The following is a 57,671-nucleotide window of genomic DNA, read 5'->3' as shown; positions in this document are numbered from 1 at the left end:
CATCGCTTGAGATGGCGGCATTGCTGCTGGATATCCAGCCTGACGATGAAGTCATTATGCCGAGCTATACGTTTGTCTCCACGGCAAATGCTTTCGTGCTGCGCGGTGCGAAAATTGTCTTTGTTGATATCCGCCCGGATACCATGAACATTGACGAAACGCTGATTGAAGCGGCGATCACCGACAAGACCCGCGCTATCGTTCCGGTGCATTACGCGGGCGTAGCCTGTGAAATGGATACCATCATGGCGCTGGCGACCAAACATAACCTGTTTGTCGTGGAAGATGCGGCCCAGGGCGTCATGTCGACTTACAAAGGTCGTGCGCTGGGGACGATTGGTCACATCGGTTGCTTTAGCTTCCATGAGACCAAAAACTATACCGCAGGCGGTGAAGGTGGTGCGACGCTGATTAATGATAAAAAATTAGTCGAACGTGCAGAGATCATCCGTGAAAAAGGAACTAACCGCAGCCAGTTTTTCCGCGGTCAGGTGGATAAGTATACCTGGCGTGATATTGGCTCCAGCTATCTGATGTCCGATCTGCAGGCTGCCTATCTGTGGGCGCAACTGGAAGCGGCTGACCGTATTAACCAGCAGCGTCTGGCGCTGTGGCAGAACTACTATGATGCTCTCGAACCGCTGGCGCGTGCCGGACGTATCGAGCTACCTTCTGTCCCGGACGGCTGCGTGCAAAACGCCCATATGTTTTATATCAAGCTGCGCGATATCGACGATCGCACGGCGTTGATTAACTTCTTGAAAGAAGCTGAAATTATGGCGGTGTTCCACTATATCCCGCTACATGATTGTCCGGCTGGCGATAAATTCGGCGTATTTGCCGGTGTTGATCGTTTCACCACTAAAGAGAGCGAGCGTCTGCTGCGCTTGCCGCTGTTTTACAACCTGTCGCCAGTAAACCAGCGAACGGTCATTTCGACCTTACTCAACTACTTCGCCTGATATGTCGCTTGCTAAAGCGTCCTTATGGACGGCAGCCAGTACGCTGGTAAAAATTGGTGCAGGATTGCTGGTCGTGAAGCTGCTGGCGGTGTCGTTTGGCCCGGCAGGCGTGGGGCAGGCGGGTAACTTCCGCCAGATGGTCACCGTGCTTGGTGTCCTGGCGGGGGCCGGCATTTTCAACGGCGTCACGAAATATGTTGCGCAGCACCATGACGATCCGACCCAGCTCCGTAAGGTAGTCGGTACATCTTCCGCGATGGTGCTCGGATTCTCTACGCTGATGGCGGTGATTTTTCTGCTGGCGGCCGCGCCAATCAGTCAGGGATTGTTTGGCCATACTCATTATCAGGGGCTGGTAAGACTGGTTGCGCTGGTGCAGATGGGTATTGCCTGGGCGAACCTGCTGCTGGCGTTGATGAAGGGCTTTCGCGATGCGGCGGGTAACGCGCTGTCGCTGATTGTGGGTAGCCTGGTGGGCGTAGTGGCTTATTATGGCTGTTATCGCCTGGGAGGGTATGAAGGCGCTTTGCTGGGTCTGGCGTTAGTGCCCGCGTTGGTCGTTATCCCCGCCGCTATTATGCTGATTAAGCGTGGGGCAATTCCCCTGCATTACCTTAATCCCTCGTGGGATAACGGTCTGGCTGGACAGCTAAGCAAGTTTACCCTGATGGCGATGATTACCTCCGTAACGCTGCCTGTGGCATACGTGATGATGCGAAACCTGCTGGCGGCGCAGTACAGTTGGGATGATGTGGGGATTTGGCAGGGAGTAAGCAGTATCTCTGATGCTTATCTGCAATTCATTACCGCCTCATTCAGCGTTTACTTGCTTCCGACGTTGTCTCGACTGACCGAAAAGCGCGACATTACGCGCGAGGTGGTTAAGTCGCTGAAGTTCGTGTTACCGGCGGTTGCCGCTGCGAGCTTTACTGTTTGGTTGCTGCGTGATTTTGCGATCTGGCTGCTTTTCTCCGCAAAATTCACCGCCATGCGCGATCTGTTTGCCTGGCAACTGGTCGGCGATGTACTGAAAGTAGGGGCGTATGTCTTTGGGTATCTGGTGATCGCGAAAGCATCGCTGCGGTTTTATATTTTGGCTGAAATTAGCCAGTTCATGTTATTGACGGTGTTTGCTCACTGGCTGATCCCTGCACACGGTGCGCTGGGAGCGGCACAGGCTTATATGGCAACGTACATCGTCTATTTTTCTCTTTGTTGTGGCGTGTTTTTACTCTGGCGTAGGCGGGCATGACTGTACTGATTCACGTTCTGGGATCGGATATCCCTCACCATAACCAAACCGTGCTGCGGTTTTTCAACGACTCGCTGGCTGCGACGAGCGAGCATGCGCGCACGTTTATGGTTGCCGGTCAGGATGCGGGACTCAGTGAGAGCTGCCCGGCGTTATCGCTAAGCTTCTACAGCGGGAAAAAGGCGCTTGCTGACGCTGTGATCGCGAAAGCAAAAGCGGATCGCCAGCAGCGTTTCTTCTTCCACGGTCAGTTCAACACCAGCCTGTGGCTGGCGCTGCTGAGTGGCGGGATTAAACCGGCGCAGTTTTACTGGCATATCTGGGGCGCTGATTTATACGAAGTCTCCAGTGGGCTGAAATTCCGCCTGTTTTACCCGATTCGCCGCATGGCACAGAATCGTGTGGGCTGCGTGTTTGCCACACGGGGCGATTTACGTTATTTCGCCGAGCAACATCCCCGTGTGCGGGGTGAGTTGCTCTATTTCCCAACGCGAATGGACCCTTCACTCAATAACATGAGCAATGATTGCCAGCGCAGCGGCAAGATGACGGTGCTGGTTGGCAACTCTGGCGATCGCAGCAATGAGCATGTTGCCGCGCTTCGCGCCGTCCATCAGCAGTTTGGCGACACGGTGAATGTGATTGTGCCGATGGGTTATCCCGCCAATAATACGGCCTATATCGATGAGGTTCGTCAGGCCGGTCTGGCGTTATTTAGCGCTGACAATCTGCAAATTTTGAGTGAAAAGCTGGAATTTGATGCCTATCTAACATTATTGCGGCAGTGTGATTTGGGTTACTTTATTTTTGCCCGTCAACAGGGAATCGGTACCCTGTGTTTGCTGATCCAGGCGGGTATCCCATGCGTGCTCAACCGTGAAAATCCCTTCTGGCAGGATATGGTGGAACAAAATCTTCCGGTGTTATTTACCACTGATGATCTCAATGAAGGCGTCGTACGTGAAGCGCAGCGCCAGTTGGCATCGGTAGATAAAAATACTATTACCTTCTTTAGCCCGAATTATCTGCAGCCGTGGCACAACGCGCTGCGCATTGTTTCAGGAGAAACCGTATGAGCCTGATGCAATTCAGCGGTCTTCTGGTGGTCTGGCTGCTCTCCACCTTGTTTATCGCCACGCTGACCTGGTTTGAGTTCCGCCGCGTGCGTTTTAACTTCAATGTTTTCTTCTCATTGTTGTTCTTGCTGACGTTCTTCTTCGGATTCCCGTTAACCAGCATCCTGGTGTTCCGCTTTGATGTGGCAGTGGCTCCGCCGGAGATCCTTCTACAGGCCTTGCTGTCAGCCGCCTGTTTCTATGCCGTCTACTACGTGACGTATAAAACGCGCTTGCGCAAACGAGTAGATGATAAGCCGCGCAGGCCGCTGTTTACCATCAATCGCGTTGAAGCCCATTTGACCTGGGTTATCCTGATGGCGATTGCGCTGGTGAGCGTGGGCATCTTCTTTATGCACAACGGATTCCTGCTGTTCAGACTGCAATCCTATAGCCAGATTTTTTCCAGTGAAGTCTCTGGCGTCGCCCTGAAGCGTTTCTTCTACTTCTTCATTCCGGCAATGCTGGTGGTTTATTTCTTACGTCAGGACAGCAAAGCGTGGGTGTTCTTCCTGGTGAGTACCGTCGCGTTTGGTTTGCTGACCTATATGATTGTGGGTGGGACGCGGGCCAATATCATTATCGCGTTTGCCATCTTCTTGTTTATCGGCATTATTCGCGGCTGGATTTCGCTGTGGATGTTGGCCGCTGCAGGCGTGTTGGGCATTGTCGGGATGTTCTGGCTGGCGTTGAAGCGCTACGGAATGAGCGTTAGCGGCGATGAGGCGTTCTATACGTTCCTGTACCTTACGCGCGACACCTTCTCGCCGTGGGAGAACCTGGCGCTGTTGTTGCAGAATTACCACAATATTGAGTTCCAGGGGCTGGCGCCGATCGTCCGTGACTTCTACGTCTTTATCCCCTCCTGGCTGTGGCCTGGGCGGCCGAGTATTGTACTCAACTCAGCGAACTACTTTACCTGGGAAGTGTTGAACAACCACTCAGGACTGGCGATTTCGCCGACGTTAATTGGTTCACTGGTGGTGATGGGCGGGGCGCTGTTTATACCATTAGGCGCGATTGTTGTTGGGCTCATCATCAAGTGGTTCGACTGGCTGTATGAGCTAGGTAACCGAGAAACCAATCGATATAAGGCGGCGATTTTGCACAGTTTCTGTTTTGGCGCCATTTTCAATATGATTGTGTTGGCACGTGAAGGGCTGGATTCGTTTGTCTCACGAGTGGTCTTTTTCCTCGTGATTTTCGGCGTTTGCCTACTGGTGGCAAAACTGCTGTTCTGGCTATTCGATAGCGCGGGACTCATCCATAAACGAATCAAATCGCTGCCCCGTACACAGATTGAAGGATCGTAATGACAGATAACACAACTGCGCCGCTGTATTCGTTGCGCGGATTACAACTGATTGGCTGGCGCGATATGCAACATGCGCTGAATTACCTGTTTGCCGAAGGACACCTCAGGTCAGGAACGCTGGTGGCTATCAACGCTGAGAAGATGCTGACAGCAGAAGATAACCCTGAAGTGAGGGAGCTGATCAACGCCGCGGAGTTCAAATATGCGGATGGAATTAGCGTGGTGCGTTCGGTGCGCAAAAAATTCCCGCAGGCACAGGTTTCACGCGTGGCCGGAGCTGACCTTTGGGAAGCGCTGATGGCGCGAGCCGGGCAAAACGGAACGCCTGTTTTCCTGGTTGGTGGCAAGCCTGAAGTTCTGGCGCAAACAGAAGCAAAACTACGTGCGCAGTGGCGCGTGAACATTGTGGGTAGTCAGGACGGTTATTTTGCCCCAGAGCAGCGTCAGGCGTTGTTTGAGCGTATTCACGCCAGCGGTGCGCAAATTGTGACGGTGGCGATGGGTTCGCCAAAACAAGAGATCTTTATGCGTGATTGCCGCAAGACTCACCCTGACGCGCTGTATATGGGCGTGGGAGGTACCTACGACGTCTTTACCGGTCACGTTAAGCGCGCACCTAAAATCTGGCAAAATCTGGGGCTGGAGTGGCTGTATCGCTTATTGTCGCAGCCGAGCCGTATTACTCGACAACTTCGCTTATTACGCTATCTCCGCTGGCACTATACCGGCAACCTCTGACGCCCTCTCTCCTCTGGTAAGTAGCGTGATCTGCTAATTACGCTACTTATTCACAACATTATCGCTGCTTTCTCGCACAATCTATTTATTTTTTGAATGCTTTAATTGCCATTTAAGCGATTTTAGGAAACCATTCGCAACAATCATTGCAGTGCCATGGTGTGTTTGGCGCCAACCGTTAAGCGGTCGGTGCCGTATGGCCTGTTATGGCATAACAAGATGTACCCATAACGAGAACCGGTAATACCGGGCAGCATGCAAACACAACAAGAGGATTTATGGCCGAGAACAAACCTGAGCTACAGCGTGGGCTGGAGGCTCGTCACATCGAATTAATTGCCCTTGGGGGCACTATTGGCGTTGGGCTATTTATGGGGGCCGCCAGTACCCTTAAATGGGCGGGACCTTCGGTTCTGCTGGCGTATATCGTCGCCGGGCTGTTCGTCTTTTTCATCATGCGTTCTATGGGGGAGATGTTATTCCTCGAGCCGGTTGCCGGTTCATTCGCTGTTTACGCCCACCGTTATATGAGCCCCTTCTTTGGCTATCTTACCGCCTGGTCATACTGGTTTATGTGGATGGCGGTGGGGATCTCAGAGATTACCGCCATCGGGGTGTACGTACAGTTCTGGTTCCCGGAAATGGCACAATGGATACCCGCACTGATCGCAGTCGGACTGGTTGCGTTGGCAAACCTCGCTGCGGTTCGCCTGTATGGTGAAATTGAGTTCTGGTTTGCCATGATCAAAGTGACCACCATCATTGTGATGATCGTCATTGGGGTTGGGGTGATTTTCTTCGGCTTCGGCAATGGCGGCCAGGCGATTGGTTTTGGCAACCTGACCGAGCACGGTGGCTTCTTTGCTGGGGGCTGGAAGGGCTTCCTGACGGCATTGTGTATTGTTGTGGCGTCTTACCAGGGCGTGGAGCTGATCGGCATCACTGCAGGGGAAGCGAAGAATCCACAGGTCACGCTGCGTAGCGCGGTGGGTAAAGTGTTGTGGCGCATTCTGATTTTCTACGTTGGTGCGATTTTTGTCATCGTCACTATTTTCCCGTGGAATGAGATTGGCAGCAACGGTAGCCCGTTTGTGCTCACCTTTGCCAAGATTGGTATTACTGCTGCGGCAGGGATTATTAACTTTGTGGTGCTGACGGCGGCGCTGTCTGGCTGTAACAGCGGCATGTACAGCTGTGGGCGTATGCTCTACGCGCTGGCAAAGAATCGCCAGCTTCCTGCCGTTGTTGGAAAAGTATCACGCCATGGCGTGCCGGTTGCCGGAGTGGCTATTTCTATCGCGATCCTGCTGATTGGCTCATGCCTGAACTACATCATTCCTAACCCGCAGCGCGTGTTTGTTTATGTCTATAGTGCCAGCGTGTTGCCGGGGATGGTGCCGTGGTTTGTGATCCTGATAAGCCAGTTGCGTTTCCGTCAGGCGCATAAAGCGGCGATTGCCAGTCATCCATTCCGCTCCATTCTGTTCCCGTGGGCGAATTATTTGACGATGGCGTTCCTGATTTGCGTATTAATTGGCATGTACTTTAATGAAGATACCCGAATGTCGCTTTTTGTTGGCATGGGTTTCTTACTGGCCGTGACGCTCATTTATAAGGTTTTTGGTCTGAATCGTCATGGCACAGCCCATAAATTGCGGGAATAAGCGACAAAACGCACAAACCATGACCAAACGATAATTTATTTTAAAAAAGCACTAGACAGAAGACCGAGACCTCCGTAATATCCAGCCCCGCAACGGCGCTAAGCGCCCGTAGCTCAGCTGGATAGAGCGCTGCCCTCCGGAGGCAGAGGTCTCAGGTTCGAATCCTGTCGGGCGCACCATTTAGTAGGGTGCCAGAGCTGCGGTGGTTTTAATACCGCGTAAAAGATTTGCAGTGGTGGCTATAGCTCAGTTGGTAGAGCCCTGGATTGTGATTCCAGTTGTCGTGGGTTCGAATCCCATTAGCCACCCCATTAATTTAAAGTTGTGAAATGCGAAGGTGGCGGAATTGGTAGACGCGCTAGCTTCAGGTGTTAGTGTCCTTAGGATGTGGGGGTTCGAGTCCCCCCCCTCGCACCACGACTTAAAGAATTGAACTAAAAATTCAAAAAGCAGTAAAACGGCGAGTAGCGCAGCTTGGTAGCGCAACTGGTTTGGGACCAGTGGGTCGGAGGTTCGAATCCTCTCTCGCCGACCAATTTTGAACCCCGCTTCGGCGGGGTTTTTTGTTTTCAGATTTTCCCTTCTTAGCCTTCACACCTGCGAATTTCCTGAAGTCTTAAAAAGTCCGAATACCTGGTTTTTGCAGTGCAATCGTGGCATGCGTTGTGCAATAATATGCGGGTAGATGCTCATTCCATCTCTTATGTTCGCCATCTGGCCTCATAAACTCAGGAATGATGCAGAGCCGTTTACGGTGCTTATCGTCCACAGACAGATGTCGCTCAAGCCTCATCAAACACCATGGACATAACGTTGAGTGAAGCACCCATTTATGTTGTCATACAGACCTGTTTAACGCCTGCTCCTTACCGAGCGGGCGTTTTTTTATGCATAAACAAAATCCTTCGAGCGACTTCTCGAAGGATTTTGTTTATACGATTGAAAAATATGTAGGCCCGGTAAGCGAAAGCGCCACCGGGCATTCAGGAGTTACTGCGGGGGATTGTTGTTCTGCAGCGTCAACATCAGGCCATCGCGGCGCATGGTGGCGGCTTCTTCCGGCTGGTGCAGTCTGTCCAGTGCGTCAGCAAGCCAGGCGTAGTCATAGGCATCCGGGCGCTGTTTGAGAGCGGCACGGAAGGCGAGCGTAGCTTCCTGCCATTCCCCATGCTTCATTAACGACTGACCCAGCGTACTCCACAGCAACGGGCGATCGCCCACGGCTTTAATCTGCTGGCGCAGCACTTTTTCTATCTGTTCCGGATTATTGGTTTTCAGACGCGGGATCGGCAGCACCAGGCGGTCATCGTACTGACGTTTCAAACCATCAATGATGACCTGCTGAGCCGTATCGTGATCGTCACACTCAATCAGATGTTCAGCCATCGCTACCTGCAAAGCAACCTGATGACGGGTTTTACGGCTCTGGTTTTTCCACCATGCACGCAGCCCCTCGCTGCCCTGATCGGCGCGGACCTGATCCATCAAACCAACCCATGCCTGTTGTTCCAGCATGGCGCGGTGCTCGTCATCACCCACATGCGCTTTTGCCATGGATGGGATGATATCCAGCAAGGAGCTCCATGCGCCGGTGCGAATGTAAGCCTGCTCAGCCAGACGCAGTACTTCCGGATGACGTGGCGTCACTTCCAGCAGTTTGTCTACGCTGTGGCGTGCGGCGTGATTTTCATTGCGCGCCAGTTGCAGGCGAACGCGAGCGATTTCTACCGGGATCGTATCATTTCCGGCCAGTTCGGCAGCACGCTCAAGGTGTTGGTTGGCGCGCGCTTCGTCACCGCGCTGCTGAGCCGCTTCTGCCGCCAGCAGGTAATTCACTACCGGCTGTTCTGCATGATCGGCATTTTTCGACATCAGCTTCTCAACCTGCTGATAGTCACCTTCTGCCAGTTTGAGCAGCGCCTGTTCGGTCTGCTTACGGGCGCGACGACGCTTACGACCCACAAACCACCCACGGGTATGTGCGCCGGTGCGGAAAATTCGGCGCAACAGCCATTCAATCGCAAACAGGACGACCATGGCGACGATCAGGATGATCACCAGGCCCGTCACGCTGGTTTCGATATTGTAGTTATCCGTCTGGATCAGCACGTAACCCTGATGACCGGCTATCATCGGACCGACGACGATCCCGGCGATCAACAGCACAAAGAGCAACAATACTTTTAGCATCATTATTCTCCTTGCGGCGCGGTTGCCGGAGCGTCTGTCGAAGGCGCTGGCGCTGCTGCTACCGGTGCTGTGGCAGGCTGCGCCAGTAAATTACGTACGCGGGTCTGCATTAACTTGTCGAGAATAGCCTGGCTCTGCAGCGTTTCTGGAACATCCATACTGATGCTTTGCTGGCTCAGTTGGTCTACTTCTTCAAGGAACGCTTTGGTCGCTGCATCGTCGGTGTCGTAGTAAGCACGCACCCATGTGGAGACATTTTCCAGCGCCTGGCGGTATGTCTCTTCCTGATGACGCGGCACGGCCTGGGCAGCCACTAACAGGCGGGAACGGATATTTTCACGTAAGTAAACGTCCTGGTTCGGCGCCAGCAGCGGGACGGCGGTTTCATCACGACGGCGAATAGTGATAAAGCTGTCCATAAAGTTCTGCCAGCTTTTTTGCAGATTGACGCGCCATTCGCTAATTGAGCTGGAAAGCTCGCTGCTGTCTGAGTCCATTGGAGAATCGTCGGTGTCGTTGTCGGCCAGACGCAGGTTATCAATCTGATTAGAGAGCTGATTCACTTTCAGGATAATGCCGTCATAGTCGACCTGAGTCACCGCAGAGAGGCTCGCAATGTCGTCAGTAATCGCGCGACGGGCGGTAATTAAGCTCGGGTCGTTCATATCTGCCAGACTGGCGTCGGCGCTTTTCAACAGCGCCGCGGCGGTGGTGACGTCCTGATCGCTCCATAATTTGCGACCGGCCAGTTTCACCAGAAAATCAGCCTGCGCCAGCAGCCATGTGCCAGCATCGCTGCCGGAGATGGTGGCGACTTTTTGCTGGACTTCATCAAGCTGTTTGACCAGCGCGGCCTGCTGGCGAGTGGCTTCATCCAGCTGCGTTGCCTGCTGTTTAATAATACCTTCCAGCTCAGCTTTTTGGCTTTTCTGCGCTTTTTGCAGTGCCGTCAGCTGGTTCGCCAGCGCATCGCTGGTTGCCGTTTGTGTTGTTGCCTGTTGTTTCCCCCAGCCGTATAACCCAACGCCTGCAGCCAGCGCAATAGCAATCGCCGCAGCGCTCAGAATCAGCGCCGTGCTGTTCTTACTCTTTTTTTCAGTATTAACTGGCTGTGACGTGGTTTCCACGGCCTCCCTGGTCTCTTCAACCACGGCGGAGGATTTTTCTTGTTCCGTCATTATGGCATCCCATTATGAGAGTTATTGTAATGCGCGTAGTAGCGCATCGTTGTCGGCGTTATCAGCGACCTTAATATCTTGCCAGCCCAGTTCCCGGGCGAGGTGCGCCAGACGCTCACTGACGACCAACAGCCGACAGCGTAGTAACCAGTGCTCACGATACCACTGCGGAATGAGCGACCAGAGCTGTTGTAGCATCTCTCCGCTGGTGACAACCACCGTGGTTACGCCACGGGATTGCCAGCGCATCGCTTCTTCCGCACCATCGTAATGTTTTGCACTGCGTTGATAACATTCACAAAAATCGACATCGGCTCCGCGTGCTGTTAGGGTTTCACCTATCAGCTCCCGGCCACCGTTGCCGCGTAATATAAGCGCGCGTTTTCCCGCAATATTTTGTAATTCAGGTAATTGTAGCAAGACTTCGCTAATTTCCCGATCCAGAGGGTAGTGAATATTGAAGCCGCTAACAGTATGCAGCGCCAGCGCCGTTGTACGGCCAATGGCAAAATAACGTGGAAGGGATGGCCAGCTTTTCTCTTGCTGGCGAAGTTCGGCATCTGCAAAGGTAACGGCGTGCTGCGAGAGGGCGAAGACCAGATCGTTCTCCGTCAGCGCCGACAGTCGGGAAGCAACCGTTGCCAGTTCCCGACCAGGTGAAAACTCGATGAGCGGAAAACTCCAGGCCACCTGCCCCAGTGTGCGCAGTCGGCTCACTAACTCTTCCCCTGCGGGAGACGGGCGGGTGACCAGAATACTCATGCGGGGGCTTCTCCGTTATAAACTTCCGCCAGAATGGCGCGCGCACCGTTCTCCAGCAGTTCTTCTGCCAGAGAGATACCCATCTGTTCGGCATCCTGTGTGGCGCCGCGACGTTCTCCGCATACCATCTGTGAACCGTCAGGCGCGCCGACCAGCGCACGTAGCCAAATCTCACCGTCGATGATTTCGGCATAGCTACCAATAGGTACCTGACATCCCCCTTCCAGGCGGGTGTTCATGGCGCGTTCTGCTTTGACGCGTAGCGCGGTTTCTTCATGGTTGAGCGGCGCTAGCAGCGCCTGAGTGCGCATATCATCCAGTCGACATTCTATGCCTACTGCGCCTTGCCCGACTGCGGGCAGGGAGACTTCCGGCGGCAGAGCGGTGCGGACTCGCGACTCAAGACCTAAACGTTTTAATCCGGCGACCGCCAGTATAATGGCGTCATAATCTCCGTTATCCAGTTTGCTGAGGCGCGTGCCTACGTTGCCGCGCAGCGAACGGATGACGAGATCCGGGCGACGTTTTGCCAACTGGCACTGGCGGCGCAAACTGGATGTCCCGACGATGCTGCCTGCGGGGAGTTCATCCAGCGAGTTGTACTTATTTGAGACGAAAGCATCACGCGGATCCTCTCGCTCACAAATGGTGACCAGCCCAAGACCGTCAGGGAATTCAACCGGCACATCCTTCATGGAATGCACAGCGATATCGGCGCGTTTTTCCAGCAGCGCGACTTCCAGCTCTTTAACAAACAACCCTTTCCCCCCGACCTTCGCCAGCGGGGTATCAAGGATCACATCGCCACGGGTTACCATAGGAACCAGTTCCACGATCAGACCGGGGTGGTTTGCCATTAAGGCGTCTTTGACATAATGTGCCTGCCAGAGCGCAAGGGGGCTTTGGCGTGTGGCAATTCTCAAAACATTGTCTAACATGCTTGTTACCGTCATTATCAATCATTGACCATCCTAACATCCTTATCAAAGGGATGTCAGCGTTACGCTCAAACGTAAGTGAGAGGAAAAGGCGCTGCATCATCACTGGCAGTGAATAATGACGAGAAACCTCCCGACCGTATGAAGGAATTTACACGTAACGAACGGTGCTACACTTGTATGTAGCGCATCTTTCTTTACGGTCAATGAGCAAGGTGTTAAATTGATCACGTTTTAGACCATTTTTTCGGCTGAACAGCATAAAAAAATATGGGCGAAAAACAGGTAACGGTTATTTTTGACATACGGTTTATCCGAATTGATGGCGATTATTGTGAGCGCTTGCGCCGCGGCAATCGACAACATGACGGATAGCAACATCAGGCGATACGTCTTGTACCTCTATATTGAGACTCTGAAACAGAGACTGGATGCCATAAATCAACTGCGTGTGGATCGCGCGCTTGCTGCCATGGGACCTGCCTTCCAGCAGGTATACAGTCTGCTGCCGACATTATTGCACTACCACCATCCGCTGATGCCGGGTTACCTCGATGGTAACGTTCCCAAAGGCATATGCTTTTACACGCCTGATGAAACCCAACGCCACTACCTGAACGAACTGGAACTGTACCGCGGTATGTCGCCGCAGGATCCTCCCAAGGGCGAACTGCCGATCACCGGCGTTTACTCAATGGGCAGCACCTCTTCGGTAGGGCAAAGCTGTTCCTCTGACCTTGATATCTGGGTCTGCCATCAATCCTGGCTGGATAGCGAAGAGCGCCAGCTGCTGCAGCGAAAATGTAGTCTGCTGGAAAGCTGGGCCGCCTCGCTGGGCGTGGAAGTCAGTTTCTTCCTGATTGATGAAAACCGTTTCCGTCACAATGAAAGCGGCAGTCTGGGTGGTGAAGACTGTGGCTCGACGCAGCATATCCTGTTGCTTGATGAATTCTATCGCACCGCTGTGCGCCTCGCGGGTAAACGTATTCTGTGGAATATGGTGCCTGGCGACGAAGAAGAGCATTACGACGATTACGTCATGACGCTCTACGCACAGGGGGTGCTAACGCCAAACGAATGGCTGGATCTCGGCGGGCTCAGTTCGCTTTCCGCCGAAGAGTACTTTGGCGCCAGCCTCTGGCAGTTGTACAAGAGTATCGACTCCCCGTACAAAGCGGTGCTGAAAACGCTGCTGCTGGAAGCCTATTCCTGGGAATACCCAAATCCACGCCTGTTGGCGAAAGATATTAAACAGCGCCTGCATGACGGCGAGATCGTCTCTTTTGGTCTCGATCCTTACTGTATGATGCTGGAGCGCGTTACCGAGTACCTCACGGCGATCGAAGATCCGACGCGCCTGGATTTAGTGCGTCGATGTTTCTACTTAAAAGTGTGTGAGAAACTGAGCCGTGAGCGCGCCTGCGTGGGCTGGCGTCGTGAAGTATTAAGTCAGTTAGTGAAAGAGTGGGGCTGGGATGACGCCCGTCTGACCATGCTGGATAACCGCGCTAACTGGAAGATTGACCAGGTACGCGAAGCGCATAACGAACTGCTCGATGCGATGATGCAGAGCTATCGTAACCTGATCCGCTTTGCGCGGCGCAATAACCTCAGCGTCAGCGCCAGCCCGCAGGATATCGGCGTGCTGACCCGTAAGCTGTATGCCGCGTTTGAAGCGTTGCCGGGTAAAGTCACGCTGGTGAACCCACAGATATCTCCGGATCTCTCGGAACCGAATCTGACCTTCATCCATGTGCCGCCGGGCCGTGCCAACCGTTCCGGTTGGTATCTCTACAACCGCGCGCCTAACATGGACTCGATCATCAGCCATCAGCCGCTGGAATATAACCGCTATCTCAACAAGCTGGTGGCGTGGGCCTGGTTCAACGGCCTGCTGACCTCGCGTACGCATTTGTTTATTAAGGGCAACGGCATTGTTGATTTGCCGAAGCTACAGGAAATGGTCGCCGACGTGTCGCACCACTTCCCGCTGCGACTGCCTGCACCAACACCGAAAGCGCTGTATAGCCCATGCGAAATTCGCCATCTGGCGATTATCGTTAACCTCGAATATGACCCAACGGCCGCATTCCGTAATCAGGTGGTACATTTTGATTTCCGTAAGCTGGACGTCTTCAGCTTTGGCGAAGAGCAAAATTGCCTGGTAGGAAGCGTCGACCTGCTGTACCGCAACTCGTGGAATGAAGTGCGTACGCTGCACTTCAACGGCGAGCAGGCGATGATTGAAGCGTTAAAAACGATTCTGGGCAAAATGCACCAGGATGCCGCGCCGCCGGATAGCGTCGAGGTCTTCTGCTATAGCCAGCATCTGCGCGGTTTAATTCGCACTCGCGTGCAGCAACTGGTGTCTGAGTGCATCGAGCTACGCCTCTCCAGTACCCGTCAGGAAACCGGACGTTTCAAAGCGCTGCGTGTTTCCGGCCAGACGTGGGGATTGTTCTTCGAGCGCCTGAACGTTTCGGTACAGAAGCTGGAAAACGCAATTGAATTCTATGGTGCGATTTCACATAACAAACTGCACGGCCTTTCCGTCCAGGTTGAGACCAACCATGTGAAACTGCCGTCGGTGGTCGACGGTTTTGCCAGTGAAGGGATTATTCAGTTCTTTTTTGAAGAAACGGGTGATGAGCAGGGCTTTAATATCTACATTCTGGACGAAAGCAATCGGGCCGAGGTGTATCACCACTGCGAAGGTAGCAAAGAGGAGTTGGTACGCGACGTAAGCCGCTTCTACTCATCGTCGCACGATCGCTTTACCTACGGCTCCAGCTTCATCAACTTTAACCTGCCGCAGTTCTATCAGATTGTGAAAACCGACGGGCGCGCGCAGGTGATTCCGTTCCGTACCCAACCGATTAGCGCTGTTCCGCCAGCCAGTCAGGACAACGACACGCCGCTGTTACAGCAGTATTTCTCGTGAGTTAACTTTCCCGGTGGCGCTATGTTTACCGGGCCTACAGTAGGCCGGATAAGCAAAGCGCATCCGGCAAATAAATCAACGGAAGCTCACCTCTTCACCCGCCTGCTGTGTTGCCGCCTGTTCCAACAGATCCCAGAACGTTTCGCCGCTTCGGTCGCAGATCCACTCGTCGCCTTTCAGGTCAAAGTGGTAGCCGCCCTGTTTGGTCGCCAGCCACACCTGATGCAGCGGCTCCTGACGGTTAATGATAATTTTGCTGCCGTTTTCGAAGCTGATGGTCAGCACGCCGCCGTTGATCTCACAATCGATATCGCTGTCGCCATCCCAGTCATCCAGACGTTCTTCAATGGTCATCCACAGGGTGTCAGCAAGGCGATGAAATTCACTGTCGTTCATTTTCTTATCCTATTTTTCGTGATGCTCGCAGTATAACGTGGAATAAATCGCGATGCAGTTTTTAGCCAAACTCTTGCTTTTACGCCTTCTCCTGCGATGATAGAAAACAGAAAGCATGAACTTTACAGGCAATCCATAATGAAAAACGTGTTAAAGCCACTCGCTGTCATTTTTACTCTGTTCAGCCTGACGGGCTGTGGGCTAAAAGGCCCGCTCTATTTCCCGCCAGCTGATAAAACCGCGCCGCCTCCGACCAAGAGCGTTCAGCCGCAATCGCAATCCACCACGCCTGAGAAAAACGATCGTGGGATTAGTGATGGGCCTTCTCAGGTGAATTACTAACGGCAGGAATAGATTTTACATTTCTGTACCCGCGTGAACGGAGTGAATGATGCAATTCTCTAAAATGCATGGCCTTGGCAACGATTTTATGGTCGTCGACGCGGTAACGCAGAATGTCTTTTTCTCACCAGAGCTGATCCGCCGCCTGGCCGACAGACATCTCGGCGTTGGATTTGATCAACTGCTGGTGGTTGAGCCTCCGTATGATCCGGAGCTGGATTTCCACTACCGTATTTTTAATGCCGACGGCAGTGAAGTGTCACAGTGTGGCAATGGCGCCCGCTGTTTTGCCCGTTTTGTTCGCCTGAAAGGGCTGACTAATAAACGTGATATTCGCGTCAGTACCGCGAATGGTCGTATGGTATTAACCGTAACCGACGACGAGCTGGTGCGGGTGAATATGGGCGAACCCAATTTTGAACCCTCGCAGGTTCCTTTTCGCGCTAACAAAGCAGAGAAGACCTATATTATGCGCGCGGCCGAACAGACAGTATTGTGCGGCGTGGTTTCAATGGGGAACCCGCACTGCGTGATTCAGGTTGATGATGTTGATACGGCCACGGTAGAAACACTGGGACCGGTTCTGGAAAGCCACGAACGCTTTCCTGAACGCGCCAATATCGGATTTATGCAGGTGGTAAAACGCGAGCATATCCGACTGCGCGTCTATGAGCGCGGCGCGGGTGAAACGCAGGCCTGCGGCAGCGGTGCGTGCGCTGCCGTTGCGGTCGGTATCCAGCAGGGTCTGCTGGCGGAAGAAGTGAGGGTGGAATTACCGGGCGGTCGACTTGATATCGCCTGGAAAGGTCCGGGTCATCCGCTGTATATGACTGGCCCGGCGGCACATGTCTACGACGGATTTATTCACTTATGAAGCAACCAGGGGAAGAACTACAGGAAACGCTCATGGAGCTGGACGACCGGGCGGTCGTCGATTACTTGCAACGTAATCCTGAGTTTTTTATCCGTAATGCCCAGGCCGTTGAAGCGATGCGAGTTCCGCACCCAGTGCGGGGCACGGTCTCTTTAGTGGAATGGCATATGGCGCGGGCACGTAATCATATTAACGTGCTGGAAGAGAACATGGCGTTGTTGATGGAACAAGCCAACGCCAATGAAAGCCTGTTCTATCGTCTGTTAAATCTGCAAGGACGGCTGGTGTCGGCCAGCAGTCTTGACGACATGCTGATGCGATTTCATCGCTGGGCGCGTGAGTTAGGGCTGGCCGGAGCGACGGTTCGTCTGTTCCCGGATCGCTGGCGACTTGGCGCGCCATCAAAATTCACCCATCTGGCATTAAGCCGTCAGGCTTTTGAACCGCTGCGTATCCAGCGTCTGGGTCAGTCACAGCACTATCTTGGGCCGCTTAATGGTCCGGAATTGCTGGTCATGATGCCGGAGGCGAAAGCCATAGGCTCGGTGGCGATGTCGATGCTCGGGCAAGATGGCTCTCTGGGCGTGATGCTGTTTAGCAGCCGTGACGTTAATCATTACCAGCAGGGGCAAGGCACGCAATTGCTGCAGGAAATCTCGCTGATGTTGCCGGAGCTGCTGGAGCGCTGGATTGAACGCGTATGACCGATTCACCCTTTTCTCAGGATGTGGCGCGCTTTTTGCGCTATCTGGGCGTTGAGCGTCAGCTTAGCCCGATCACATTGCTTAATTATCAGCGTCAGCTTGATGCCATCATTGCGTTAGCCGGAGAGACCGGTCTGCAAAGCTGGCAACAATGTGATGCTGCGATGGTACGTAGTTTTGCTGTTCGCAGCCGTCGTAAGGGACTGGGGCCGGCGAGTCTGGCGCTGCGTCTCTCCGCGTTACGCAGTTTCTTCGACTGGCTGGTTAATCAGGGCGAGCTGAAAGCCAATCCGGCAAAAAGCGTTTCCGCGCCGAAAGCACCGCGTCATCTCCCTAAAAATATCGATGTCGACGATGTTAATCGTCTGCTGGATATCGATCTCAACGATCCCCTTGCCGTGCGCGATAGAGCAATGCTGGAAGTGATGTACGGCGCGGGTCTGCGTTTATCTGAGTTGGTTGGGCTGGATATTAAACATCTCGACCTCGACACCGGCGAAGTGTGGGTGATGGGTAAGGGCAGTAAAGAGCGTCGCCTGCCGATTGGCCGCAACGCGGTGGCGTGGATTGAGCACTGGCTGGATCTACGCGGGCTATTTGGCAGCGATGACGATGCGCTATTTCTGTCCAAACTGGGCAAACGTATCTCGGCGCGTAACGTGCAGAAACGCTTTGCTGAATGGGGTATCAAGCAGGGGCTGAACAGCCACGTACATCCCCACAAATTGCGTCACTCCTTTGCGACGCATATGCTGGAGTCGAGCGGCGATCTGCGCGGAGTGCAGGAGTTATTGGGTCATGCCAATCTCTCCACGACTCAAATCTATACCCATCTTGATTTTCAACACCTGGCTTCAGTGTACGATGCAGCGCATCCGCGCGCCAAACGGGGGAAATAATGCGTTTTTACCGGCCTTTGGGGCGCATTTCTGCGCTCACCTTTGACCTTGATGACACCCTTTACGATAACCGTCCCGTTATCACTCGCACCGAGCAGGAAGCGCTCGCGTTTGTACAGAATTACCATCCGGCGTTGAATTCGCTGCAAAATAGCGACCTACAGCGCTTACGTCAGGCCGTTCGCGACGCCGAGCCGGAAATATACCACGATGTTACCCAATGGCGTCACCGTGCCGTAGAGCGCGCTATGCTGGAGGCGGGGTTGTCAGCGGCAGAAGCCAGAATGGGGGCGAATGCGGCAATGATGAATTTTGCCAAATGGCGTAGCCGCATTGAAGTCCCGCAGACGACGCATGACACGCTGAAGGCGCTGGCCCGCAAATGGCCGCTGGTGGCGATCACCAACGGTAACGCGCAGCCGGAACTGTTTGGCCTGGGTGATTACTTTGAGTTTGTGCTGCGCGCCGGTCCCGACGGGCGAGCAAAGCCCTTTAGCGACATGTACACGTTGGCGGCGGAAAAACTGAAAATGCCTGTGGGTGAGATTCTGCACGTGGGTGATGACCTGACGACGGACGTCGCGGGCGCCATCCGTTGTGGTATGCAGGCCTGCTGGATCAAACCGGAAAATGCCGACCTGATGCAAACCGCAGACAGTCGTTTGCTTCCGCATATCGAAATTTCACAGTTGGCATCTCTGACCTCGCTGATATAATCACCAGCAGAACTCTGTATATATACCCAGCTTTTTGGCGGATGGCGCTACGCTTATCCGCCTTACCTACTTTTACGCGGCGGTGCCAATGGACGTTTCTTACCTGCTCGACAGCCTTAATGATAAACAGCGTGAAGCGGTGGCCGCGCCACGCAGCAACATGCTGGTTCTGGCAGGCGCGGGGAGTGGTAAAACGCGCGTGCTGGTGCACCGTATCGCCTGGTTACTGACGGTTGAGAACAACTCGCCGTACTCCATTATGGCGGTGACCTTTACCAACAAAGCGGCGGCGGAAATGCGCCACCGTATCGGCCAGATCATGGGAACCAGCCAGGGCGGTATGTGGGTCGGTACATTCCACGGTCTGGCCCACCGTCTGCTGCGCGCGCATCATATGGATGCAAACCTGCCGCAGGATTTTCAGATCCTCGACAGCGAAGACCAACTGCGTTTGCTCAAGCGTCTGATCAAGGCGATGAACCTTGATGAGAAGCAGTGGCCGCCGCGTCAGGCGATGTGGTTCATCAACAGCCAGAAAGACGAAGGGCTGCGTCCGCACCACCTGCAAAGCTACGGCAACCCGGTTGAGCAAACCTGGCAGAAAGTGTATCAGGCTTACCAGGAAGCGTGTGACCGCGCGGGGCTGGTGGATTTCGCCGAGCTGCTGCTGCGCGCTCACGAGCTGTGGCTCAACAAGCCGCATATCCTGCAGCACTACCGCGAACGCTTTACCAATATCCTGGTGGACGAATTTCAGGATACCAACAACATTCAGTACGCGTGGATCCGCCTGCTGGCGGGCGATACCGGCAAGGTAATGATCGTCGGCGATGACGATCAGTCAATCTACGGCTGGCGCGGAGCGCAGGTGGAGAACATCCAGCGCTTCCTCACTGACTTCCCCGGCGCAGAAACTATTCGCCTGGAGCAAAACTACCGCTCGACTAACAATATCCTCAGCGCGGCCAACGCCCTGATTGAAAACAACAACGGGCGTCTGGGTAAAAAACTGTGGACCGACGGCGTCGACGGCGAACCGATCTCGCTGTACTGCGCGTTCAACGAGCTTGATGAAGCGCGCTTTGTGGTCAATCGCATCAAGACCTGGCAGGACAACGGCGGAGCGCTGGAACAGTGCGCCATTCTTTATCGCAGTAACGCCCAGTCGCGCGTACTGGAAGAGGCGTTGTTACAGGCCAGCATGCCGTATCGGATCTATGGCGGGATGCGATTCTTCGAACGCCAGGAAATCAAAGATGCGCTTTCCTACCTGCGCCTGATTGCCAACCGCAATGACGACGCCGCGTTTGAGCGCGTGGTGAATACTCCGACGCGCGGGATTGGCGATCGTACTTTAGACGTGGTGCGTCAGACCTCCCGTGACCGCCAGCTAACGCTGTGGCAGGCCTGTCGTGAGCTGTTGCAGGAAAAAGCCCTCGCGGGTCGCGCTGCCAGCGCCTTACAGCGCTTTATGGAGCTGATTGACGCACTGGCTCAGGAGACCGCGGATATGCCGCTGCACGTGCAGACTGACCGGGTGATTAAAGACTCCGGCCTGCGCATGATGTACGAGCAGGAAAAAGGCGAGAAGGGCCAGACGCGTATCGAAAACTTAGACGAACTGGTGACGGCAACGCGCCAGTTCAGCTACAACGAAGAAGACGAAGACTTAATGCCGCTGCAGGCGTTTCTGTCTCACGCCGCGCTGGAAGCAGGCGAAGGGCAAGCGGATACCTGGCAGGACGCGGTTCAGCTGATGACGCTGCACTCGGCGAAAGGTCTGGAATTCCCGCAGGTGTTTATCGTGGGGATGGAAGAAGGCATGTTCCCCAGCCAAATGTCGCTGGACGAAGGTGGTCGCCTCGAAGAAGAGCGCCGCCTGGCTTACGTCGGCGTAACCCGCGCGATGCAAAAGCTGACGCTGACCTACGCCGAAACGCGTCGTCTGTACGGCAAAGAGGTTTACCATCGTCCGTCGCGCTTTATCGGCGAACTGCCGGAAGCGTGCGTTGAAGAGGTTCGCCTGCGCGCCACGGTCAGCCGTCCGGTGAGCCATCAGCGGATGGGCACGCCAATGGCGGAAAACGATACCGGCTACAAGCTCGGTCAGCGCGTGCGCCATGCTAAATTTGGCGAGGGCACCATCGTCAACCTGGAAGGAAGCGGCGAGCACAGTCGTTTGCAGGTCGCGTTCCAGGGGCAGGGGATCAAATGGCTGGTAGCGGCCTACGCCAGACTGGAAACGGTTTAATCGGTTCGGCTTTGCCGGATAAGGCCGAGCCGACATCCGGCAACCTGTCGGTTAATATTCTGAAATCATAGATAAATAATTCCCCTCTGCTAACCTTTCTGTATAAGGGGAAATTATTACTTTTTCGCCATCCGTTGCGTGTTGACGTCAAAATTTTGCTGGCGTAACATGCGCGCACGATTACGCTAAGAGGACATTCGCCTTGGACACACCCAGTAGATACTGGCTCATTATCCTGTCATCCAGGATCAACTCCTAAGGCTATCCCTTTTTGCTGATAGCCTTCGCGGTTGTCAGCGACCTTCTGTTTTTTTTCCCGTCGCGCTGAGTCAGGCTGTTTAATGGTCTGAAACCCAATTTGTTTCTGTGTGCCCTCCGAACTGTCCGATAATTTTTTGCATTGGGAGTCCCGGTCATGCTGAGCGCATTTCAACTGGAAAACAATCGTTTAACTCGCCTTGAGGCAGACGAGATCGAGCACCTGGCCAGTTCGGTTTGGGTCGATTTAGTCGAGCCGGATGACGAAGAACGAAACCGTGTGCAAAAGGACTTGGGCCAGAATCTGGCTACGCGCCCTGAACTGGAAGACATCGAAGCATCCGCACGTTTTTTTGAAGACGAAGACGGTCTGCACATCCACTCCTTCTTCTTTTACGAAGACGCCGACGATCACGCAGGTAACTCAACCGTCGCATTTACCATTCGCGAAGGCCGCCTGTTTACTCTGCGCGAGCGCGAACTGCCGGCCTTCCGCCTGTACCGCATGCGTGCGCGTAACCAGGCGCTGGTGGATGGCAACGCCTACGAGCTGCTGCTTGACCTGTTCGAAACCAAAATTGAACAGTTGGCGGATGAGATCGAAAACATCTACAGCGACCTGGAAAAACTCAGCCGTGTGATCATGGAAGGGCGTCAGGGCGATGAATATGACGAAGCGTTGTCGACGCTGGCGGAACTGGAAGATATCGGCTGGAAGGTTCGTCTGTGTCTGATGGATACCCAGCGCGCGCTAAACTTCCTGGTGCGTAAAGCGCGTTTGCCGGGCAGTCAGCTGGAGCAGGCGCGTGAGATCCTGCGCGATATCGAATCCCTGCTGCCGCACAATGAATCGCTGTTCCAGAAGGTTAACTTCCTGATGCAGGCGGCGATGGGCTTTATCAATATCGAGCAGAACCGCATCATCAAGATCTTCTCGGTGGTCTCTGTGGTGTTCCTGCCGCCGACGTTGGTGGCTTCCAGCTACGGGATGAACTTTGAATTCATGCCGGAACTACACTGGAGCTTCGGTTATCCTGGAGCGATTGTCTTTATGATGCTCGCGGGTCTGGCGCCGTATCTGTACTTTAAGCGCAAGAACTGGCTGTAATGGCTGTGACTTATCCGACCTACGGAGATGTGCTTTTGTAGGCCGGATAAGCGAAGCGCCATCCGGCAATCTTCTAGCTTCGACGAACCCGTCGTTGCGTATAAATTGCATCCATCACGAAAATCGCCAGCGCTACCCAGATAAACGCAAACGTGACCATTTTATCCGCTCCCGGAACTTCACCGTAAAAGGTGACTGCCAGCAGGAACATCAACGTAGGTCCGATATACTGGAAGAAACCCAGCGTTGAAAGACGCAGACGGGTTGCCGCGCCGGTAAAGCACAGCAGCGGAATGGTGGTCACGACGCCCGCCGCAATCAGCAGCAGGTTAAGCGACATGGGATTTTGCCCCATATGGCTGGTTGAGCTGTCCGCAATGCCAAACAGATAGATGGCCGCAACGGGTAAAAGCCACAGGGTTTCAATCAGCATGCCGGTTTGTGCTTCGACAGCAATTTTCTTGCGCACCAGGCCATAGAAGGCAAAGCTGAACGCGAGTCCCAGCGCGATTATTGGCAGCGATCCGAAGGTCCACAGCTGTACCAGCACACCGCAGGCGGCTAACAGTACTGCCAGCCACTGCATGCGACGAAAGCGCTCACCGAGGAATAGCATTCCCAGCACAATATTCACCAGTGGGTTAATAAAATAGCCGAGGCTGGCTTCCAGCATATGGTGATTATTGACCGCCCAAATGAACAGCAGCCAGTTTCCGCCGATGAGCACTGCAGAGAGCGCCAGCAGGAAGATCTTCTTTGGCGTTTGTAGCAGCGTTTTGACACCTGACCACTGGCGGCTGATGCTCATCAGTACCACCATAAAGAAAAATGACCAGATGACGCGGTGCGTCAGGATCTCATCCGCCGGAACATAGTAAATCAGCTTGAAGTAGGCGGGAGCGATACCCCAAATAAAATAAGCAGCAAGAGCGAGTAGCACGCCCTGCCGCGTTTGTTTAGCATCCATCGGGAAAACTCATTGCAGAAATGTAACAGCAGTTTACCTTTTTTTAGGCACTTACCCCACCATATAAGTGGCGGTTGCGCTGGCAATATAAAGCTGTTCTTCGTTATGCAGTTCCACGCGCGCCACAGCGACTTTATTGCCCGCCCGCAGCAGGCTACTGGTGGCGGTAAAGCGGCTTCCTCTTCCGGGGCGCAGATAATCAACACGCAAATCGATTGTGCCCATGCGTGACATTCGCTGACGCAGTTCGTCCTCGCTGATCGTTTCATGGCGGGTCAGCGTACTCCCAACGCATACCAGCCCCGCGGCGACGTCCAGCGCCGAGGCGATCACGCCGCCATGCAGAATGCTTTGCGCCCAGTTGCCGACCATCATCGGTTGGTTATTAAAGGCTAATTGAGCAAATTCTTTCTCATAGCGTTCGAGCTCCAGTCCCAGCGCCCGGTTAAACGGCATATGATAGACAAACATTTCACCCACTAACTTCAGCGCTTCCTCAGCAGTAAGTACGGCAGACATACGATCCCTACATCTCAATGGTTAATGAAATGTTGATATTATGCTTATTATTTGTTGTTTTCTACTTTAGGACGGGATAACTAACGAGGAACTAGCTAAGTATGTAGAATACTTGCCAGATAATTATACAATTCATCAATATTTTGGTTCAGGAGAACATTACCGATGCGGGCGATTCTGGGATGGTTACTACCAGCAATTATGCTGCCGTTGACCGCGTATGCGCAGGAAGCGACAGTGAAAGAGATTCATGATGCACCGGCGGTTCGTGGCAGTATTATCGCCAATATGCTGCAGGAACATGACAACCCTTTCACGCTTTATCCGTATGACACCAACTATCTTATTTACACCAATACCAGCGACATGAACAAAGAGGCGATCAGCAGTTATAGCTGGTCCGAAAATGCGCGCAAAGATGAGGTTAAGTTTCAGCTAAGCCTGGCGTTTCCGCTCTGGCGCGGGATATTAGGCCCAAACTCGGTACTTGGCGGTTCCTATACCCAGAAGTCCTGGTGGCAGCTTTCGAACAGTGAAGAGTCTTCACCGTTTCGCGAAACCAACTACGAACCGCAATTGTTCCTCGGTTTCGCCACAGACTATCGCTTTGCCGGTTGGACGCTTCGTGATGTCGAAATGGGTTATAACCATGACTCCAACGGCCGATCCGATCCCACTTCACGTAGCTGGAACCGTCTTTATACCCGTCTGATGGCTGAAAATGGTAACTGGCTGGTGGAAGTTAAGCCGTGGTACGTGATTGGTAGCACCGACGATAACTCTGATATCACTAAATACATGGGCTACTATCAGCTGAAAATGGGGTATCACCTGGGTGACGCGGTTATCAGCGTGAAAGGCCAGTACAACTGGAATACCGGCTACGGCGGCGCAGAGCTGGGGGCCAGTTACCCCATCACGAAGCATGTGCGTCTATACACTCAGGTCTACAGTGGTTACGGCGAATCGCTGATTGACTACAACTTCAATCAGACGCGTGTTGGTGTGGGCGTGATGCTCAACGATATCTTCTGATAAGTATTGAGAGTATTTTAATCATTGCAGTTTCTCTCTCAGGCGCTGAAAATAGCGCCTGTTTTTATTTCGGGCGAATGGGGTTAATGTGGCGCAGGCGGAAGTGTTGAATCTGGAAATGGGCGCTAAACAGGTTTTGCAGGAAACCTTTGGCTACCAACAGTTTCGCCCCGGTCAGGAAGAAATCATTGATACCGTGCTCTCTGGTCGCGACTGCCTGGTCGTTATGCCGACCGGCGGCGGTAAATCCCTGTGCTATCAAATTCCCGCATTATTGCTAAACGGACTCACCGTTGTTGTTTCCCCGCTGATTTCCCTGATGAAAGATCAGGTCGATCAACTGCTGGCCAACGGCGTGGCGGCGGCGTGCCTGAATTCTACTCAAAGTCGTGAACAGCAGCTTGAGGTGATGGCGGGCTGTCGCAGCGGGCAGATTCGCTTACTGTATATTGCGCCCGAACGCCTGATGCTGGATAACTTCCTTGAGCATCTGGCGCACTGGAATCCGGTGCTGCTGGCGGTTGATGAAGCGCACTGTATTTCGCAGTGGGGGCATGATTTCCGCCCCGAGTACGCTGCGCTGGGCCAGTTACGTCAGCGTTTCCCAACCCTGCCGTTTGTGGCGCTGACCGCGACCGCGGATGAGACAACCCGGCTGGACATTGTGCGTCTGCTGGGACTGAACGATCCGTTAATTCAGATCAGCAGCTTTGACCGCCCGAACATTCGCTACATGCTGATGGAGAAGTTTAAGCCGCTCGATCAGCTGATGCGCTACGTGCAAGAGCAGCGCGGTAAGTCTGGCATTATCTATTGTAACAGTCGCGCCAAAGTCGAAGACACCGCCGCGCGTCTGCAAAGCCGTGGCATCAGCGCCGGGGCTTATCATGCCGGGCTGGAAAACGCTGTACGCGCCGAGGTGCAGGAGAAATTCCAGCGCGACGACCTGCAAATCGTAGTGGCGACCGTGGCGTTCGGTATGGGGATCAACAAACCTAACGTACGCTTCGTGGTGCATTTCGATATTCCGCGCAACATCGAATCCTATTACCAGGAAACCGGCCGCGCCGGGCGTGATGGCCTGCCGGCGGAAGCGATGCTGTTTTACGATCCGGCTGATATGGCATGGCTACGCCGCTGCCTCGAAGAGAAACCCGCTGGGCAACTGCTGGATATCGAACGTCATAAGCTCAATGCGATGGGGGCGTTTGCCGAGGCGCAGACCTGTCGTCGTCTGGTGCTGCTGAACTATTTTGGCGAAGGGCGTCAGGAACCGTGTGGTAACTGCGACATCTGCCTCGACCCGCCAAAACAGTACGACGGACTCATGGATGCGCGCAAAGCGCTGTCGACGATTTACCGTGTTAACCAACGCTTCGGCATGGGGTACGTCGTGGAAGTGCTGCGTGGAGCGAATAACCAGCGTATTCGCGAACTGGCTCATGACAAACTGCCGGTCTATGGCATTGGTCGCGAGCAAAGCCACGAACACTGGGTGAGCGTTATTCGCCAGCTTATTCACCTGGGCCTGGTGACGCAGAATATTGCTCATCACTCCGCGTTACAGCTAACCGAAGCCGCGCGTCCGGTGTTGCGCGGTGACGTTGCGTTACAGCTTGCTGTACCACGTATTGTGGCGCTGAAACCGCGTGCGATGCAGAAATCCTTCGGTGGTAACTACGACCGCAAACTGTTCGCCAAATTGCGTAAGCTGCGTAAAGCCATTGCCGACGAAGAGAACATTCCGCCGTACGTGGTGTTCAACGACGCCACGCTGATTGAAATGGCGGAGCAGATGCCGGTTTCACCGAGTGAAATGCTAAGCGTCAACGGTGTGGGGATGCGGAAACTTGAGCGTTTCGGTAAAGAGTTTATGGCGCTTATTCGCGCACACGTTGATGGTGACGACGAAGAGTAGTCAGCCGGGCAAAAAAGTGCCAGGATGGTGACTCACTGAACTATTCCCCCGCGAGTCATTTTTATGTTAACGCTATTTTTCACCGTTGCGTTGGTGCATATCGTTGCGCTGATGAGCCCCGGTCCCGATTTCTTTTTTGTTTCTCAAACTGCGGTTAGCCGTTCGCGCAAAGAAGCTATGATGGGCGTGCTGGGCATTACCTGCGGCGTCATGGTCTGGGCTGGCGTGGCACTGCTCGGCCTGCATCTGATTATCGAAAAAATGGCCTGGCTACATACCATTATTATGGTCGGCGGGGGGCTGTATCTGTGCTGGATGGGTTATCAGATGCTGCGCGGCGCGTTTAAAAAACAGGATGTTGCGGCTCCCACTCCGCAGGTGGAGCTGGCGCAGAGCGGACGCAGCTTTTTGAAAGGTCTGCTGACCAATCTGGCTAACCCTAAAGCCATTATCTATTTTGGCTCCGTATTCTCATTGTTCGTTGGCGACAACGTGGGCACGGGCGCGCGCTGGGGGATCTTTGCCCTGATCATCGTGGAAACACTGGCGTGGTTTACCGTGGTCGCCAGCCTGTTTGCTCTGCCAAAAATGCGTCGTGGCTATCAGCGTCTGGCGAAGTGGATTGATGGTTTTGCCGGCGCGCTGTTCGCGGGCTTCGGTATCCATCTGATTATTTCGCGCTAAGTTTGTTGCCCGCCTGGGAGTCCCAGGCGGTATGCGGCTTATTGCGCAAGCTTCTGTAGCTCATCCTTCGAAAGGCCGGTCATTTCCATAATCGCGTCGGTATCAAGACCTCGCTTGAGCATCGCTTTTGCTACATCAGTAAGGGCAATGCGCCTCCCTTCTTCACGGCCTATCTGCTTTAGTTGATCCGCCATTGTCATCAGTTTTTCTCCATGCTGCGGCACCCGCTGTGCCAGCTTATACAATAATGTCTGAACATCTTGTGTATTCCCTGCTTGCACCATGTAGTTTACCAGCACGGTTATTTGTTGTCCGCTCATCTTCTCCAGCATAAACAGGCGGGTAAGTTTATCCAGCAGCTGCGCCATGTCGCGCTGGCGAATGTGTTTTTGTACTAATGTCAGCGCTGCCATACTGCGATGCTGCATGATCTCATCATCTGGAATAACCGTCACATCCACCAACGGAAATGGTGTGCTGTAAAGTTGAAGGGCGGTTCCAGAATCCTCAAAGTGATCCAGCCAGTTCATTGAGCCTTGCCATGGGCTTTGCTTGCCATGGTAAAAGAGAACAGGAATAACCAGCGGCAGAGTGTCGTTTCCCGCCTCAAGATGACGCTGCATCGCTGCGATAGCGTAGCGCATCAGGCGAAATGACATGTGCTTATCCGGTGAGCTTTGATGCTCAATGAGCACATGTACATAGCCATGTCCGCTGGTGGTTTCCAGTGAGTAGAGAATATCGCTGAAATAAGGGCGCAGATCGTCCTCCACAAAACTGCCTGATTCCAGACGGAGCGTTTCCAGCCTGCATATTTTGATTAACGAGGGAGGAAGATGAAGTTCGATAAAGTCCCGCGCGGTTTCCACGCGGGAGAGGAAGTTTTTAAATACTGCGTCATGTGGTGTTGTTACTTCCGCCATCGTTAATCATCCGTGAGTGGTGAATATGGCAGCATTCTGGCATTAGCAATCAACGTCTAACAGTACAGGATAAAAGGCTTTTTTCCCTTTGCGGCGAAGTACGAAAAGCCATGTTCAGAGGCTCTTACAGATAGCATTTCATTGCGAGCGACGTTCCATTTGCTAGGCATGCCTTGCCGATGCCAGCAGGGCGCCTATCAGCATAAATAGCGAGCCAAACACTTTGTTGAGCGCCTTCATTTGCTTTGGCCCTTTAATCCAGCCAGCAATGCGCGTGGCCAACGTCGCGTAACCGATCATCACAATGATATCGACCACGATGGTTGTGACGCCAAGCACCACGTACTGCATCAACTGCGGTTCCTGCGGCAGGATGAACTGCGGGAACAGAGCGGCAAGAAAAACTATGCTCTTGGGATTGGTCAGATTAACAAAGACCGCGCGTTTGAACAGCCGACTGCGCGATTGCGTATTTGCCATAGTGTTCAGATCGATAGCACCCGCCGCGCGCCATTGCTGAATACCCAGCCAAATCAGATAGGCCGCTCCCGCCCACTTCAGCACCTCAAATGCGATTACCGAACGTGAAAATAGCGTTCCCAGTCCTACGCCAACCAGAACGATATGAATACCCAACCCGGTCTGCAAACCCGCAATCGACGCGCTGGCACCGCGATATCCGTGGCTGATGGCGGTGGTCATGGTATTGATTGCGCCAGAGCCTGGGGACAAGCTCAAAATAATAGAGGTCAGCAGGTAGGCGAACCACCATTCAAAGGTCATGAGAAACTCCCGGATTGTCTATTTTTATGCCACAATACGCTACTGCCGTTAGGTTGTGTCAGTGACGGCGAAAAAAACGATTTTACTTGGTCAGCGAGGCTGGATACCCGATGTTTCAGCAGCAAAAAGACTGGGAAACAAGAGAAAACGCGTTTGCTGCTTTTTCCATGGGGCCACTGACAGATTTCTGGCGTCAGCGGGAAGAAGCGGAATTTACGGGCGTGGATGATATTCCCGTACATTTTGTTCGTTTTCATGCAGAAAAAAACGATCGCGTCATCGTCGTCTGTCCTGGACGCATTGAAAGCTACGTGAAATACGCTGAACTGGCGTATGACCTGTTTCATTCTGGTTTTGACGTTCTCATTATCGATCACCGTGGCCAGGGGCGTTCCGGGCGTATGCTTTCGGATCCGCATCGCGGTCATGTCGATAACTTTAATGATTATGTCGACGATCTAACCGCCTTCTGGCAGCAGGAAGTGCTACCCGGCCCATGGAGAAAACGCTATATACTGGCGCATTCAATGGGCGGGGCGATTGCGACGTTATTCCTGCAACGCCACCCGAATCAGTGTGATGCCATCGCGCTTTGCGCACCGATGTTTGGTATTGTGATGCGCTTTCCCGACTGGATGGTGCGCCATATTCTGGACTGGGCTGAAGGGCATCCGCGGATCCGCGAAGGCTATGCGATGGGAACCGGGCGCTGGCGGGCGCTGCCATTCGGTATGAATGCGTTAACGCATAGTCGACAGCGCTATCGGCGCAATCTGCGCTTCTATGCGGATGAGCCGCGACTGCGCGTTGGCGGCCCCACCTACCACTGGGTTCGTGAAGGTATTCTGGCAGGCGAACAGGTTCTGGCCGGAGCAGGAGACGACGCGACGCCGACGCTGCTGATTCAGGCTGAAGAAGAGCGGGTGGTAGATAACCGCATGCACGATCGTTTTTGTGAACTCCGCGCCGCAGCGGGCCATCCTGTAGAAGGGGGTCAGCCGCTTGTCATCAAAGGCGCGTACCATGAGATCCTTTTTGAAAAGGACGCCATGCGCTCAGTCGCGCTTAACGCTATTGTCGAATTTTTCGACAAGCATAACTCATCCAGCGGAACCCGCTTTGCCTAGAGGTTGAATTTTCTTATGTATCAGGTTGTTGCGTCTGATTTAGACGGTACGCTGCTTTCTCCCGACCATACTCTGTCCCCTTATGCCAAAGAGACGCTGAAGTTATTGACCGCTCGCGGCGTTAACTTCGTGTTTGCGACTGGCCGTCATCATGTTGATGTGGGGCAAATTCGCGATAACCTCGGCATTAAAACCTACATGATCACGTCCAACGGCGCGCGCGTGCATGATTCTGACGGGGATCTGGTGTTTTCCCATAACCTGGATCGCGATATTGCCAGCGACCTGTTTGGCGTAGTGAATGCAAACCCGGACATCGTGACCAACGTATATCGTGATGATGAGTGGTTTATGAATCGCCATCGTCCGGACGAAGTGCGTTTCTTCAAAGAAGCGGTGTTTAACTATTCACTGTTTGAACCTGCATTACTGGAGCCTGAGGGCGTCAGCAAAGTGTTCTTCACCACCGACTCTCACGAAAGGCTACTGCCGCTGGAGCAGGCGATTAACGCCCGCTGGGGCGATCGCGTTAACGTCAGCTTCTCTACGCTTACCTGTCTGGAAGTCATGGCTGGCGGCGTATCGAAAGGTCATGCGCTGGAAGCGGTAGCAAAAGCGATGGGCTACAGCCTGAAAGACTGCATCGCCTTTGGCGACGGGATGAACGATGCGGAAATGCTCTCCATGGCAGGTAAAGGCTGCATCATGGGCAACGCCCACCAGCGCCTGAAGGATCTGCACCCGGAACTGGAAGTCATTGGTCTTAATGCCGACGATGCCGTGCCACACTATCTGCGTGAACTGTTTTTGTAGTAACCTTCTGTTCGTTAGTTGACCAGTTGTCAACTAAAAACTTCGCTACAATGGGTGTACCTTTTGTTAAGAGACATCCATTGTGGCGTTACTCATCATTACCACAATTCTGTGGGCCTTTTCCTTTAGCCTGTTTGGCGAGTACCTTGCCGGTCATGTCGATAGCTATTTTGCGGTGCTGGTGCGCGTTGGGCTGGCTGCGCTGGTGTTCCTGCCGTTTCTACGTACTCGTGGGCACAGCGTAAAAACGATCGGGCTGTATATGCTGGTGGGTGCCATGCAGCTTGGCATTATGTACATGCTGAGTTTTCACGCCTATCTGTACCTGACGGTTTCAGAACTGCTGCTCTTTACCGTGCTGACGCCGCTCTACATTACGCTGATTTATGATCTGATGAGCGGACGTCGTCTGCGCTGGAGTTACGCCTTTAGTGCGTTACTGGCGGTGATTGGTGCGGGGATCATTCGTTACGATCAGGTGACCAGCCACTTCTGGACCGGTCTGCTGCTGGTGCAGTTGTCCAATATCAGCTTTGCCATTGGTATGGTGGGCTATAAACGTCTGATGGAGACGCGGCCAATGCCGCAGCACAACGCCTTTGCCTGGTTTTATATGGGCGCCTTTATGGTGGCTGTCGTGGCCTGGTTCATGCTGGGCAATGCGCAGAAAATGCCTGCAACCACGCTACAGTGGGGAATTCTGGTCTTTCTTGGCGTGGCGGCGTCCGGCATTGGTTACTTTATGTGGAACTACGGCGCGACCCAGGTGGATGCGGGCACGCTGGGCATCATGAACAATATGCATGTCCCTGCCGGACTGCTGGTTAACCTTGCTATCTGGCATCAACAACCTCACTGGCCAAGCTTCATCATTGGTGCGGCTGTGATAGTGGCTTCACTGTGGGTACATCGAAAGTGGGTCGTTCCGCACTCCGTACAAACGGCAGGTGATCGCAGGCATGATTCCGCGCTGAGCGAATAAACGCTTCTGTGACCGGCTGTCGCTGCTCGCCATCACGCACGGCGGCGTACAGTCGGCTCCACAATCCATCACCCAGGGTTTTGGTCACTACCAGGCCCTGGCGTTCAAAACTCTCCACCACCCAGTGCGGTAATGCCGCGATACCCATTCTGGCTGCAACCATCTGAATCAGCAGTAAGGTGTTATCCACGCTTTTCAGCGAAGGACTAACGCCTGCAGGCTGCAGAAAATGCCGCCATACATCCAGTCGACTCCGCTGTACCGGGTAAATCAGCAGCGTCTCGCTGGCCAAATCTTCCGGTGCGATTTGTGTTTTGCTGGCCAACGGATGGTCAGGCGCCAGTACCAGGCGGACTTCAAAATCAAACATCGGTGAGTAGTGCAATCCGCTGCGCGGCAAGATGTCGGAGGTTAACACCAGATCCAGCTCATCCTGCTGTAGCGCTGGTTGCGGATCGAACGTCACGCCGGATTTAAAGTCCATCTCCACCTGCGGCCAGTTGGCACGAAAATTCTCCAGCGCGGGCGTCAGCCATTGAATACAACTGTGACATTCAATCGCGATTCGCAACCGGGTTTGCTGCGGTTCGTTGCAGGCCTGCAGCGCACGACCAATTTGCGGCAACACCTGATTGGCTAACTGCAGCAGGATTTCTCCCTGCGGCGTAAAGCGCAGAGGCTGGCTTTTACGGATAAAAAGTCGAAAGCCAAGGCGCTGCTCCAGATCGCTGAACTGGTGAGAAAGGGCGGATTGGGTCTGATGCAACGTCGCCGCTGCGGCTGCCAGAGAACCACTATTCCGCAACGCCTGGAGCGTTTTCAGGTGTTTAATCTCGATCATGAAAGTCCTTCACTTCGGCATGAACAAATTGCGCTTGAGGAATATACAGTAACCGCCAATTATGGATGTGTAAACATCTGGACGTCCAAAACTCGTCATATTTCGGCTTGCAGATGCGTTGGCTTCCTCGCTTACCCCAGTCACTTACTTCAGTAAGCTCCTGGGGATGCGCTGTGTCGCCGCCTTCCTGCAAACCGAACTATTTAGAGTTTTTGCTTCAGATTCAATAAAATAAGAGAGGAAGAAAAATGACAATATTGAATCACACCCTCGGTTTCCCTCGCGTTGGCCTGCGTCGCGAGTTGAAGAAAGCGCAAGAAAGCTACTGGGCGGGAAATTCTTCCCGTGAAGATTTGCTGACCGTTGGCCGCGAGCTGCGTGCCCGCCACTGGGATCAGCAGAAGCAGGCGGGCGTTGACCTGCTGCCGGTGGGTGATTTTGCCTGGTACGATCACGTGCTGACCACCAGCCTGCTGCTCGGCAACGTTCCGGCTCGCCATCAAAATAAAGACGGCTCGGTCGATATCGATACCTTATTCCGCATTGGCCGTGGCCGCGCACCAACGGGTGAACCCGCGGCGGCGGCAGAAATGACTAAATGGTTTAACACCAACTATCACTACATGGTGCCAGAGTTCACTAAAGGTCAGCAGTTCAAACTGACCTGGACCCAACTGCTGGATGAAGTGGACGAAGCGCTGGCGCTCGGTCACAAGGTGAAGCCTGTGCTGCTGGGGCCGGTAACCTACCTGTGGTTGGGTAAAGTGAAAGGCGAACAGTTTGACCGCCTGAGCCTGTTGAACGACATTCTGCCGGTTTACCAGCAGGTGCTGGGTGAGCTGGCGAAACGCGGTATTGAGTGGGTGCAAATTGATGAACCCGCGCTGGTACTGGAGCTGCCGCAAGCGTGGCTGGAGGCCTTCAAACCGGCTTATGACGCGCTGACGGGTCAGGTGAAGCTGCTACTGACCACTTACTTCGAAGGCGTAACGCCAAACCTGGATACCATTACCGCCCTGCCGGTGCAGGGACTGCACGTTGACTTCGTGCACGGCAAAGATGATGCAGCCGAGTTGCATAAACGTCTGCCTGCCGACTGGCTGCTGTCAGCGGGGCTGGTGAACGGCCGCAACGTCTGGCGTGCCGATCTCAGCGAAAAATACGCACAAATCAAAGATATCGTCGGGAAACGTAACCTGTGGGTGGCTTCTTCCTGCTCCCTGCTGCACAGCCCAATCGATCTCAGTGTTGAAACCCGCCTTGATGCAGAAGTGAAGAGCTGGTTTGCCTTCGCCCTGCAAAAATGCGGCGAGCTGGCGCTGCTGCGCGATGCGTTGAATAGCGGTGATACGGCGGCAATTGTCGAGTGGAGCGCACCGATTCAGGCTCGTCGTCACTCTACCCGCGTACACAACGCCGCAGTGGAAAAACGTCTGGCGGCAATCACCGCCCAAGACAGCCAGCGCGCTAATGCTTACCCGGTTCGTGCCGAGGCGCAACGTGCCCGCTTTAATCTGCCGGCATGGCCGACTACGACTATCGGTTCATTCCCGCAAACCACGGAAATTCGCGGCCTGCGGCTGGACTTCAAAAAGGGCAACCTGGATGCCGGTAACTATCGCACCGGAATTGCGGAACATATTAAACAGGCGATTGTTGAACAGGAACGTCTGGGTCTCGACGTGCTGGTACACGGTGAAGCCGAGCGTAATGACATGGTCGAATACTTTGGCGAACACCTGGACGGCTTCGTCTTCACCCAGAACGGTTGGGTGCAGAGCTACGGCTCTCGCTGCGTGAAGCCGCCGGTGGTGATTGGCGACGTCAGCCGCCCGGAAGCGATCACCGTGGAGTGGGCGAAATATGCCCAGTCGCTGACCGACAAACCGGTAAAAGGCATGCTGACCGGTCCGGTGACCATTCTCTGCTGGTCATTCCCGCGTGAAGACGTGACGCGTGAAACCATCGCGAAGCAGATTGCGCTGGCGCTGCGTGATGAAGTGGCGGATCTGGAAGCGGCGGGTATCGGCATCATCCAGATTGATGAACCGGCACTGCGCGAAGGTCTGCCGCTGCGTCGCAGCGACTGGACGGCGTATCTGGAGTGGGGCGTGGAAGCCTTCCGCATTAACGCGGCGGTAGCGAAGGATGAAACCCAGATCCACACCCACATGTGTTATTGCGAGTTCAACGACATCATGGACTCCATTGCGGCGCTGGATGCGGACGTGATTACCATTGAAACCTCGCGCTCTGATATGGAGTTGCTGGAATCGTTTGAAGAGTTCGATTATCCGAACGAAATCGGGCCGGGCGTATACGATATTCACTCGCCGAACGTCCCGAGCGTGGAGTGGATTGAAGCCCTGTTGAAGAAAGCCGAGCTGCGCATTCCAGCAGAACGTCTGTGGGTGAACCCGGACTGCGGCCTGAAAACCCGCGGCTGGCCGGAAACCCGTGCCGCGCTGGCGAACATGGTCAAAGCGGCGCAGAATTTGCGTCAGGCGTAATTCGGTGCCCGGGAAGCGCTGGGGCTTACCCGGGTTACAGGAAATCGCAATAGTTGTAGGCCCGGTCAGGCGTCGCTGCCACCGGGCAATTAACGTTTATTTCTTCCCACCGTATTGCACGAACCACTCCAGCATTCTCTGCCAACCGTCTTTCGCGGACTCTTCGTGATAGCTCGGGCGATAATCGGCGTTGAACGCATGTCCGGCATCGGGATAGACCACGATTTCCGCTTTAGCATTGGCGGCGCGCAGTGCCTGGCGCATTGTTTCAACGGTATCTTGCGGAATGCTGGTGTCCTGGCCGCCATAAAGCCCCAAAACGGGGGCGTTAAGATCGGTTGCGATATCAACGGGATGTTTTGGCGAGTTGAGGGTTTTATCACCCACCAGTTTGCCATACCACGCCACGGCCGCTTTTAACTGCGGATTATGTGCGGCATACAGCCAGGTGATGCGCCCACCCCAGCAAAATCCGGTGATCATCAACTGGTGTGCATCTCCTCCGTTGCGGGAGGCCCAGCTAGCGACGTGGTCCAGATCGGCCAGTACCTGAGAGTCGGGCACTTTGGCGACAAGGCCACTAAGCAGCGTAGGGATATCGGCAAAGTCATTGGGATCGCCTTCGCGAAAATAGAGTTCTGGTGCGATAGCCAGATACCCTTCCAGAGCCAAACGACGGCAAACGTCACGAATGTGCTCATGAATACCAAAAATCTCCTGCACGACAATGACTACGGGCAGCAGGCCATCAGTCTGTTTTGGTCGTGCGTGATACGCTGGCATATCATCGCCTTGTGAAGGTATGGACGTTACACCGGCGATAATTGCATTATCTGGGGTGTGAACCGTGGTAGACGTCGGTGGAGATACAGCAGGTGCAAAGCCAGATTGTCGTGTTGTCATGGTATTCTCCGTACCCTTAAATATTCAGCAAAAAAGCGCATTGTTAACTATAGACACATGCAACGAACCACATTGCCTTAAACGGGCTATCTTTTGTGCAGGGCTTCCTTACATCACATCATTTATGTGACATTAATCACTTTTTGATGGTAATTGAATGCAATTGATTTACATCATAGTGATGACTGTCACGAAAATATGTTTATGCCTTCGGTAAAGTGTGTTTTTGCTTCTTCTGACAAAACCGATTCACAGAGGAGTTTTTATGTCTAAGTCTGATGTTTTTCATCTCGGCCTCACTAAGAACGATTTACAAGGGGCTACGCTTGCTATCGTCCCTGGCGACCCGGAGCGTGTGGAAAAGATCGCCGCGCTGATGGATAAGCCGGTTAAGCTGGCATCTCATCGCGAGTTCACCACCTGGCGTGCTGAGCTGGATGGTAAAGCCGTGATCGTTTGTTCTACCGGTATCGGCGGCCCGTCCACCTCTATTGCCGTAGAAGAACTGGCACAGCTGGGCATTCGTACCTTCCTGCGTATCGGTACGACTGGCGCTATCCAGCCGCATATCAACGTAGGTGATGTACTGGTTACCACTGCATCTGTTCGTCTGGACGGCGCAAGCCTGCACTTCGCACCAATGGAATTCCCGGCCGTTGCGGACTTCGAGTGCACCACCGCGCTGGTGGAAGCGGCGAAATCTATCGGCGCCACCACTCACGTGGGGGTTACCGCGTCTTCTGACACCTTCTACCCGGGCCAGGAGCGTTATGACACCTTCTCTGGCCGCGTTGTGAGCCGTTTCAAAGGCTCAATGGAAGAGTGGCAGTCTATGGGCGTTATGAACTACGAAATGGAATCTGCTACGCTGCTGACCATGTGCGCAAGCCAGGGTCTGCGTGCCGGTATGGTCGCGGGTGTTATCGTGAACCGTACTCAGCAAGAGATCCCTAATGCGGAAACGATGAAACAAACGGAAAGTCACGCGGTGAAAATCGTGGTTGAAGCCGCGCGTCGTTTACTGTAATTCCCCCTTCTATTCAAAAAGGCCGACGCGTTCGGCCTTTTTATTTTGCGTAGTGCCTCGCAGGAAATTCCTTTTAAACTGGACGTTTATACAGCACAATTCTATTTTGTGCGGGTAAGTCGTTGCTGTAAGGGGGCGTTGTGGATATTTCAATTATGATGAGTGCCGTGTTGGCGTTAGCCGCAGGGCTACTGGTAGGGTGGCTGGCGACAAAAGCACGCGCCGATCAAATCCGTGCCGACCTCATCGAAGAGCGACGTGAACTGGATATTGCGCTAAGCGCCGCTCGCCAGCAGCTCTCGCAGGAAGCTCACTGGCGCGATGAGTGCGAACTACTCAATAACGAATTACGCAGTCTGCACAGTATCAACACCTCTCTGGAAGCCGATCTCCGTGAAGTCACTACCCGGCTGGAAGCAACCCAACAGCATGCGGAAGATAAAATCCGCCAGATGATCAACAGCGAACAGCGTCTGAGCGAACAGTTTGAAAATCTGGCGAATCGTATTTTTGAGCACAGCAACCGCCGTGTTGATGAGCAAAATCGCCAAAGTCTGAACAGCCTGCTTGCGCCGCTTCGTGAACAACTGGACGGTTTTCGTCGCCAGGTTCAGGATAGCTTTGGTAAAGAGGCGCAAGAACGCCATACCCTGGCACACGAAATTCGTAATCTCCAGCAACTGAATGCGCAGATGGCGCAGGAAGCGGTAAACCTGACGCGGGCATTAAAAGGCGATAACAAAACGCAGGGTAACTGGGGAGAGGTCGTACTCACGCGGGTACTCGAAGCCTCTGGTCTGCGTGAAGGTTATGAATATGAAACCCAGGTTAGCATCGAAAACGACGCCCGTTCGCGAATGCAGCCTGATGTCATCGTTCGGCTACCGCAGGGTAAAGATGTGGTGATCGATGCGAAAATGACGCTGGTCGCCTATGAGCGCTATTTTAACGCAGAAGATGAATACACCCGCGAAAGTGCATTGCAGGAGCACATCGCCTCGGTGCGCAACCATATTCGACTACTGGGTCGCAAAGATTATCAGCAGCTTCCTGGGCTGCGTACGCTTGACTATGTGTTGATGTTTATCCCCGTTGAGCCCGCTTTTTTGCTGGCGCTCGACAGACAGCCCGAACTGATTACCGAAGCGCTTAGAAATAACATTATGCTGGTGAGTCCTACCACGCTGTTGGTGGCATTGCGCACGATCGCCAACCTGTGGCGCTACGAGCATCAGAGTCGTAATGCGCAACAAATTGCCGATCGGGCCAGCAAACTTTATGACAAGATGCGGTTGTTTGTGGATGATATGTCGGCAATAGGCCAAAGCTTGGACAAAGCCCAGGACAACTACCGACAGGCGATGAAAAAACTCTCTTCCGGTCGTGGAAACGTCCTGTCGCAGGCAGAAGCGTTTCGTAGTTTAGGCGTGGAAATTAAGCGTGAGATTAATCCTGAGCTGGCTGAACAAGCTACTACACAGGATGAAGAATACCGCTTGCGCTCGGTCCCTGAGACGCAACAAGATGCGTCTTACCCCGAGGATGAAGCGGTAAATCAGCAATCAAACTAGTCCATTTGGGGTAGTTGAACCCGGTAGAAGGGTAGGGCAAATTGGCCCAATCTGTTACACTTCTCGAACATTTTTTGGATGAGCAGGCACTGAGATGGTGGATAATTCACAAGAAACGACGCACTTTGGCTTTCAGACCGTCGCTAAAGAGCAGAAAGCTGACATGGTGGCCCACGTTTTTCATTCTGTGGCGTCTAAATATGACGTTATGAATGACTTAATGTCATTTGGCATTCATCGTTTGTGGAAGCGCTTCACCATTGATTGCAGTGGCGTGCGTCGCGGGCAAACCGTTCTCGATTTAGCAGGCGGTACCGGCGATCTGACGGCGAAATTCTCTCGCATGGTTGGTGAAACCGGCAAAGTTGTGCTGGCGGATATCAATGACTCAATGCTCAAAATGGGTCGCGAAAAGCTGCGTAATATTGGCGTGGTAGGTAACGTTGAGTACGTTCAGGCGAATGCGGAAGCATTACCTTTCCCTGACAACACGTTTGACTGCATCACCATCTCTTTCGGTCTGCGCAACGTAACGGATAAAGACAAAGCATTGCGCTCCATGTACCGCGTATTGAAGCCGGGCGGACGTCTACTGGTGCTGGAATTCTCCAAACCCATCATCGAACCGTTGAGCAAAGCCTACGACGCATACTCTTTCCATGTTCTGCCGCGCATAGGTTCAATGGTAGCAAGCGATGCGGACAGCTACCGTTATTTGGCGGAGTCCATCCGTATGCATCCCGATCAGGACACCTTAAAAGCAATGATGCAAGATGCCGGGTTCGAAAGCGTTGATTACTACAACCTGACAGCAGGTGTCGTTGCGCTGCATCGTGGTTACAAGTTCTGACAGGAGAGTGGGGATGCCTTTAAAACCCTTAGTAACCGCAGGCGTTGAAAATCTGCTCAACACCTTTCTGTACCGTTCTCCTGCGCTGAAGTCAGCCAGAACGCGTTTACAAGGGAAGGTGCTGCGTGTTGATCTCAAAGGATTTTCAACACCGTTAGTCCTGGTGTTTAGCGAGCGCCAGGTCGATGTGCTGGGGGCATGGGAAGGCGAAGCCGATTGCACCGTAATCACATATGCCAGTGTGTTACCGAAATTGCGTGACCGACAGCAACTCACCACGCTTATCCGCAGCGGTGAGCTGGAAGTCCAGGGCGATATCCAGGTAGTACAGAACTTTGTTGCGCTGGCCGATCTGGCGGAGTTGGATCCTGCAGAACTGTTAGCACCCTATACCGGCGATATCGTCGCGGAAGGGGTCAGCAAAGTCTTGCGTGGTGGAGCGAAGTTCCTGTGCCATAACTTTCAGCGCCAGCAGCGCTATGTCGCCGAAGCGATCACTGAAGAGTGGCGCATGGCTCCTGGTCCACTAGAGGTTGCATGGTTTGCTGAAGAAACGGCAGCCGTTGAGCGCGCGGTTGAATCTCTGGCCAAACGGCTGGAAAAACTGGAGGCCAAATGACGCCAGGTGAAGTACGGCGCCTTTATTTCATCATTCGCACTTTTTTAAGCTACGGTCTTGATGAACTCATCCCCAAAATGCGAATCACGCTGCCGCTTCGGTTGTGGCGTTACTCGTTGTTCTGGATGCCCAACCGACATAAAGATAAACCGCTGGGAGAAAGGCTGAGACTGGCTTTACAGGAACTCGGCCCGGTGTGGATCAAGTTTGGGCAAATGCTCTCTACCCGTCGTGACCTTTTCCCTCCGCACATCGCCGATCAGCTTGCGCTATTGCAGGATCGGGTTGCCCCGTTCGATGGGCTTAGAGCGAAAAAACAAATCGAAGAGGCTATGGGCGGGCTGCCCGTCGAGGAATGGTTTGATGATTTTGAGATCACGCCGCTGGCATCTGCGTCTGTTGCTCAGGTCCACACTGCGCGGTTGAAATCGAATGGCAAAGAGGTGGTGATCAAAGTTATTCGCCCGGACATACTTCCGGTCATCAAAGCGGATTTAAAACTGATCTACCGCCTGGCTCGTTGGGTTCCTCGTCTGCTGCCAGATGGGCGTCGCCTGCGACCAACAGAAGTCGTCCGTGAATATGAAAAAACGTTGATCGATGAACTGAATCTGCTGCGCGAATCGGCGAACGCCATTCAGCTACGACGTAATTTTGAAGATAGTCCGATGCTGTACATCCCGGAAGTGTATTCCGACTATTGCAGTCAGAACATGATGGTGATGGAGCGCATTTACGGCATCCCGGTTTCAGATGTCACCACGCTTGAGAAGAACGGCACCAATATGAAATTGTTGGCCGAGCGTGGTGTTCAGGTCTTCTTTACTCAGGTATTCCGCGACAGCTTTTTCCATGCGGATATGCACCCCGGGAACATTTTTGTCAGTTATGAGCACCCTGAAAACCCGAAATACATTGGTATTGATTGTGGGATTGTGGGCTCTTTAAACAAAGAAGATAAGCGTTACCTGGCTGAAAACTTCATTGCGTTCTTTAACCGCGATTACCGCAAAGTTGCTGAACTGCACGTGGATTCTGGTTGGGTTCCGCCGGATACCAACGTAGAAGAGTTTGAATTTGCCATTCGTACCGTGTGCGAGCCGATTTTTGAAAAACCGCTGGCGGAGATTTCCTTTGGTCACGTGCTGCTGAATCTGTTCAACACTGCGCGCCGCTTCAATATGGAAGTTCAGCCTCAACTGGTATTGCTCCAGAAGACGCTGCTGTACGTAGAAGGTGTCGGACGACAACTCTACCCGCAGTTAGATTTGTGGAAAACGGCTAAGCCATTCCTCGAATCCTGGATTAAAGATCAGGTCGGTATTCCGGCGCTCGTTAGGGCATTTAAAGAAAAAGCACCGTTCTGGGTCGAAAAAATGCCAGAAATACCTGAACTGGTGTATGACAGTTTGCGCCAGGGCAAATATTTACAGCACAGTGTTGATAAGATTGCCCGCGAGCTTCACGCGAATCATGTACGCCAGGGACAATCCCGTTATTTATTGGGCATTGGCGTAACATTGTTGCTAAGTGGAACATTCCTGCTGGTAAGCCGCCCTGAGTGGGGGCTTATGCCGGGCTGGTTAATGGCGGGAGGCGTTATAGCCTGGTTGATCGGCTGGCGCAAAATGCGCTGAATTTTTCGTCGCCCAAGGCAGGTCGTGTAACGTATACTACGGCCTTATTAATTCATCATCTATGACAGAGGAACATGTATGGGTGGTATCAGTATTTGGCAGTTGTTGATCATTGCCGTCATCGTTGTACTGCTATTTGGCACCAAGAAACTCGGCTCCATCGGTTCCGATCTTGGCGCGTCGATCAAAGGCTTCAAAAAAGCGATGGGTGATGATGAGCCTAAGCAAGATAAAACCAGCCAGGACGCTGATTTTACTGCTAAATCCATCACCGATAAGCAGGGTGAAGTGAAAAAGGAAGACGCCAAAAGCCAAGATAAAGAGCAGGTATAATCCGTGTTTGATATCGGTTTTAGCGAACTGTTATTGGTGTTCGTGATCGGCCTCATTGTTCTGGGGCCGCAACGATTACCTGTAGCGGTAAAAACGGTTGCTGGCTGGGTTCGCGCTTTGCGTTCCCTTGCAACTACTGTTCAGAATGAACTGACCCAGGAGCTTAAGCTTCAGGAGTTTCAGGACAGCCTGAAGAAAGTAGAGAAAGCGAGCCTGACAAATCTGACCCCGGAGCTGAAAGCGTCAATGGATGAGCTGCGTGAGGCTGCGGAATCGATGAAGCGTTCTTACAGCGTGCACGATCCTGAGAAAGCGAGCGATGAAGCGCACACTATCCATAATCCGGTGGTGAAAGACGGTGAAGCGCAGCGAGAAGGGGTCACCCCTGCCGCCGCTGAAAACCAGGCCAGTTCGCCGGAGCAAAAACCGGAATCCGCGGGTGCTAAAACGCCAGAGCAGACGGAAAACACTTCCGCCACGTTGATGGATGCAGAAAAGAAAGCTGCCGCACCTGTTGTCGAATCCTCCCCCTCGTCGAGTGATAAACCGTAAACATGGCTGTAGAAGATACCCAACCGCTCATTACGCATCTTATCGAGCTGCGTAAGCGACTCCTGAACTGCATTATTGCGGTTATCGTGATCTTTCTGGCGTTGGTTTACTTTGCCAACGACATTTACCATATGGTTGCGGCGCCGCTGATTAAACAGATGCCGCAGGGTGCAACGATGATCGCCACCGATGTGGCCTCGCCGTTCTTTACCCCAATAAAGTTGACCTTCATGGTGTCGCTGATCCTGTCAGCGCCAGTGATCCTCTACCAGGTGTGGGCATTTATTGCGCCTGCTTTGTATAAACATGAACGTCGACTGGTTGTGCCGCTGCTGGTTTCCAGTTCGTTGTTGTTCTACATCGGCATGGCATTCGCCTATTTTGTCGTCTTTCCGTTGGCGTTTGGTTTTCTGGCCAACACGGCTCCGCAAGGCGTGCAGGTATCGACGGACATTGCCAGCTATCTCAGTTTCGTAATGGCGCTGTTTATGGCTTTCGGTGTCTCTTTTGAGGTTCCGGTCGCCATCGTGCTGCTATGCTGGATGGGCATTACGACGCCTGATGATTTACGCAAGAAACGCCCTTACGTTGTGGTGGGCGCATTTGTCGTCGGGATGCTACTGACCCCGCCAGATGTCTTCTCGCAAACGCTGTTGGCGATACCGATGTACTGCCTGTTCGAGGTGGGCGTTTTCTTCTCTCGTTTCTATGTCGGTAAGCGACGTACGCGAGATGAGGACAACGAGGCTGAAGAAGCAAAAGAAGCCGAAGCCACCGAGAAAACAGAAGAGTAAATTCAACCGCCCGTCAGGGCGGTTGTCATATGGGAGGTAGCATGTTTGATATTGGCGTTAATTTAACCAGTTCACAATTTGCGAAAGACAGGGATGATGTTGTGGCGCGCGCCTTTGCTGCGGGCGTAAACGGTATGCTTCTGACCGGAACAAACCTGCACGAAAGCCAACAGGCGCTGAAGTTGGCGCAACATTATCCACATTGCTGGTCCACGGCTGGCGTGCACCCGCATGACAGTAGCCAATGGCAATCCTCAACGGAAGACGAGATTATCGCGCTGGCAAACCAGTCTGAGGTGGTCGCTATTGGCGAGTGCGGTCTGGATTTCAATCGCAATTTCTCCACGCCACAGGAGCAGGAACGTGCTTTTGAGGCACAACTGCGCATTGCCGCTGAACTGCAGATGCCGATTTTCATGCATTGTCGGGATGCCCATGAGCGTTTTCTGACGTTGCTGGAGCCGTGGCTGGACAGCCTGCCCGGCGCGGTGCTGCACTGTTTCACCGGCTCGCGCCAGGAGATGCAGGACTGCGTGGACCGAGGGCTTTATATTGGTATTACCGGCTGGGTCTGTGATGAGCGTCGGGGGATGGAACTGCGGGAACTGCTGCCGTTTATTCCGGTAGAAAGACTACTGATCGAAACTGATGCGCCTTACCTACTTCCTCGCGACTTAACGCCTAAACCGACGTCACGGCGCAATGAACCGGCGCACCTGCCACATATTCTTGAGCGTATTGCCCACTGGCGCGGAGAAGATCCTCAATGGCTGTCAGCCACCATTGATGCTAACGTCAGAACGCTGTTCGAAGTGACCTTCTAAACGGCTTAAATTTTTCGAAAGCCGGTATTTTTCACGCTCTGCTTAACCTCTTTATTCAACAGGTTAAGCAGTAGCATGGAACGCGCTTCGCCATCCGGTTCGGTGAAGATCGCTTTTAGCCCCTCAAACGCCCCTTCAGTAATAATCACGCTGTCCCCTGGCTGAGGAGTTTGCGGGTCAACAATTCCTTCAGGCTTGTAGATAGAAAGCTGGTGAATAACGGGAGAAGGGACGGTCGCAGGCGTCGCTCCAAAACGGACGAAATGGCTGACACCACGCGTGGCATTGATAGTGGTGGTGTGGATCACTTCCGGGTCGAACTCGACAAACATGTAATTAGGGAATAGTGGTTCACTGACTGTGGTACGTTTACCGCGCACTATTTTTTCCAGGGTGATCATAGGCGTCAGACAGTTCACCGCCTGTCTTTCCAGGTGTTCCTGGGCTCGCTGAAGTTGCCCACGTTTGCAGTACAGTAAATACCAGGATTGCATAATAACTCTTATCCGCTTGTTCTGAGCGCCAGCATAGCAAAAGCCATGCGTTAAGTTAATTATACCCGCCTCAACGCAGGCTGAAACCCAATGGGTATATACTCCCAGGGCTTATATGTATCGCCAGAGTTCACGCTAATTTAACAAAAATACAGCATCACAATGATGAACGCCGTATAATGAAGCGCTTACGAAGAGGCCACAATGGATGCCATGAAATATCACGATTTACGCGACTTCCTGACTCTGCTTGAACAGCAGGGCGAGCTCAAACGCATTTCGCTTGAGGTGGATCCCCACCTGGAAATTACTGAAATTGCCGATCGCACCCTGCGTGCCGGTGGGCCTGCGTTGCTGTTTGAGAATCCGAAAGGCTATTCAATGCCGGTGCTGTGTAACCTGTTTGGCACACCAAAGCGTGTTGCGATGGGGATGGGACAAGAAGATGTCTCGGCGCTACGAGAAGTCGGTAAACTGTTGGCGTTTTTGAAAGAGCCAGAGCCACCGAAAGGATTCCGCGATCTGTTTGATAAGCTGCCGCAGTTTAAGCAGGTGTTGAACATGCCGACTAAGCGGTTGCGCGGTGCACCTTGTCAGCAAAAAATCTACTCGGGCGATGACGTTGATTTAAACCGCATTCCGATTATGACCTGCTGGCCGGAAGATGCCGCGCCGCTGATTACCTGGGGGCTCACCGTAACGCGTGGTCCGCATAAAGAGCGGCAGAATCTGGGCATCTATCGTCAGCAGCTGATTGGCAAAAACAAGCTCATTATGCGCTGGCTGTCCCATCGCGGCGGCGCGCTTGATTACCAGGAATGGTGCGCAGCGCATCCGGGCGAACGCTTCCCGGTTTCTGTGGCGTTAGGAGCCGATCCTGCGACCATTCTGGGGGCCGTGACGCCGGTTCCTGATACATTATCCGAGTACGCATTTGCCGGGCTGTTGCGCGGAACCAAGACCGAAGTAGTTAAATGTATTTCCAACGACCTGGAAGTGCCTGCCAGTGCAGAAATCGTGCTGGAAGGGTACATTGAACCGGGCGAGCTGGCCCCGGAAGGGCCGTATGGCGATCATACCGGCTACTACAACGAAGTAGATAGCTTCCCGGTCTTTACCGTCACGCACATTACCCAGCGCGAAGATGCGATTTATCACTCTACCTATACCGGACGTCCGCCAGATGAGCCCGCGGTACTCGGCGTGGCGCTGAACGAAGTTTTCGTTCCTATTCTGCAAAAGCAGTTCCCGGAGATTGTCGATTTTTATCTACCTCCGGAAGGCTGTTCATATCGCCTAGCCGTCGTGACGATGAAAAAACAGTACGCTGGTCATGCCAAACGCGTCATGATGGGTGTCTGGTCGTTTTTGCGTCAGTTTATGTACACCAAATTTGTTATTGTTTGCGATGATGACGTCAACGCACGTGACTGGAATGATGTGATTTGGGCAATTACTACCCGTATGGACCCGGCCCGGGATACGGTACTGGTAGAGAATACGCCAATTGATTACCTGGACTTTGCCTCGCCGGTTTCCGGCCTTGGTTCAAAAATGGGGCTGGATGCCACAAATAAATGGCCGGGCGAAACCCAACGTGAATGGGGACGTCCGATTAAAAAAGATCCTGAAGTGACTGCGCGCATTGACGCAATTTGGGATGAACTGGCCATCTTTAATGACGGCAAAAGCGCCTGAGGCGCGATCGTTTTGCCTATTGATCCGACAGAGAGAGCGCATGACAACCTTAAGCTGTAAAGTGACCTCGGTAGAAGCTATCACTGACACCGTATATCGCGTTCGTTTAGTGCCAGACGCGGCGTTTTCCTTTCGTGCTGGCCAGTATTTAATGGTCGTGATGGACGAAAGGGATAAGCGTCCGTTCTCCATGGCATCAACGCCGGACGAGCAAGGATTCATTGAGCTGCACGTTGGCGCCTCTGAGCTAAATCTTTATGCCATGGCCGTGATGGACCGTATTCTGAAAGACCGGGAGATCAAGGTCGACATTCCGCATGGCGAAGCCTGGCTGCGTGATGAAGACGAGCGCCCGCTGATCCTGATTGCCGGTGGTACAGGGTTCTCTTACGTGCGTTCCATTCTGCTTACCGCGCTGGCGCGCAATCCAAATCGCGATATCACCATTTACTGGGGCGGGCGCGAAGAGAAGCATCTCTACGATCTCTCCGAGCTGGAAGCGCTGTCAGTGAATCACCCGAATTTGCGCGTTGAGCCAGTGGTGGAACAGCCTGAAGACGGCTGGCGTGGTCGTACGGGAACCGTGTTAACGGCAGTATTACAGGATTACGGTACCCTGGCGGAGCATGATATCTACATCGCTGGTCGTTTCGAAATGGCCAAAATCGCGCGCGATCTGTTCTGTAATGAACGCAGTGCACGTGAAGATCGCCTGTTTGGCGACGCTTTCGCGTTCATTTAAGCGCTGTGCGCCGGAGTCCTTCCGGCGCATTCATCACCAACCTTACTTCTTCTAACAGGGTGCAAGCCCGATCTCGTTGTTTCTCTTTTTTACCACGTTTTTTAGTAAACATATTTTTCCTATCTATTAATCACAAAACTTAGCTTTTGTGACAGGTTTCTTTTTGTTTAGTAAACAAAATTGGCAAACTAGACACAATCAAATTGCGAGGCGCAAACGAGGAAAACCATGAGGCTCGGACTGGATATTGGCGGGACTAAAATCGAAGCGGTGGTGATTGATAACGCGGGTGTAATTGTTTACCGCGAGCGATGCGCGACACCAAAGCAGAGTTACGGTGATTTTTTCCAGGCCGTGACGGAGATGATTGCTAAGGCCAGACTGGCCGTTAATCAGCCTTTATCGGTTGGCATTGGGGTGCCTGGCGCGGTGGATAGCGAGGGGTTAATTAAGAACTCCAACATCCTGGTGCTCAATCAACAGGCCTTTGCGCAAGACCTTGAGCGAGCGTTAGGAATGCCCGTGCCTGTTACTAATGATGCCAACTGCTTTACCTTGTCGGAAGCGATGGACGGTAGCGGACACGGGCATAGCGTGGTATTTGGCGTGATCCTCGGTACCGGTTGCGGCGGTGGACTATGCATCGATAACCGCTTGATCTCTGGACCTAACGCCTGCGCAGGAGAGTGGGGGCATAATGCATTGCCGCGCCACCACGAATCTCAGGACGGGGCTGGAGTGACATGCTATTGCGGACAGTTGAACTGTATTGAGAGCTTTATTTCCGGCAGCGGTCTGGAACGCCAGTACCTGAATCACACCGCGCAGCATGTGGGTGTGCCACAAATTATGCAACAGGTAGAATCGGGTGATGCGGATGCCTGCTTTGTATGGAAACGCTATTGCGATCAACTGGCGCGTGCGTTGGCGGGCGTGGTGAATACGCTCGATCCCGATGTTATCGTGCTAGGGGGCGGGGTATCCAATATCGATTTACTGTATTCGGGTTTACCGGCGCGAGTGGCGCAGTACGTATTTGGTAAGCAGTGCCGCACACCGATTGTTCGGGCCCGTCACGGCGACAGCAGCGGCGTACGCGGTGCGGCCTGGCTGGGGGCGCAACAAGCCATAGTAGAATCAATGAGAGTGAAATGACGAAACCTGTACGTATCAGAGATATTGCCGAAGCTTGTGGTGTTTCAGTTGGTGCAGTTTCCCGCGCCCTAAAAGGGCAGCCGGGGCTACGTGAAGACACCCGGCTGCGCATTATTTCTATGGCGCAGCAGCAGGGTTATGATTTTTCCCGTCTGCGTACTGACAAGATCAAACGCGTCCTTTTTTTGCTTCACCGCCAGCACAATATCAGCCGGGCATTGCCGTTTTATTCTCAACTACTGCTGGGGATAGAAGATAACTGTCGTGACCATGGTATTGCGCTGAGCTTTCTCTCCATTGGTCCAGGCGATGCAGTGAGTGAGCAGGTGCTGCTGCACCAGCCTGATGCACTGATCTGTGCCGGATTTTTTGAGCCTGAATTACTTGGCTTGCTGCAACAGATGAAGCTGCCGTTGGTGCTGGTGGATCTCTGGGCGCCGGGCTTGCCTTGCGTGAACCCGGATAACACTCAGGGTGGGTATCTGGCCACGCAACATTTGATTGCACAAGGTCGCAGCCGTATTGCTTTTCTTGCCAGCACGCTTGCGCACTACAGCATCCGTCAGCGCGAGAAGGGCTACCGTCAGGCATTGTATGAGGCCCGTTTGCTGATGCCGCCAGAGTATGAAGCCGTTGCGCCGCCGCTGTTGGATACCGATCAATCTCTGGTTGAGGCGGTAAATGAGCTACTCAGATTGCCGGAGCCGCCCGACGCTATTTTTGCCTATAACGATGCGGCAGCGCTGGTTGTTCAACGGGTGTGCGCACAGCAGGGGATACGCATCCCGGAAGATCTCGCGCTGGTGGGGTTTGATGATATCGATGCTGCGGCCTGGTCACATCCACCACTCACTACTATTGCGGTTGATAAACAACAATTGGGGCGTGAAGCGCTGCGTTTATTGCTGGAAGAAAATCAGGAAGAGAATCTGCTGTTGCCGGTGCAGTTAGTGGTGCGAGGTAGCTCAGGGAAATAAAAAAACCCGCCCCTGACAGGCGGGAAGAACGGCAACTAAATTGTTATACAATGGCATTTGTGTTGTAGGCCGGATAAGACGCATCAGCGTCGCCATCCGGCATAGTCGCCGGGGGCGCTTCGCTTGCCCGGCCTACAATAAGTCACATGCTTTGATTAAACTCGCTCAAATACCGTCGCGATGCCCTGGCCTAACCCGATACACATCGTCGCCAGGCCAAACTGTACGTCTTTGCGTTCCATCAGATTGAGCAAGGTGGTGCTGATACGCGCCCCGGAGCAACCCAGCGGATGACCCAAAGCGATCGCCCCGCCGTTGAGGTTGATCTTCTCATCGATCTGCTCCATCAGCCCCAGATCTTTAATGCACGGCAGGATCTGAGCGGCAAAGGCTTCGTTCATCTCAAACAAACCGATATCGCTGGTGGAGAGTCCCGCTTTTTTCAGCGCCAGTTTTGAGGCCGGAACCGGACCATAACCCATAATTGACGGGTCACAGCCAACAACAGCCATCGAACGGATTCGGGCACGCGGCGTCAGACCCAGATCACGGGCGCGGCTTTCGCTCATGACCAGCATCGCCGCTGCGCCGTCGGAGAGCGCGGAGGAGGTACCGGCAGTGACCGTTCCGCTAACCGGATCGAACGCCGGGCGCAGGGTGGAGAGCGCTTCAACGGTTGTCTCTGGGCGGATAACCTCATCGTAGTTAAACTGCTTCAGCACGCCGTCGGCATCATGGCCACCGGTCGGGATGATTTCGTTTTTAAATGCGCCAGACTGTGTTGCAGCCCAGGCACGAGCATGTGAACGTGCGGCGAAAGCGTCCTGCATTTCACGGCTGATGCCGTGCATGCGAGAGAGCATTTCCGCAGTCAGACCCATCATTCCCGCGGCTTTTGCCACGTTGCGGCTCATGCCCGGATGGAAATCAACGCCGTGACTCATTGGCACATGGCCCATATGCTCCACGCCGCCAATCAGGCACGCCTGAGCATCGCCGGTCATGATCATACGTGCCGCGTCGTGCAGCGCCTGCATTGATGAACCGCACAGGCGGTTGACCGTGACGGCCGGAACGGAGTGCGGAACTTCCGCCAGCAGCGCGGCGTTACGGGCGATGTTGAAACCCTGCTCCAGCGTTTGCTGCACGCAGCCCCAGTAAATATCATCAAGCGCGGATGGCTCCAGCGCAGGATTTCGCGCCAGCAGGCTACGCATTAAGTGTGCGGAGAGATCTTCTGCCCGCACGTTACGAAACGCGCCCCCTTTCGAACGGCCCATCGGGGTACGGATCGCATCAACAATTACAACCTGTTCCATTGTGACTCCTTAAGCCGTTTTCAGGCTGCCAACCGGGCGGGCAGGCTCAACCTGGGGATAATACGGTTCGTTATGGCGCGCCTTATCACGCAGACCAGCCGGAACTTCATACAGTGCTCCGAGGTGCTGATACTGCTGGGCCATATCGAGATACTTCGCGCTGCCGAGCGTATCCAACCAGCGGAACGCGCCACCATGGAACGGAGGGAAGCCCAGGCCATAAACCAGCGCCATATCGGCCTCTGCCGGGCTGGCGATAATGCCTTCTTCCAGACAACGCACCACTTCGTTGACCATTGGGATCATCATGCGGGCGATAATCTCTTCATCGCTGAAGTCGCGTTTCGGCTGGCTGACTTCTGCCAGCAGATCGTCAACGGTGGCATCCTCTTCTTTCTTCGGCTTGCCCTTGTTGTCTTCTTTATAACGCCAGAATCCAAGACCGTTTTTCTGTCCGAAACGGTTCGCATCAAACAGGGCGTCTATCGCGTCGCGATAATCTTTCTGCATACGCTGAGGGAAGCCTGCGGACATCACTGCCTGCGCGTGATGTGCGGTATCAATTCCCACCACGTCCAGCAGATAAGCCGGGCCCATCGGCCAGCCAAACTGTTTTTCCATGACTTTGTCGATTTTGCGGAAATCCGCCCCATCGCGCAGCAGCTGGCTGAAACCGGCAAAATACGGGAACAGCACGCGGTTCACGAAGAAACCAGGGCAGTCGTTGACCACAATTGGTGTTTTGCCCATCTGGCTTGCCCACGCGACAACTTTGGCGATAGTTTCATCCGAGCTTTTCTCGCCGCGAATGATCTCAACCAGTGGCATGCGGTGTACTGGGTTAAAGAAGTGCATTCCACAGAAGTTTTCCGGGCGCTTGAGCGCGCTGGCCAGCTCGTTGATTGGGATGGTAGAGGTATTCGACGCCAGTACGGTGCCCGGGCGTACCTGATCTTCGGTTTCCGCCAGTACCGCTTTTTTCACTTTCGGGTTTTCCACGACCGCTTCAACCACCACGTCCACACGCTCAAAACCGCTATAGTTGAGGGTTGGATGAATAGTGGAAATCACGCCCGCCATTTTCAGACCGTCAATTTTGCCGCGCTCAAGCTGTTTGTTCAGCAGCTTGGCCGCTTCGGTCATGCCCAGCGTTAATGATTTGTCGTTGATATCTTTCATGACAACCGGCACGCCTTTCCAGGCTGACTGGTAAGCGATGCCGCCGCCCATAATGCCGGCACCCAGCACCGCGGCTTGCTTCGGTGCTTCAATATTTTTGGTGAGCTTTTTGGCTTTGGCTTTCACGAACTGATCGTTAAGGAAGATCCCTACCAGTGCGCGGGCTTCACTGGTGTGCGCCAGTGGAACAAAGCTTTTATTTTCCAGATTCAGCGCTTCTTCACGACCAAAACGGGCTGCTGCTTCAATGGTTTTTACCGCGGTAATCGGTGCGGGGTAATGTTTACCAGCCGTCTGCGCTACCATGCCTTTAGCGATGGTAAAGCTCATCGCCGCTTCAATTTTGCTGAGTTTCAACGGCTCCAGTTTCGGCTGACGTTTGGCTTTCCAGTCGAGGTCGCCGTTAATCGCCTGACGTAATACCGCGATCGCGCCATCAAGCAGTTTGTCTTGCTTCACTACGCCATCGACCAGGCCGATTTTTAGCGCCTGCTCAGCACCAACATCCTTACCTGCCGCAATAATTTCCAGCGCGCTGTCCGCACCCAGCATACGTGGCATACGCACGGAGCCGCCAAAGCCCGGCATAATGCCCAGCTTGGTTTCCGGCAGGCCAATGCGCAGGTCCGGCGTTGCCAGACGATAATCGGTTGCCAGAACACACTCGCAGCCGCCACCCAGCGCGTAGCCGTTTACCGCTGACAGGGTCGGAACAGGCAGATCTTCGAGGCGATTAAAGACGCTGTTGGCAAAATGCAGCCACTGGCTCAGTTGTTCTTCAGGCACGAGGAACAGTGAAAGGAATTCGGTGATATCGGCACCAACAATAAAGGCTGCTTTGTTAGAACGCAGCAGCAGCCCTTTTAAATTCGGTTGTTTTTCCAGCACATCAAGCGCATGGCCCAGGCTGGCAACGGTTGCCGTGTCGAGTTTATTGACCGAACCAGGGGCATCGAACACCAGTTCGGCGATGCCATCTTCCAGCCAGTCGAGGTACAGGGTGTCGCCTTTGTAAAGCATGTCAGTCTCCTGAATCCGCAAGGTGATCTGGTCATACCAGATGAATCGAAGTGTGTGTTTTATGTTAATAAAATGCAAATGAATGATTAAAGAAATGACGATTCGATCACGCTCGGCAGAAATCACGCACTCACAAAGCGATGTGCTAAGATGCGGAGACTTGAGGTCAAAAAACAGAAGGATAGAAAATGGAATCGCTGGCCGCACTCTATAAAAATCATATCGTTACCTTACAGGAACGGACGCGCGACGCGCTGGAGCGCTTCAAGCTGGATGCGTTACTTATTCACTCAGGCGAACTTGTTAACGTCTTTCTCGACGATCATCCGTACCCGTTTAAGGTCAATCCGCAATTCAAAGCCTGGGTGCCTGTCACGCAGGTTCCTAACTGCTGGTTGCTGGTGGATGGCGTAAACAAGCCGAAACTATGGTTCTACTTGCCGGTTGATTACTGGCACAACGTTGAGCCGCTGCCTACTTCCTTCTGGACGGAAGAAATTGAGATCATCGCGCTGCCGAAAGCAGCTGGTATCGGTAGCCAACTGCCTGCTGCTCGCGGCAATATCGGTTACATCGGCCCGGTTCCTGAACGTGCACTGCAACTGGACATCGCGGCCAGCAACATCAACCCGAAAGGGGTGATCGACTACCTGCATTATTACCGTGCTTATAAAACTGATTACGAACTGGCCTGTATGCGCGAAGCGCAGAAAATGGCGGTAAATGGACACCGTGCCGCAGAAGAAGCGTTCCGTTCCGGAATGAGCGAGTTTGACATCAACCTCGCTTACCTGACTGCCACCGGTCACCGCGACACCGACGTGCCATACAGCAACATCGTGGCGCTTAACGAGCATGCTTCGGTGCTTCATTACACCAAGCTGGATCATCAGGCACCGTCTGAAATCCGCAGCTTCCTGCTCGACGCTGGTGCGGAATACAACGGTTATGCGGCAGATCTGACGCGTACCTGGTCGGCGAAAAGCGACAATGACTATGCGCATCTGGTGAAAGACGTTAACGACGAAGAGCTGGCGCTGATTGCCACCATGAAAGCAGGCACCAGCTATGTGGATTATCACATTCAGTTCCATCAGCGCATCGCGAAGCTGCTGCGTAAGCATCAAATCATCACTGATATGAGTGAAGAGGCGATGGTGGAAAACGATCTTACCGGGCCGTTTATGCCGCACGGTATTGGCCACCCGCTGGGTCTGCAGGTGCATGATGTCGCTGGCTTTATGCAGGATGACAGCGGTACTCATCTGGCCGCGCCGTCGAAGTATCCTTACCTGCGTTGCACCCGCGTACTGCAACCAGGCATGGTTCTGACCATCGAACCGGGCATCTACTTCATTGAATCTCTGCTGGCGCCGTGGCGTGAAGGACAGTTCAGCAAGCACTTCAACTGGCAGAAAATTGAAGCCCTGAAACCGTTCGGCGGTATTCGTATTGAAGACAACGTGGTGGTCCACGAGAACAATATCGAAAACATGACGCGGGATTTGAAACTGGCGTAATGGACAGTTGGTTAATCCCTGCGGCGCCGGTCAGCGTCGTTGAAGAGATCAAAAAAAGCCGCTTCATTACGCTGCTTGCCCATACGGACGGCGTAGAAGCGGCAAAGGCGTTTGTTGAGTCAGTCAAAGCGGAACACCCTGACGCCCGCCACCATTGTGTGGCGTGGGTGGCGGGTGCGCCCAATGACTCGCAGCAGCTAGGATTTTCAGACGATGGCGAACCGGCGGGTACGGCAGGTAAACCGATGCTCGCGCAGCTGATGGGGAGCGGTGTCGGCGAGATTACCGCTGTAGTCGTGCGCTACTACGGCGGTATCCTTCTCGGTACTGGAGGGTTGGTAAAAGCCTACGGTGGCGGTGTGAATCAGGCGTTGCGCCAGTTAACGACACAGCGCAAGACGCCATTAACCGAATATACTTTGCAGTGTGAGTACGGTCAGCTGGCAGGCATTGAAGCCTTGCTGGGGCAGTTTGACGGTAAAGTCGTTGCCAGTGATTACCAGGCTTTTGTTCGGCTCAGGGTGGCGCTTCCTTTTGCCAGAGTGGATGAGTTTTCGGCAAAACTGGCGGATTTTAGTCGTGGTTCATTGCAATTGTTAGCGATTGAAGAATAATCCCCACCTCATTTTAAAGAACTAAGGAAGCGGCAGAGATGCATTTTCGCGCCATCACCCGAATCGTTGGACTACTGGTCATCTTATTCTCGGGGACAATGATTATCCCCGGACTGGTAGCGCTCATCTACCGCGATGGGGCAGGGCGTGCATTCACCCAAACTTTCTTCGTTGCTCTGGCGATCGGCTCCATGCTGTGGTGGCCAAACCGTAAAGAGAAGGGTGAACTGAAATCGCGCGAAGGATTTCTGATTGTCGTTTTGTTCTGGACCGTTCTGGGCAGTGTGGGTGCGCTACCGTTCATTTTTGCGGAAAGCCCTAACCTGACGATAACCGACGCTTTTTTTGAATCCTTTTCCGGATTAACCACTACAGGTGCGACGACGCTGGTGGGGCTGGATTCATTGCCACACGCGATTCTCTTTTATCGCCAGATGCTGCAATGGTTCGGCGGGATGGGGATCATTGTGCTGGCGGTGGCTATCCTGCCTATTCTTGGCGTTGGTGGGATGCAGCTCTATCGTGCAGAAATGCCGGGGCCGCTGAAAGATAATAAAATGCGCCCGCGTATTGCCGAAACGGCGAAAACGCTGTGGCTAATCTATGTATTGCTGACGGTGGCGTGCGCGCTGGCGCTATGGTTTGCCGGGATGCCCGCGTTTGACGCCATTGGGCACAGTTTTGCCACAATCGCCATCGGTGGTTTTTCCACACACGATGCCAGTGTGGGGTATTTCGACAGTCCCACGATTAACACTATCATTGCTATCTTCTTGCTGATCTCCGGTTGTAACTATGGTCTGCACTTCTCTTTATTAAGTGGGCGTAGTCTGAAGGTCTACTGGCGGGATCCGGAATTCCGCATGTTTATCGGCGTGCAGCTGACGCTGGTGGCAGTCTGTACGTTGGTGCTATGGATACACAATACCTATGGCTCGGCGCTCACGACGATCAACCAGGCCTTTTTCCAGGTGGTATCGATGGCGACGACCGCCGGATTTACCACGGACAGTATTGCCCGCTGGCCCTTGTTCCTGCCAGTGCTGTTGCTGTGTTCTGCTTTTATCGGCGGCTGTGCCGGGTCGACGGGCGGTGGCTTGAAGGTGATTCGTATCCTGCTGCTGTTTAAGCAGGGTAACCGCGAATTGAAACGACTGGTCCATCCGAATGCGGTTTACAGTATCAAACTGGGTAACCGTGCGTTGCCGGAGCGAATTCTTGAAGCCGTATGGGGATTCTTCTCTGCCTATGCGCTGGTCTTTATTATCAGTATGCTGGCGATTATTGCGACCGGTGTTGATGACTTCTCCGCGTTTGCCTCCGTAGTGGCAACGTTGAATAACCTGGGGCCTGGACTGGGGGTTGTCGCTGACAACTTTGCCAGTATGAACCCTGTGGCGAAGTGGATCCTGATTGCCAATATGCTGTTTGGTCGTCTGGAGGTCTTTACTCTGCTGGTGCTCTTTACCCCTACCTTCTGGCGTGAATAATGGAGTAACACGTGAAAACACTGATTCTTTTTTCTTCCCGGGACGGACAAACGCGTGAAATCGCTGAATATCTGGCTTCTGAACTCAAAGAGCTGGGCGTTTGGGCAGATGTTGTTAATTTGCATCGTACTGCGGAGCCGGACTGGCAAAATTATGACAGCGTGGTAATTGGCGCCTCGATTCGCTACGGTCATTACCATGCTGCTTTTCAGGAGTTTGTGAAAAAGCATGCCACACGGCTGAATTCGATGCCGAGCGCGTTCTACTCCGTAAACCTGGTTGCCCGTAAACCGGAGAAACGTACGCCGCAAACCAACAGCTATGCGCGTAAGTTCCTGATGAGTTCGCCGTGGCGACCAGACCACAGTGCAGTTATTGCGGGTGCTTTGCTGTATCCACGCTATCGCTGGTATGACCGCGTTATGATCCAACTGATAATGAAGATGTCAGGTGGTGAAACGGATACGAATAAAGAAGTGGTGTATACCGATTGGGAACAGGTTGCGAGATTCGCGCGGGAAATAGCCCAATTAACCAACAAAGCGTCGTTAAAATAAGCGTAAAGAATAAAAAATACGCACTCGGAAGATTATTTTAAATTTCCCCTTGTCAGCCTGAAATAACTCCCTATAATGCGCCTCCACTGAC

53 protein-coding genes and 4 tRNA genes (1 of these 57 running past the window's edge) are annotated in these 57,671 nt (G+C 53.4%); 43 read left to right on the top strand and 14 right to left on the bottom strand.

The window, feature by feature from the left end:
- The 10 genes from rffA to OGX92_RS21315 form a co-directional block, all read left to right on the top strand.
- A protein-coding gene (gene rffA, locus OGX92_RS21360; RefSeq protein ID WP_003828992.1) for a dTDP-4-amino-4,6-dideoxygalactose transaminase crosses the window boundary here: on the top strand, positions 1-962 show its 3' portion. The gene continues 169 nt to the left of window position 1, outside the view; only the last 962 of its 1,131 coding nucleotides appear in the window; its start codon lies off the left edge, out of view; its stop codon occupies positions 960-962.
- Position 963: 1 nt separating this feature from the next.
- Positions 964-2,214: a lipid III flippase WzxE gene (gene wzxE / locus OGX92_RS21355; protein WP_286548256.1), complete on the top strand. Its 1,251-nt coding sequence runs from the start codon at positions 964-966 to the stop codon at positions 2,212-2,214.
- The gene (locus tag OGX92_RS21350; protein WP_267440834.1) at positions 2,211-3,290 is read left to right on the top strand and encodes a TDP-N-acetylfucosamine:lipid II N-acetylfucosaminyltransferase; all 1,080 of its coding nucleotides are present in this window, start codon (positions 2,211-2,213) and stop codon (positions 3,288-3,290) included. Before wzxE ends, OGX92_RS21350 begins: the two co-directional genes overlap by 4 nt.
- Complete coding sequence (gene wzyE, locus OGX92_RS21345; protein WP_020996101.1) at positions 3,287-4,642, top strand: ECA oligosaccharide polymerase; 1,356 nt, start codon at positions 3,287-3,289, stop codon at positions 4,640-4,642. The genes OGX92_RS21350 and wzyE overlap by 4 nt, the downstream gene beginning before the upstream one ends.
- A complete protein-coding gene (gene wecG, locus OGX92_RS21340) occupies positions 4,642-5,382 on the top strand; it encodes a lipopolysaccharide N-acetylmannosaminouronosyltransferase (RefSeq protein WP_003828982.1) in 741 nt (246 codons plus the stop codon). The genes wzyE and wecG overlap by 1 nt, the downstream gene beginning before the upstream one ends.
- Before the next feature lie 278 nt (positions 5,383-5,660).
- A complete protein-coding gene (gene thrP / locus OGX92_RS21335; RefSeq protein ID WP_003828980.1) occupies positions 5,661-7,046 on the top strand; it encodes a bifunctional threonine/serine APC transporter ThrP in 1,386 nt (461 codons plus the stop codon).
- A gap of 102 nt (positions 7,047-7,148) precedes the next feature.
- A tRNA-Arg gene (locus OGX92_RS21330) sits at positions 7,149-7,225 on the top strand.
- 56 nt (positions 7,226-7,281) lie between these two features.
- Positions 7,282-7,357, top strand: a tRNA-His gene (locus OGX92_RS21325).
- Positions 7,358-7,377: 20 nt separating this feature from the next.
- Positions 7,378-7,463: transfer RNA gene (locus OGX92_RS21320), tRNA-Leu, on the top strand.
- A 41-nt stretch (positions 7,464-7,504) separates the two neighbouring features.
- Positions 7,505-7,581: transfer RNA gene (locus OGX92_RS21315), tRNA-Pro, on the top strand.
- A gap of 455 nt (positions 7,582-8,036) precedes the next feature.
- On the opposite strand, the gene hemY is transcribed toward OGX92_RS21315, so the two are convergent.
- The 4 genes from hemY to hemC are packed head-to-tail and all read right to left on the bottom strand — an operon-like array spanning position 8,037 to position 12,114.
- The gene (hemY, locus tag OGX92_RS21310) at positions 8,037-9,236 is read right to left on the bottom strand and encodes a protoheme IX biogenesis protein HemY (protein WP_048215221.1); all 1,200 of its coding nucleotides are present in this window, start codon (positions 9,234-9,236) and stop codon (positions 8,037-8,039) included.
- Positions 9,237-9,238: 2 nt separating this feature from the next.
- Positions 9,239-10,414 (bottom strand): uroporphyrinogen-III C-methyltransferase, encoded by a 1,176-nt coding sequence (gene hemX, locus OGX92_RS21305; RefSeq protein WP_286587030.1) that lies wholly within the window; start codon positions 10,412-10,414, stop codon positions 9,239-9,241.
- Between the two features lie 21 nt (positions 10,415-10,435).
- Positions 10,436-11,176, bottom strand: coding sequence for a uroporphyrinogen-III synthase (gene hemD, locus OGX92_RS21300; RefSeq protein WP_003828974.1), 741 nt, complete (start codon positions 11,174-11,176; stop codon positions 10,436-10,438).
- Complete coding sequence (gene hemC, locus OGX92_RS21295; RefSeq protein ID WP_003828972.1) at positions 11,173-12,114, bottom strand: hydroxymethylbilane synthase; 942 nt, start codon at positions 12,112-12,114, stop codon at positions 11,173-11,175. Before hemC ends, hemD begins: the two co-directional genes overlap by 4 nt.
- 394 nt (positions 12,115-12,508) lie before the next feature.
- Between hemC and cyaA the strand changes: the two genes are divergently transcribed.
- On the top strand, positions 12,509-15,055 hold the full coding sequence (cyaA, locus tag OGX92_RS21290; protein ID WP_032934207.1) for a class I adenylate cyclase: 2,547 nt from the start codon (positions 12,509-12,511) through the stop codon (positions 15,053-15,055).
- A 75-nt stretch (positions 15,056-15,130) separates the two neighbouring features.
- Here cyaA and cyaY read toward each other — a convergent pair whose 3' ends face one another.
- A complete protein-coding gene (cyaY, locus tag OGX92_RS21285) occupies positions 15,131-15,451 on the bottom strand; it encodes an iron donor protein CyaY (RefSeq protein ID WP_003828967.1) in 321 nt (106 codons plus the stop codon).
- A 138-nt stretch (positions 15,452-15,589) separates the two neighbouring features.
- On the opposite strand from cyaY, the gene lptM reads away from it, so the two are divergent.
- The 8 genes from lptM (at position 15,590) to corA (ending at position 22,603) form a co-directional block, all read left to right on the top strand.
- On the top strand, positions 15,590-15,793 hold the full coding sequence (gene lptM / locus OGX92_RS21280) for an LPS translocon maturation chaperone LptM (protein ID WP_003017937.1): 204 nt from the start codon (positions 15,590-15,592) through the stop codon (positions 15,791-15,793).
- 49 nt (positions 15,794-15,842) lie between these two features.
- Positions 15,843-16,667 carry a diaminopimelate epimerase gene (gene dapF, locus OGX92_RS21275; RefSeq protein WP_003017933.1) on the top strand — a complete coding sequence of 275 codons (825 nt, stop codon included), beginning with the start codon at positions 15,843-15,845 and terminating at the stop codon, positions 16,665-16,667.
- Complete coding sequence (locus OGX92_RS21270) at positions 16,664-17,371, top strand: DUF484 domain-containing protein (protein ID WP_008787084.1); 708 nt, start codon at positions 16,664-16,666, stop codon at positions 17,369-17,371. Before dapF ends, OGX92_RS21270 begins: the two co-directional genes overlap by 4 nt.
- Positions 17,368-18,270 carry a tyrosine recombinase XerC gene (gene xerC, locus OGX92_RS21265; protein WP_003828960.1) on the top strand — a complete coding sequence of 301 codons (903 nt, stop codon included), beginning with the start codon at positions 17,368-17,370 and terminating at the stop codon, positions 18,268-18,270. The genes OGX92_RS21270 and xerC overlap by 4 nt, the downstream gene beginning before the upstream one ends.
- The gene (gene yigB / locus OGX92_RS21260; protein ID WP_286587029.1) at positions 18,270-18,986 is read left to right on the top strand and encodes a 5-amino-6-(5-phospho-D-ribitylamino)uracil phosphatase YigB; all 717 of its coding nucleotides are present in this window, start codon (positions 18,270-18,272) and stop codon (positions 18,984-18,986) included. Before xerC ends, yigB begins: the two co-directional genes overlap by 1 nt.
- An 88-nt stretch (positions 18,987-19,074) precedes the next feature.
- A complete protein-coding gene (gene uvrD, locus OGX92_RS21255; protein ID WP_003828957.1) occupies positions 19,075-21,237 on the top strand; it encodes a DNA helicase II in 2,163 nt (720 codons plus the stop codon).
- A 202-nt stretch (positions 21,238-21,439) separates the two neighbouring features.
- Positions 21,440-21,496 (top strand): YsgD/CorL family protein, encoded by a 57-nt coding sequence (gene ysgD / locus OGX92_RS21250; protein WP_212723238.1) that lies wholly within the window; start codon positions 21,440-21,442, stop codon positions 21,494-21,496.
- Between the two features lie 156 nt (positions 21,497-21,652).
- Positions 21,653-22,603, top strand: coding sequence for a magnesium/cobalt transporter CorA (gene corA / locus OGX92_RS21245; RefSeq protein ID WP_240389545.1), 951 nt, complete (start codon positions 21,653-21,655; stop codon positions 22,601-22,603).
- Between the two features lie 73 nt (positions 22,604-22,676).
- On the opposite strand, the gene rarD is transcribed toward corA, so the two are convergent.
- Positions 22,677-23,570, bottom strand: coding sequence for an EamA family transporter RarD (gene rarD / locus OGX92_RS21240; RefSeq protein ID WP_043018990.1), 894 nt, complete (start codon positions 23,568-23,570; stop codon positions 22,677-22,679).
- 51 nt (positions 23,571-23,621) lie between these two features.
- Entirely contained in the window at positions 23,622-24,089 is a 468-nt protein-coding gene (gene yigI, locus OGX92_RS21235) for an acyl-CoA thioesterase YigI (RefSeq protein ID WP_003828949.1), read from the bottom strand.
- A gap of 165 nt (positions 24,090-24,254) precedes the next feature.
- Here yigI and pldA point away from each other — a divergent pair, with 165 nt between their 5' ends.
- The 3 genes from pldA to rhtC all read left to right on the top strand — a co-directional run bounded on the left by pldA (position 24,255) and on the right by rhtC (position 27,726).
- On the top strand, positions 24,255-25,124 hold the full coding sequence (gene pldA, locus OGX92_RS21230; protein ID WP_240389546.1) for a phospholipase A: 870 nt from the start codon (positions 24,255-24,257) through the stop codon (positions 25,122-25,124).
- Between the two features lie 88 nt (positions 25,125-25,212).
- Positions 25,213-27,042 (top strand): ATP-dependent DNA helicase RecQ, encoded by a 1,830-nt coding sequence (recQ, locus tag OGX92_RS21225; protein WP_008787089.1) that lies wholly within the window; start codon positions 25,213-25,215, stop codon positions 27,040-27,042.
- A gap of 63 nt (positions 27,043-27,105) precedes the next feature.
- A complete protein-coding gene (gene rhtC, locus OGX92_RS21220) occupies positions 27,106-27,726 on the top strand; it encodes a threonine export protein RhtC (protein ID WP_003828942.1) in 621 nt (206 codons plus the stop codon).
- Positions 27,727-27,764: 38 nt separating this feature from the next.
- Here the strand turns inward: rhtC and OGX92_RS21215 are convergent, their stop codons facing one another.
- Together OGX92_RS21215 and rhtB are read right to left on the bottom strand one after the other, a co-directional pair.
- Complete coding sequence (locus tag OGX92_RS21215) at positions 27,765-28,649, bottom strand: Rpn family recombination-promoting nuclease/putative transposase (protein WP_286587028.1); 885 nt, start codon at positions 28,647-28,649, stop codon at positions 27,765-27,767.
- A 162-nt stretch (positions 28,650-28,811) separates the two neighbouring features.
- A complete protein-coding gene (rhtB, locus tag OGX92_RS21210) occupies positions 28,812-29,432 on the bottom strand; it encodes a homoserine/homoserine lactone efflux protein (RefSeq protein ID WP_003828938.1) in 621 nt (206 codons plus the stop codon).
- Positions 29,433-29,542: 110 nt separating this feature from the next.
- Between rhtB and pldB the strand changes: the two genes are divergently transcribed.
- The 3 genes from pldB to OGX92_RS21195 all read left to right on the top strand — a co-directional run bounded on the left by pldB (position 29,543) and on the right by OGX92_RS21195 (position 32,354).
- Complete coding sequence (gene pldB / locus OGX92_RS21205) at positions 29,543-30,559, top strand: lysophospholipase L2 (RefSeq protein WP_003017911.1); 1,017 nt, start codon at positions 29,543-29,545, stop codon at positions 30,557-30,559.
- Between the two features lie 15 nt (positions 30,560-30,574).
- Positions 30,575-31,372, top strand: coding sequence for a sugar/pyridoxal phosphate phosphatase YigL (gene yigL / locus OGX92_RS21200; protein WP_286587027.1), 798 nt, complete (start codon positions 30,575-30,577; stop codon positions 31,370-31,372).
- Positions 31,373-31,454: 82 nt separating this feature from the next.
- On the top strand, positions 31,455-32,354 hold the full coding sequence (locus tag OGX92_RS21195) for a carboxylate/amino acid/amine transporter (RefSeq protein WP_197385401.1): 900 nt from the start codon (positions 31,455-31,457) through the stop codon (positions 32,352-32,354).
- On the opposite strand, the gene metR is transcribed toward OGX92_RS21195, so the two are convergent.
- Complete coding sequence (metR, locus tag OGX92_RS21190) at positions 32,242-33,195, bottom strand: HTH-type transcriptional regulator MetR (RefSeq protein WP_200059115.1); 954 nt, start codon at positions 33,193-33,195, stop codon at positions 32,242-32,244. The genes OGX92_RS21195 and metR overlap by 113 nt on opposite strands.
- A 248-nt stretch (positions 33,196-33,443) precedes the next feature.
- Here metR and metE point away from each other — a divergent pair, with 248 nt between their 5' ends.
- The gene (gene metE, locus OGX92_RS21185; protein ID WP_200920950.1) at positions 33,444-35,705 is read left to right on the top strand and encodes a 5-methyltetrahydropteroyltriglutamate--homocysteine S-methyltransferase; all 2,262 of its coding nucleotides are present in this window, start codon (positions 33,444-33,446) and stop codon (positions 35,703-35,705) included.
- Between the two features lie 96 nt (positions 35,706-35,801).
- Here metE and OGX92_RS21180 read toward each other — a convergent pair whose 3' ends face one another.
- On the bottom strand, positions 35,802-36,608 hold the full coding sequence (locus OGX92_RS21180) for a dienelactone hydrolase family protein (protein ID WP_003828924.1): 807 nt from the start codon (positions 36,606-36,608) through the stop codon (positions 35,802-35,804).
- 265 nt (positions 36,609-36,873) lie between these two features.
- Here OGX92_RS21180 and udp point away from each other — a divergent pair, with 265 nt between their 5' ends.
- The 9 genes from udp (at position 36,874) to tatD (ending at position 44,815) form a co-directional block, all read left to right on the top strand.
- Entirely contained in the window at positions 36,874-37,635 is a 762-nt protein-coding gene (udp, locus tag OGX92_RS21175) for a uridine phosphorylase (protein ID WP_003828923.1), read from the top strand.
- A gap of 140 nt (positions 37,636-37,775) precedes the next feature.
- Positions 37,776-39,206, top strand: a complete 1,431-nt coding sequence (gene rmuC, locus OGX92_RS21170; protein WP_095533171.1) for a DNA recombination protein RmuC — start codon at positions 37,776-37,778, stop codon at positions 39,204-39,206.
- Positions 39,207-39,300: 94 nt separating this feature from the next.
- On the top strand, positions 39,301-40,056 hold the full coding sequence (gene ubiE, locus OGX92_RS21165) for a bifunctional demethylmenaquinone methyltransferase/2-methoxy-6-polyprenyl-1,4-benzoquinol methylase UbiE (RefSeq protein ID WP_003017897.1): 756 nt from the start codon (positions 39,301-39,303) through the stop codon (positions 40,054-40,056).
- A 13-nt stretch (positions 40,057-40,069) separates the two neighbouring features.
- Positions 40,070-40,675 carry a ubiquinone biosynthesis protein UbiJ gene (gene ubiJ / locus OGX92_RS21160; RefSeq protein WP_003828918.1) on the top strand — a complete coding sequence of 202 codons (606 nt, stop codon included), beginning with the start codon at positions 40,070-40,072 and terminating at the stop codon, positions 40,673-40,675.
- A complete protein-coding gene (gene ubiB, locus OGX92_RS21155; RefSeq protein ID WP_126957717.1) occupies positions 40,672-42,312 on the top strand; it encodes a ubiquinone biosynthesis regulatory protein kinase UbiB in 1,641 nt (546 codons plus the stop codon). The genes ubiJ and ubiB overlap by 4 nt, the downstream gene beginning before the upstream one ends.
- Before the next feature lie 78 nt (positions 42,313-42,390).
- The gene (gene tatA / locus OGX92_RS21150; protein WP_003017888.1) at positions 42,391-42,645 is read left to right on the top strand and encodes a Sec-independent protein translocase subunit TatA; all 255 of its coding nucleotides are present in this window, start codon (positions 42,391-42,393) and stop codon (positions 42,643-42,645) included.
- Positions 42,646-42,648: 3 nt separating this feature from the next.
- Positions 42,649-43,197: a Sec-independent protein translocase protein TatB gene (gene tatB, locus OGX92_RS21145; protein ID WP_003828913.1), complete on the top strand. Its 549-nt coding sequence runs from the start codon at positions 42,649-42,651 to the stop codon at positions 43,195-43,197.
- 2 nt (positions 43,198-43,199) lie between these two features.
- On the top strand, positions 43,200-43,991 hold the full coding sequence (tatC, locus tag OGX92_RS21140) for a Sec-independent protein translocase subunit TatC (RefSeq protein WP_016155142.1): 792 nt from the start codon (positions 43,200-43,202) through the stop codon (positions 43,989-43,991).
- A 41-nt stretch (positions 43,992-44,032) separates the two neighbouring features.
- Positions 44,033-44,815 carry a 3'-5' ssDNA/RNA exonuclease TatD gene (gene tatD / locus OGX92_RS21135; protein WP_126957713.1) on the top strand — a complete coding sequence of 261 codons (783 nt, stop codon included), beginning with the start codon at positions 44,033-44,035 and terminating at the stop codon, positions 44,813-44,815.
- Between the two features lie 5 nt (positions 44,816-44,820).
- On the opposite strand, the gene rfaH is transcribed toward tatD, so the two are convergent.
- A complete protein-coding gene (rfaH, locus tag OGX92_RS21130) occupies positions 44,821-45,309 on the bottom strand; it encodes a transcription/translation regulatory transformer protein RfaH (protein ID WP_003017881.1) in 489 nt (162 codons plus the stop codon).
- A 204-nt stretch (positions 45,310-45,513) separates the two neighbouring features.
- On the opposite strand from rfaH, the gene ubiD reads away from it, so the two are divergent.
- The 4 genes from ubiD (at position 45,514) to OGX92_RS21110 (ending at position 49,881) form a co-directional block, all read left to right on the top strand.
- Positions 45,514-47,007 (top strand): 4-hydroxy-3-polyprenylbenzoate decarboxylase, encoded by a 1,494-nt coding sequence (gene ubiD, locus OGX92_RS21125; RefSeq protein WP_003828905.1) that lies wholly within the window; start codon positions 45,514-45,516, stop codon positions 47,005-47,007.
- A gap of 40 nt (positions 47,008-47,047) precedes the next feature.
- The gene (gene fre / locus OGX92_RS21120) at positions 47,048-47,749 is read left to right on the top strand and encodes an NAD(P)H-flavin reductase (RefSeq protein WP_003828903.1); all 702 of its coding nucleotides are present in this window, start codon (positions 47,048-47,050) and stop codon (positions 47,747-47,749) included.
- Positions 47,750-47,977: 228 nt separating this feature from the next.
- Positions 47,978-48,904: an ROK family protein gene (locus tag OGX92_RS21115; protein WP_200920949.1), complete on the top strand. Its 927-nt coding sequence runs from the start codon at positions 47,978-47,980 to the stop codon at positions 48,902-48,904.
- Positions 48,901-49,881, top strand: coding sequence for a LacI family DNA-binding transcriptional regulator (locus tag OGX92_RS21110; RefSeq protein ID WP_200920948.1), 981 nt, complete (start codon positions 48,901-48,903; stop codon positions 49,879-49,881). Before OGX92_RS21115 ends, OGX92_RS21110 begins: the two co-directional genes overlap by 4 nt.
- Before the next feature lie 155 nt (positions 49,882-50,036).
- Here the strand turns inward: OGX92_RS21110 and fadA are convergent, their stop codons facing one another.
- Together fadA and fadB are read right to left on the bottom strand one after the other, a co-directional pair.
- Positions 50,037-51,200 (bottom strand): acetyl-CoA C-acyltransferase FadA, encoded by a 1,164-nt coding sequence (gene fadA / locus OGX92_RS21105; protein WP_063941793.1) that lies wholly within the window; start codon positions 51,198-51,200, stop codon positions 50,037-50,039.
- Between the two features lie 9 nt (positions 51,201-51,209).
- The gene (fadB, locus tag OGX92_RS21100) at positions 51,210-53,399 is read right to left on the bottom strand and encodes a fatty acid oxidation complex subunit alpha FadB (RefSeq protein WP_200920947.1); all 2,190 of its coding nucleotides are present in this window, start codon (positions 53,397-53,399) and stop codon (positions 51,210-51,212) included.
- A 188-nt stretch (positions 53,400-53,587) separates the two neighbouring features.
- On the opposite strand from fadB, the gene pepQ reads away from it, so the two are divergent.
- The 4 genes from pepQ to hemG are packed head-to-tail and all read left to right on the top strand — an operon-like array spanning position 53,588 to position 57,580.
- Positions 53,588-54,919: a Xaa-Pro dipeptidase gene (gene pepQ, locus OGX92_RS21095; protein ID WP_286587026.1), complete on the top strand. Its 1,332-nt coding sequence runs from the start codon at positions 53,588-53,590 to the stop codon at positions 54,917-54,919.
- A complete protein-coding gene (locus OGX92_RS21090) occupies positions 54,919-55,533 on the top strand; it encodes an IMPACT family protein (RefSeq protein WP_003828888.1) in 615 nt (204 codons plus the stop codon). Before pepQ ends, OGX92_RS21090 begins: the two co-directional genes overlap by 1 nt.
- Positions 55,534-55,571: 38 nt before the next feature.
- Positions 55,572-57,023, top strand: coding sequence for a Trk system potassium transporter TrkH (trkH, locus tag OGX92_RS21085; RefSeq protein ID WP_003017848.1), 1,452 nt, complete (start codon positions 55,572-55,574; stop codon positions 57,021-57,023).
- 11 nt (positions 57,024-57,034) lie between these two features.
- On the top strand, positions 57,035-57,580 hold the full coding sequence (gene hemG, locus OGX92_RS21080) for a menaquinone-dependent protoporphyrinogen IX dehydrogenase (protein WP_003828882.1): 546 nt from the start codon (positions 57,035-57,037) through the stop codon (positions 57,578-57,580).
- Positions 57,581-57,671: the final 91 nt, after the last annotated feature.

Source organism: Citrobacter sp. Cpo089 (assembly GCF_030332695.1).
Taxonomy (GTDB): domain Bacteria; phylum Pseudomonadota; class Gammaproteobacteria; order Enterobacterales; family Enterobacteriaceae; genus Citrobacter; species Citrobacter portucalensis.
Note: the sequence above shows the minus strand (reverse complement) of the source record. Positions and strands in the feature narration are given on the sequence as shown.

Coding starts and splice junctions, on each gene's coding strand:
- wzxE (WP_286548256.1), top strand. CDS start 964: ATGTCGCTTGCTAAAGCGTCCTTATGGACGGCAGCCAGTACGCTGGTA.
- OGX92_RS21350 (WP_267440834.1), top strand. CDS start 2,211: ATGACTGTACTGATTCACGTTCTGGGATCGGATATCCCTCACCATAAC.
- wzyE (WP_020996101.1), top strand. CDS start 3,287: ATGAGCCTGATGCAATTCAGCGGTCTTCTGGTGGTCTGGCTGCTCTCC.
- wecG (WP_003828982.1), top strand. CDS start 4,642: ATGACAGATAACACAACTGCGCCGCTGTATTCGTTGCGCGGATTACAA.
- thrP (WP_003828980.1), top strand. CDS start 5,661: ATGGCCGAGAACAAACCTGAGCTACAGCGTGGGCTGGAGGCTCGTCAC.
- hemY (WP_048215221.1), bottom strand. CDS start 9,236: ATGCTAAAAGTATTGTTGCTCTTTGTGCTGTTGATCGCCGGGATCGTC.
- hemX (WP_286587030.1), bottom strand. CDS start 10,414: ATGACGGAACAAGAAAAATCCTCCGCCGTGGTTGAAGAGACCAGGGAG.
- hemD (WP_003828974.1), bottom strand. CDS start 11,176: ATGAGTATTCTGGTCACCCGCCCGTCTCCCGCAGGGGAAGAGTTAGTG.
- hemC (WP_003828972.1), bottom strand. CDS start 12,114: ATGTTAGACAATGTTTTGAGAATTGCCACACGCCAAAGCCCCCTTGCG.
- cyaY (WP_003828967.1), bottom strand. CDS start 15,451: ATGAACGACAGTGAATTTCATCGCCTTGCTGACACCCTGTGGATGACC.
- lptM (WP_003017937.1), top strand. CDS start 15,590: ATGAAAAACGTGTTAAAGCCACTCGCTGTCATTTTTACTCTGTTCAGC.
- dapF (WP_003017933.1), top strand. CDS start 15,843: ATGCAATTCTCTAAAATGCATGGCCTTGGCAACGATTTTATGGTCGTC.
- OGX92_RS21270 (WP_008787084.1), top strand. CDS start 16,664: ATGAAGCAACCAGGGGAAGAACTACAGGAAACGCTCATGGAGCTGGAC.
- xerC (WP_003828960.1), top strand. CDS start 17,368: ATGACCGATTCACCCTTTTCTCAGGATGTGGCGCGCTTTTTGCGCTAT.
- yigB (WP_286587029.1), top strand. CDS start 18,270: ATGCGTTTTTACCGGCCTTTGGGGCGCATTTCTGCGCTCACCTTTGAC.
- uvrD (WP_003828957.1), top strand. CDS start 19,075: ATGGACGTTTCTTACCTGCTCGACAGCCTTAATGATAAACAGCGTGAA.
- corA (WP_240389545.1), top strand. CDS start 21,653: ATGCTGAGCGCATTTCAACTGGAAAACAATCGTTTAACTCGCCTTGAG.
- rarD (WP_043018990.1), bottom strand. CDS start 23,570: ATGGATGCTAAACAAACGCGGCAGGGCGTGCTACTCGCTCTTGCTGCT.
- yigI (WP_003828949.1), bottom strand. CDS start 24,089: ATGTCTGCCGTACTTACTGCTGAGGAAGCGCTGAAGTTAGTGGGTGAA.
- pldA (WP_240389546.1), top strand. CDS start 24,255: ATGCGGGCGATTCTGGGATGGTTACTACCAGCAATTATGCTGCCGTTG.
- rhtC (WP_003828942.1), top strand. CDS start 27,106: ATGTTAACGCTATTTTTCACCGTTGCGTTGGTGCATATCGTTGCGCTG.
- OGX92_RS21215 (WP_286587028.1), bottom strand. CDS start 28,649: ATGGCGGAAGTAACAACACCACATGACGCAGTATTTAAAAACTTCCTC.
- rhtB (WP_003828938.1), bottom strand. CDS start 29,432: ATGACCTTTGAATGGTGGTTCGCCTACCTGCTGACCTCTATTATTTTG.
- pldB (WP_003017911.1), top strand. CDS start 29,543: ATGTTTCAGCAGCAAAAAGACTGGGAAACAAGAGAAAACGCGTTTGCT.
- yigL (WP_286587027.1), top strand. CDS start 30,575: ATGTATCAGGTTGTTGCGTCTGATTTAGACGGTACGCTGCTTTCTCCC.
- metR (WP_200059115.1), bottom strand. CDS start 33,195: ATGATCGAGATTAAACACCTGAAAACGCTCCAGGCGTTGCGGAATAGT.
- metE (WP_200920950.1), top strand. CDS start 33,444: ATGACAATATTGAATCACACCCTCGGTTTCCCTCGCGTTGGCCTGCGT.
- OGX92_RS21180 (WP_003828924.1), bottom strand. CDS start 36,608: ATGACAACACGACAATCTGGCTTTGCACCTGCTGTATCTCCACCGACG.
- udp (WP_003828923.1), top strand. CDS start 36,874: ATGTCTAAGTCTGATGTTTTTCATCTCGGCCTCACTAAGAACGATTTA.
- ubiE (WP_003017897.1), top strand. CDS start 39,301: ATGGTGGATAATTCACAAGAAACGACGCACTTTGGCTTTCAGACCGTC.
- ubiJ (WP_003828918.1), top strand. CDS start 40,070: ATGCCTTTAAAACCCTTAGTAACCGCAGGCGTTGAAAATCTGCTCAAC.
- ubiB (WP_126957717.1), top strand. CDS start 40,672: ATGACGCCAGGTGAAGTACGGCGCCTTTATTTCATCATTCGCACTTTT.
- tatA (WP_003017888.1), top strand. CDS start 42,391: ATGGGTGGTATCAGTATTTGGCAGTTGTTGATCATTGCCGTCATCGTT.
- tatC (WP_016155142.1), top strand. CDS start 43,200: ATGGCTGTAGAAGATACCCAACCGCTCATTACGCATCTTATCGAGCTG.
- tatD (WP_126957713.1), top strand. CDS start 44,033: ATGTTTGATATTGGCGTTAATTTAACCAGTTCACAATTTGCGAAAGAC.
- rfaH (WP_003017881.1), bottom strand. CDS start 45,309: ATGCAATCCTGGTATTTACTGTACTGCAAACGTGGGCAACTTCAGCGA.
- ubiD (WP_003828905.1), top strand. CDS start 45,514: ATGGATGCCATGAAATATCACGATTTACGCGACTTCCTGACTCTGCTT.
- fre (WP_003828903.1), top strand. CDS start 47,048: ATGACAACCTTAAGCTGTAAAGTGACCTCGGTAGAAGCTATCACTGAC.
- OGX92_RS21115 (WP_200920949.1), top strand. CDS start 47,978: ATGAGGCTCGGACTGGATATTGGCGGGACTAAAATCGAAGCGGTGGTG.
- OGX92_RS21110 (WP_200920948.1), top strand. CDS start 48,901: ATGACGAAACCTGTACGTATCAGAGATATTGCCGAAGCTTGTGGTGTT.
- fadA (WP_063941793.1), bottom strand. CDS start 51,200: ATGGAACAGGTTGTAATTGTTGATGCGATCCGTACCCCGATGGGCCGT.
- fadB (WP_200920947.1), bottom strand. CDS start 53,399: ATGCTTTACAAAGGCGACACCCTGTACCTCGACTGGCTGGAAGATGGC.
- pepQ (WP_286587026.1), top strand. CDS start 53,588: ATGGAATCGCTGGCCGCACTCTATAAAAATCATATCGTTACCTTACAG.
- OGX92_RS21090 (WP_003828888.1), top strand. CDS start 54,919: ATGGACAGTTGGTTAATCCCTGCGGCGCCGGTCAGCGTCGTTGAAGAG.
- trkH (WP_003017848.1), top strand. CDS start 55,572: ATGCATTTTCGCGCCATCACCCGAATCGTTGGACTACTGGTCATCTTA.